The sequence below is a fragment of the Flavobacterium pokkalii genome (assembly GCF_014596575.1).
Lineage (GTDB): Bacteria > Bacteroidota > Bacteroidia > Flavobacteriales > Flavobacteriaceae > Flavobacterium > Flavobacterium pokkalii.
The window spans coordinates 1-57,671 of the sequence record NZ_NASZ01000016.1 but is presented as its reverse complement, the minus strand read 5'-3'; the positions used below and the strand labels follow the sequence as shown (position 1 = coordinate 57,671).

Genomic DNA, 57,671 nt, shown 5'->3' with positions numbered 1-57,671 from the left:
GCCTAAACCTATGGCAAAATATTCGTTGACATTATAAATAGCGCTTGGAGCAACGGAAATATCGGTATATCGGTTTCCGAAACTCAAACCTAAACCGCCCCCAAATTGTACTTTTTGCCAAAAAATATTTTTAGAATTGAAGTCGTTTTTTTGGTATTGGGCTGATAAATCAATAGAAATCAATGTAAATACGATGCTTAAAATAGAAAGCAAAACGCCTGAGGTGGGTTTTTTTGACATAAGTATTTAGGTATTTAACATTTTAACAGTTAAAAGTGTTTTAATTTTCAAGCTAATTTAGTTGATTATTGTACTTTTGCCAAACTATTTTAACAAAAAGTATATTCACTAACATTATGGATAGGTTTTCATTTTTAAATGCAGCGCATACCGAATTTTTCGCTCAATTATACGATCAATATTTAGAGAACCCAGATAGCGTAGAGCCTAGCTGGAGAAGTTTTTTTCAGGGTTTCGACTTTGGAATGGAAACATACAATGACGAAAATCCGGTTCAATATATCAGAGAAGTTGCTCCGGCTGCTTCCGTATCTTCAGCTCCTGTAGATAACAGTAAAATTTCTGAGCATCTTCAAAAAGAATTTAAAGTTGTAAAATTAATTGATGGTTACCGTTCCAGAGGACATTTGTTTACTAAAACAAACCCGGTTAGAGAGCGCAGAACTTTTTCTCCAACTTTAGATATTGAAAATTTTGGTCTTTCTGCTGCCGATTTGAATACTACTTTTGATGCGGCTAAAATATTAGGTTTACAACCTTCTTCTTTATCTCAAATTATCAATCACTTAACAACTGTTTATTGTCAGCATATCGGTATCGAGTATATGTATATTCGTCGTCCGGAAATTGTAGACTGGATTCAGAATCGATTGAATGTAAATGAAAATCGTCCAACTTTTAATGCTGATGAGAAAAAAGGGATTTTAAATAAATTAAATCAAGCGGTTTCTTTCGAAAACTTTCTGCATACTAAATATGTAGGTCAAAAACGTTTCTCACTTGAAGGAGGAGAATCGATTATTCCGGCTTTGGATGCGTTAATTGAAAGAGCTGCCGAAAAAGGAGTAGAGCAATTTGTAATGGGAATGGCTCACCGTGGTCGTTTGAACGTTTTAGCTAATATTTTTGGAAAATCTACTCAGGATATTTTCTCTGAATTTGACGGAAAAGATTACGATCAGGAATATTTTGACGGTGACGTAAAATACCACTTAGGACTTACCGCAGACAAAATCACTAAGTCAGGTAAAAAAATCAATATTAACTTAGCTCCAAACCCTTCGCACTTAGAAACTGTAGGTGCAGTAATTGAAGGTATTACAAGAGCAAAACAAGATAAATATTTCCCCGGAGATTTTTCTAAAGTATTACCTATCGCCGTTCACGGGGATGCTGCTATTGCAGGGCAGGGGATTCTTTATGAAATCATCCAAATGGCACAATTAGATGGTTACAAAACAGGTGGAACTATCCATATTGTAATCAATAATCAGGTAGGATTTACAACGAACTATTTAGATGCTCGTTCTTCTACTTATTGTACTGACGTGGCTAAAGTAACTTTATCGCCGGTATTACACGTAAATGCTGATGATGCTGAGTCAGTAGTTCACGCGATGCAATTTGCATTGGATTTCCGTATGCAATTTGGACGTGACGTATTCATCGACTTATTAGGATACAGAAAATATGGTCACAACGAAGGTGATGAGCCTCGTTTCACACAACCGGTATTATATAAAATCATTGCTAAGCACAGAAATCCAAGAGATATCTATGCAGAGAAATTATTGTCTGAAGGAATTATCGATGCTAATTTGGTAAAAACTTTAGAAAAAGAATACAAAGACGATTTAGATCATAATTTAGAAGCGTCTCGTAAAAAAGATTTGACTATCATTACTCCATTTATGCAAGATGAATGGAAAGGATTTCAACAGGTTTCTGATAATGTAATGTTGAAAAAAGTAGATACTAAAGTGGATAAAGGGACTTTAGATTCTATTATCAATACGATTTCTTCTTTACCGGAAGACAAAAAATTCATCAACAAAATCAGAAAAATTGTTACCGACAGAAAAGTAGGTTATGATAACAATACTTTAGACTGGGGTACAGCAGAAGCTTTGGCTTACGGTTCCTTATTGACGGAAGGTTTTGATATTCGTATCTCAGGACAGGACGTAGAGCGTGGTACTTTCTCTCACCGTCATGCGGTTGTGAAAGTTGAAGATTCTGAAGAAGAAGTAGTATTGTTAGACAAAATCGAGAATAAAAAAGGAAACTTCCGTATTTTTAACTCTTTCTTATCTGAGTACGGAGTATTAGGATTTGATTATGGTTATGCTTTAGCTAATCCAAACTCTTTGACAATTTGGGAAGCACAATTTGGTGATTTCTCCAATGGAGCTCAAATTATGATTGACCAATATATTTCTTGTGGAGAAGATAAATGGAACAATCAAAACGGATTGGTAATGTTATTACCTCATGGTTATGAAGGACAAGGAGCAGAGCACTCTTCAGCACGTATGGAGCGTTACTTACAATTATGTGCACGTCACAATATGTATGTGGCTGATTGTACTACTCCGGCTAACTTTTTCCACTTGTTAAGAAGACAAATGAAAACAGATTACCGTAAACCATTGGTAGTATTCTCTCCAAAAAGTTTATTACGTGATCCAAGATGTGTGTCAACCGTTGAAGAATTGGCTAATGGTGAATTCCAGGAAACGATCGATGATACTACAGTAAACAAGAAAGATGTGAAAACATTAGTTTTCTGTACAGGTAAGTTCTATTATGATATCGTTGCTGAAAGAGAAAACAACGGTCGTAATGATGTGGCAGTTGTTCGTGTCGAGCAATTATTCCCATTACCAGTGGAGCAATTAAAAGCGATTATTGCACAATATCCAAATGCTGATGATTATGTTTGGGCACAGGAAGAGCCTAAAAACATGGGAGCTTATACTTTTATGTTAGCTAACTTTGATTTGGTAAAATGGAGATTGGCTTCATTGAAAGCGTATTCAGCACCGGCAGCAGGAAGTTACACCAGAGCAAAACGTCGTCACGCTGATGCTATCAGAATGGTATTTGATAAAAATTTGTTTAGATAGTAATCGCACAGAATAAAGATTTATACATTAAAAAAATAAAATTCATAATTTAAAATAATAGGACATGGTTTTAGAAATGAAAGTCCCATCACCAGGGGAATCAATTAAAGAAGTTGAGATTGCAACTTGGTTAGTAAAAGACGGAGATTATGTAGAAAAAGACCAAGCAATTGCTGAGGTTGACTCTGATAAAGCTACATTAGAATTACCTGCAGAAGCTAGTGGTATCATTACTCTTAAAGCAGAAGAAGGTGATGCAGTAGCAGTTGGGGCAGTAGTTTGTCATATTGATACTTCTGCAGCTAAACCATCTGGATCTGCACCAGCAGCGACTCCTGCAGCAGCACCAGCTCCTGCAGCTGAAGCACCAAAAGCAGCACCTGCGCCAGCGGCTCCTGCAGCACCAGCAACTACTTATGCTACGGGAACACCATCTCCGGCAGCTAAAAAAATATTAGACGAGAAAAATATAGCGCCAGCAACTATAACAGGAACTGGTAAAGGTGGAAGAATCACTAAAGACGATGCTGTAAAAGCAGTTCCTTCAATGGGAACTCCAACAGGTGGAAGCCGTGGTGTAGAGCGTACTAAATTGTCAATGTTACGTCGTAAAGTAGCAGAAAGATTAGTTGCTGCTAAAAACGAGACAGCAATGTTAACTACTTTCAATGAAGTAAACATGACGCCTATCAACCAATTGCGTAATGAATACAAAGACGCATTCAAAGCAAAACACGGTGGTGTAGGTTTAGGATATATGTCATTCTTTACAAAAGCGGTAACAAGAGCGTTAGAATTGTTCCCTGATGTAAATTCTATGATGGACGGTGACCATAAAATTGGATTTGATTTCTGTGATATTTCTATCGCAGTTTCAGGACCAAAAGGATTAATGGTTCCTGTTGTTCGTAATGCTGAGAATTTAACTTTTCGTGGTATCGAAGCTGAAATCAAAAGATTGGCTTTAAGAGCTCGTGACGGACAAATTACAGTTGATGATATGACAGGAGGAACTTTTACAATCACTAATGGTGGTGTATTTGGTTCTATGTTGTCTACACCAATTATCAACCCTCCACAATCTGGAATCTTAGGAATGCACAATATTATCGAGCGTCCTATCGCTGTTAACGGTAAAGTTGAAATTCATCCAATGATGTACATCGCTTTATCTTATGACCACAGAATTATCGATGGTCGTGAGTCTGTAGGATTCTTAGTTGCTGTTAAAGAAGCTTTAGAAAATCCGGTTGAATTGCTTTGCGGTGGAAATCCTAAAAAAGCATTTGAATTGTAGACTTCGACAAGCTCAGTCTGACAAACATATAAATCCCAAATTCCTTGAGCAGGAATTTGGGATTTTCTTTTTATATTCGGAAATGGTATAATGCGTAAAGAACACCCCGCCCTACGGGCACCCCTCTTAAAAAGAGGGGAAGTATAACGTTTATTTGGATTGCAATTTTCAAGAAAGCTAAATTTCCCCTCCTTTGGAGGGGTGCCCGAAGGGCGGGGTGGCAACTATATTTGAAATAAAAAACAAATCAGCTTATGAAACCCGAAATCGTTACTTATATCCATGATAAGCCTATTTACAGGAGAAGTATCGAATTATTGCCGTATAATAAAGCGTTGTCTGGTAGAGCCAAGGCTTTGCGAAAAGCGGGAGTTTTGTCGGAAGTTGTTTTTTGGAGACAAGTACGAAATAATACTTTCTGGACTATTGATTTTGACAGGCAGCGAATTATAGGTAGTTTTATAGTTGATTTTTATGTAAAATCTCTCGGTTTGATAATAGAAATTGATGGTTCTAGCCATGACGATAAACAGGAGTATGATGACAAGAGAGAGGAATTTTTGACTAATTTAGGGCTTTATGTTTACAGGATTTCTGATTTTAGAGTGAAACACGATTTAGATAATGTAATGAAAGAATTAGAGAATTATATTATTCAGGAATTCGGTTAATTATTATAAAATGATATAAATAGAAAATTATGAAAATCAAATTACTATTGCTCACGGTTGTTTTTGGCTTGAATGCTGCTTTCTCCAATCCGCCGGCTAAAAAACGAATTTTGGTGTATACCAAAAACGGCAAAGGTTATGTGCATAAAAATATTCCTTTCAGTGTGGAAGCCTGGAAAAAAATTGGGGAAGCAAACAACTTAATTGTGGATGTATCTGATGACCCGACGGTAATGAATACCGAAAATTTGGCAAAATATAGTTGTCTTGTTTTTTCAAATACCTGTAATGATATTTTTGACACCGAGGAGCAAAGACAAGCGTTGGTGGATTATATTCGTTCTGGAGGAGCCTACGTGGGTGTGCACAGTGCTTCAGATTCTGAGAAAGATTGGCCTTGGTATGCTCAAATGGTGGGAGGGAAGTTTAAAAGACATCCGGCTTTTCAGTCTTTTGAAATAAAAGTGATTAATAAAAATCATCCTGCAACTTCGATGTTAGGCGAAACTTGGAAGAAAGAAGACGAGTGTTATTATATGAACGAATTCAATCCTAATAATCGGGTACTTTTGGCTGCCGATATGCGAACTGTCAAAGACAGCGAAAAAGAGGTTTATCCGGGGCGTACTTTTGGTGATTATTTACCATTGGCCTGGTACCATGAATTTGAAGGCGGAAGAGTGTTTTATACGGCTCTTGGGCATGATAGCAAGGATTATGTTGATCCGGTTTTTATCAGGCACCTTGAAGGTGGGCTTTTGTGGGCGTTAAGAGAAAATTCAAAAGAATCCCATTCGAAGAAAAAAAACCGAAAGTAAATTTTTTAAAAAACTGCAGATTCACAGCCTAAAAATTAATTCTGTGAATCTGCGGTAGATAATTAAGTTTTTAAATTTTTATTTGAATTCTACCCAATCAAATAAGGCATAATTTTGTGTGTAAGGAATATGATCGCCAATAAATGTTAGGTTTTCTACACTGCAAAAGATTTTAAACTTCGTTTGACTACCATAAGTGAGTGTTTTAGTAGTTAAAATTTGATTGTCAATTTTCCAGGTTGCAACGTATTTTTTCTTATTATTTAGAGACAAATTAATACTTAAAGTGTACCATTGATTTCTTTTGATTTTACTTTGAAAAGAATAGAAAGGATTTCCTTGGGAAGTCATATACACAATAAGATCATCTGAAGCAGCATCTAATTCCTGACGGATAGCGGTGTTGCCGTAACCGATTTCAAAATCGAGTTCGTGGGTGTCGTCATTGTATAAAAATGCCCCAATGCTGGCGCAATCGCCTACGCCCATTTCAGGAACATAAACCCGCCAGGAATAAGTTCCTGTTGTATAAGTTGCAGTCGATTTTATTTTGGTTCTTTCCCAGGTATTCGCATTGGTAAACATATGCAGGGTGTCGTTGTCAATATAGTAGTTTGGAAATCCTACCTGTGTAGCGTCTTCCCATTCGTTTATATCATTGAATTCCCAAATGGTTGCCGTTGTGGGTTTTGTTGGAGCTCCTTTTGCAGTCACTGAAGTGTCAGAATTAGAATTAGAAATTACTGTTGTCACTGGACTTTCGTCAACGGTATCTTCTGTAGAACAGGAGAATAATAGTAATCCCAGCGCCAAACAGACGGCTTTAGCGTAGTTTTTTATCATGATGTTTAGTTTTTTTGATTGGCTGTCGTAAATATAAGAAATTATTGTAATAATCAATAATGGCTTTGCCTTTCAATAAAACATCTGCGCCAATGATTCCGTCCACCGTTTTTGCTTTATAAGCAGTTAAAGCTTCGTTTACGTGCGACATGTCAAAAATAATTAAGTCGAAATCATTGTTTTTCCACGAACCCAGTTGGAGTTTATTTTGCGATGCCGTTTGGGTAAGCATTCCTGTAGCTCCGGCGCCGGAAGCCTTAGTTTTAGAATCTTCGGCGTTTAAATGAAACAATTCGATATGTTCAAAACCAACACAGCTGTTCGAAGCTCCCGTATCCAGAATAAAATGTCCGGTTACATCGTTGATTTTGGCTTTAATCAACAGATGTTGGGTTTTGGTAATTTTGAATTTTACCTTTTTATAGTTTTCTTTTTTGAGAATTTCGTGCAGATTTTTCATTTCGGTAGCGAATAAGAAGCCAAATTAAAGCAATTGCAGTTACAATTCCCAAAATAATAGTAGCATAATACAGACTGTTGTCCTTTTTTTCGATAGCACCATAATACACAAAAGCACTCCAGTAGTAAGGCGATTTCTTAGCATTGGAAATATTAGGGTTTTTCAGGAAATCTCTTTTTGCATTGGCATTCGCTTCCAGATAAGACTGTCCGCTTTTGATATTTCGGTAAAAAGAATCCATAAAAACGGAGGTCGTGTAATCGTTGACTTTCCATAAGGAAAATAACAAATTTTGCGCTCCGGCAAATTGAAATCCACGGGCAACGCTCATGCTCCCTTCGCCTTTATAAAGTTTGCCAATACCCGTTTCACAAGCACTTAGAACAACCAAATCAGGATTGAGATTCAAATGATACAATTCGGAATAGAGAATGTCCTGATCGAAAAATTTGATACTCGCCGGACTTACAATATCACCTGCATCGGCATGGGTGGAGAGATGTAAAATCGAATAATTAGCAGCATTTTTTTTGAAGTTTTCAAAAGTTGCATTAGTATTTGCTAAATAGCTTCCTTCGAAATTTTGCCTAATTGACTGCATCTCATTTTTAGAATAAGACAATTCCAAAGATGTTTTTTCGAAAACCGGAAAAATGCCTAAAACTTTCTTCTCTGGATTGTTGTTTTTTTGATTTGGTGACAAATAAAACTGAGCCGAATTTTCATAACCAATGTTGAAATCATTCAGTATGAAATGCATTTGAGCAAAGTTGGTAGTGTTAGATTCTTCGGTGATTAAAGCTTCAAAAGGCAGGAAATTTAAAATCCCGTCCGGAATGATGATGAGGTTTTTGTAATTTGAATTTACTGGTAATTTTAGCATTTTATATAAGGAATGTCCATAATGATTATAGTTCGAAAGGTTGTCAATAATTTTATTGGCATCGCTGAAATAATCTAAAAACGAAATAATTCTTGGCGTTGCAGTATGGTTGTCCCAATAAAAATCAAGTCTAATTCTATTGCTATCAAGAATAAAAAAATACATTTTTTCAAACCCTGAAAAATATTCAATCATCATGGCTTTGTCTTTTTCTAATTTGGCTAGCAAAGCCTTAATGTCGGTTGTTTCTTTTTCAGAAGCGTTATTTTCTGCTCGAATTTGTTTTAGCGAAAGCATGAGTCCATTTTGTTTTTCGATGGCTTCGTTTATTTTTTTGATATTGGCCAAATTCCCTTTTTGTTGTTCTTTCAGAATAAGATTGCTCCAGTTTTGCAATTGTACGATATAGCCTTTTTGTTTTTGGGAAATGGTTTTGTTTTGTGATAAATAGTTTTTCAGGACTCCCGATTTGCTTTGCTCCGCCAATTGAAAAGCCGCTTCGATATAACTTTGTTTTTGTTCTTTTTGATACAATAAATCATAAATGGCAATGCATTTTTCAGTTCTTAGACGAACACGATTTTGATTGATGATTTTTGAGTTTTCATAAATCATCATGTTCGCTAACAATTCTTCGATGTAAAAAGCTAATTGGTAGGCGTCTAATGCTTTTTTGGGTTGGTTTTCTTTACTTAAAATGGCTGCTTTTAAGTCTAAAGCATCCAATAAAGTTGTTTCGGAATAGAGTGATTTTTGATTAGGTAAAACGCTTTTCTTATTGGAATAATTTGGGATTAATATTTTGAATACAGCAGTAATAGCAGAGGTAGATTCCTTTAGTTTTTGTTGTTGAAATAGTAGGGAAGCCTCTTCATATTTGAATTGTGCTATTTTGCGGGTAGAAAGATTAGGAGTTGTATGAAAATAGTTTTTGGCTTTTTCAAAATAAGAATTGGCCAAGTCAAATTTTTGCCATTGCAAATTTATAGAAGCTAAGTTTCTGTAACAATTTGCCAAAGTCTCGGTTTGGGTTTTATCGGTTTGTAATAATTTGATAGCTTCAAGATACGACCCCTCTAGATTTTCGAAAAAATGTTCTTTAATCGGTGGAACCGGAGGAATTGGTCTCCTGTATATTAATACATAGTTGTTCCCCAAATTATTCAGCAGAATCCCTTTTTGGGTTTTGGATAATTTTTCGGTTTGAATGGTTTTTTCTAGTAAGTTGATAGCTAAATCAATTTTACCTGAGTTTTGATACACATTCGATAAATTCAATACAGCAGCATATTGTTGTTGTTGATTTTTATGTTGGGTTGCAATGTAATAATACTCTTTGATGGTGTTTTCGGCATTGTCGTAATCGCCAATAATGGTATATAAATTTCCCAAAGGTTTTAAGCAATATTCTACTATGTCATAATTGTTGAGTTTGTATTTTTGATAAGTTTTCCAAGCTTTTTCATAAGAGGAAATGGCTGATTGAAGTTGGTTAAACTGATTTTCATAATAGGCTTTGTTGCAATTTAAGATTACAATGGCCAGTAATTCATCTTTTGTTTTTGTTTTTGGATTTTTCCAAAAAATATTCTCTGTTATGTTTAGGGATTTTAAATTTTCTGCTGATGGTTGTGCTACAAAGGAATCAACTGCATAGTAGATTTTATCTTCCAATGATTGACTTTGAGAGAAACAAATTTGTGAAAGGAATAATGTAATGAAAATCGTTTTCATCCAGTTTGTCATTCTGACGAAGTAGGACATGAACGACAACGAATTGGTAAAACAATCCCACTTGATGAGATTCCTCCTTCGTCGGAATGACAAAACTAACTTTTGTGATTTATCTGGTTTAAAAAAAACTAAAACTTCCATATTCCATACACCTGAACATAATTAAAATTCTCCTTGAAATTCATCACATAACGAACGCCTAAACTGGGACCGATACGGGCAAATCCAAATGTGGTATCCAGTAATAATCCTGATTTGAAATTGGTAAAACTTTTAGAGTTTGAAATACTACTTTCTTTAGTGTCGATAATTGGAGAATCGGGTTTTTCGGTTTCAAAAGTTTCTATTTTAGTGTAACGTTCCTCTTTTTGCGATGCATTGATATTGGCTTGCACTCCGGCACCAATTCCGATATAGTTGTTGATATTATAACGAATAAGCAATGGAATTTCGTTATTGAAATTGGAATAACTAGTGGTTTCTGTAGTACGTGTTGCTTGACGTAATCCGTTAGCATTAGAAGTAAAACCATTCGTTATGGATGTGTTTGAGTTGTAATCATTTTTGTTATTGATTAATTCAGCTTGCCAGTAAAAACGATAAGATTTATAAGGGGAAATGGTAAATCCGGCAAAATAGCTGGTTGATTTATCTAAATTTGGATAGAAATTATATCCTGCTTTAGCACCAATAGAAATTCCCGGTAGGAATCGGGTGGTGGCATAATTAGTTATAATGGGTTCATTTTTGTCAAAAATAATTGCTGTTCTGCTTTTCGTATTTACTTTATGAAAATCCTTGTTGAATTTCATCGAGTATTTTACAAAGCCTTTAGTACTGTCTTTTTCTTTTACGTTTTTTTGTTCACTTCCCGGTAGGTAAATGTTTTTAAAGGTAAAAATGATTTGTTTTTGTTTGATAATAGTGTCCAGACAACTCGTGGTTGGAACTTCGTCTTTGGGACAAATAGGACATTCGGGGTACATGCCTTCAATGCGGAAGGTTTTTTTGTCAAACATATCCGGAATATCGGTTTCCAGGCGGATTGTTCGTGCAGGACCTTCGCCGTTGTTTTGAAAACGGGTTTTGAAATTGACTCTTTTAAAACGAACCAATCTATAATTCATAAAACTTCCGTTAGAGCCCATTTTGTTGGGGTCGTGGGAAGTGACGATTTCCATTTCCAGATTTTTTACTTTATGGTTTTTGTAACTTCTATTGGGAACATAAATGCCGCGCATCGTGATGGTGGCGCTGGTATCTTTCAGCATTTCAGGAGTGGTTTTGAAAGTGTAAAAAACATTGCGGGTTTCCTGAGGATTAGCATCGTCAAATTCCAGAATGCTGACATTTTCAAAAGTTTCGCGGGCTTGGGCAAGTGTGGCGTCTAAATCTTCTTCGGTGGTGGTGTTTTCGTATTTTTTATTTGAAAAAGTTGAATTTGCGGAAGCAACATAGGAATGAGTTTGATCCATTTCATTTGCAACAGCAAAAGTGTTTTCTTTTACTTCTCTTTCGCCTGCATAAGTTCTAAAATCGGTCAGTTCAAAATTGTTGTCTTTGAATTGTTTTTCGTTGTAAAAAAGATAGATTTTCCCGCTGGTAACATAATTTTCCAAGTTTTGATAACTCAGAATTACTTCCATTTGCTGATTTGGAATAGGGTCACAGTTTTTTTGTAAGGCAAAGCCGTTTTGGTTAGCAGCATAGGCGATTTCGTCAAAATTTTTATCTGAGATTTCATTAATCACTACTTTTTTGGGTCGGGTAGCGGGTGGTTTTCCGTTATCGTAATTGTTGGTTACAGTTAATCGGGTGGTGTAAGTTCCTTTGTTTTTGTAGCTGTGTTTGGGTTCGGCTGCTTTACTGTAAGAGCCATCGCCAAACTCCCACAGATAGGAAAAACTGGGTTTGGGTGCGCCTGCGATTGGGATTAGCGGAGGTGTTTCGGGTTTGAATAGAACCATATTCCCGTTTTGATGGTAGTTTATTGCGGCTCGTCGGGTAACGGTATCTTTGACTTTTTTTTGGGAAAATAAGAGCAAAGAAAAAAGAATAAAGAGAAAAGAAAATAGTGGTTTCATAATCAGTTTTGGTTTGTTGGGAAAGCGACTAATTCTTGGTTGGTTAAGGATTAAAATCTTTTAAAAATAGAAAAAAGTGATGAGCAAATCACCACTTTTTTCAGAATTTAAATTTGGGAATCTTTATTGGATCGCATTGATTGCGGCAATTAATTGGGCTTCGGTGCCAACAGTGGTTTCAGCCATTGTAAAAGTGTACACGTCATTAGCCTGAACAGTTACTCCTTTGATAGCGTATCTCCAGTTTCCGTTTTCTTCGGTTACAAAAATTACGTGACAGGCTAAACCAATTGGAATTTGTCCGTAGTGTTCGCTAAATAATCCTTGAGCAGTGTAAGTGTCCAGTTTTGCTAGAGCGTTAGTTCCTTCGCCGTCATAAGACAAATAGATGGCACTATTTGTGTTGTCATATCCTTCCGGAGCATCGGCAAGAATCGTAGTTTTAGGTCTTGGGTCGCTGTAGAATTTATCCACATTTGTCCAGCCAAAGTTTCCAAAACTTACATAATAGTTGTTTCCTTCGGCCTGAACGCCACCTTTTCCGTTGGCACCATCGTTACGGGCATCTTTCCAGGCTAGATTTCCTTCGTCGTCAATAATTCCGTTCCATAAAGTCATGGCGTTGTCAACTCCTCCGGTAAGATCGGCCGGAATCATTAAAGTGATGTTGCAAGCAGTTGCTAATTCTTTTCCGTCCTGAGTGGCTTTGATAAAGAATTCTCCTCCGGAAATGAGTAAGTTTCGGTTTCCGTCAGCCATAATTCCCATAGTAGGTTTGTTGGTTACTAACATGTTTCCTTTGTCAAAAAGTTCTACATATTCGATTTTTACTTCGCCGGTTACCGGATTTCCGTCTTTGGTTAAACAGCTTCCGTTGATGGTGATTTTTACACCGTTTTCAGAAGTAAATGTTTGGGCTCCATCCTCGGCATTGAAGGTAAATTTCTGAGTGATTTTGTCTAAAGCAGCCTGTCTTACGTCTGCAAAAGCGGCAGCTGTTGCCGGAATGTGTTCGTTGTCATTTTCGCAACTTACAAATGAAATTGCCGCTAAAAATAAAAGTCCGATGGTTTTAAAATTTGTTCTCATGATTTCTTGATTTTAATTATTGTTTAAAATGATTTTTCTGTTTTTACTGTTATATCAATTCGGTTTTGAAATTGTTACCCCAGTGGTTTAATTTTTTTTGATTTCTGTTTATATATCCGTTGGTTAAATAATTTGTTATCCTTTAATCTGTCCCGAAGCGTCGGGATATTTCAGATTTTTTTTGTTTCATATTACTATATCAACAGTGGTTTTGAATTGTTACCCTGTCATTTGGATTTTTTTTAATGTTTAAGAACGCTTACAGTGATATATCAATATGGTTTTAAAATTGTTACCCTAATTTTTAGTATTTTCGATAAATTTTTTTCTATGATTAAAACCCAATTACACCCTGATCAATATTTAATCGAAGGATTGGCGAATAATGATTCGGCAGTGATTCATTCTATTTATAAAAAGTATGTTCCCAAGGTTGTTTCGTATATCAGGAACAACTCGGGAGATGAAGATCAGGCGCAGGATGTGGTTCAGGAAATAATGATTTTACTGTTTAATCAGGCAAAGGCTGGTAAATTGCAGCTGACTTGTCCGTTTGATGCCTACTTTTTTTTATTGTGTAAAAGAAAATGGTTGAATGAACTCAAAAAATCCTCGAATAAAGGGGTAACAATTTCGGACGATTTTACATCTGTTAATGAACCCACAGAAGAAATGGTGGCACAAACAGAATTATTTGAAGAAAAACAACAGCTTTTTGATGCCATGTTTCAGCGTTTAGGCGAAAAATGTCAGGAAGTTTTAAAATGGAGTTTTACCTTGAAATCGATGGAAGAAGTAGCTCAAAAACTAAATGTGAGTTATGCTTATGTGAGGAAGAAAAAATCGCTCTGTACGGGTCAGTTGACGCAGTGGATTCAGGAACACAGTAGTTTTAAAACATTAAAAAAACAGGAGCCATGAAAGAAGAAATATACCTATTGTTTGATCAATATCTTCAAGGCGAATTGTCTGAAAAAGACCGATTGGATTTTGAAAAGCAACTTTCTGAGAATGCAGAATTGAAATCAGAATTTGAAACTTTCAAAGAAGTGCAATTGCAACTGGAAACCAAATTTGATTTTGCAGTGGATCGAGAGACATTTGAAACTAATTTGAAAAATATTTCCCGGGACTATTTCAAACCTAAAAAAGCGAAACTTATTTCGATGAAACCGTATGTTTATATGGCGGCGGCTACCGTAATTTTGCTGTTGGGCTTGTTTTTGTTTCATCCTTCCGAACCTAAATTTGAAGATTATAATCAATTTGAGAATGCCTATTTAACCGAAAGAGGCGAGGGGTTAGAGCTAGTAAAAGAAGCTGAAAATGCTTTTAATGCTAAGGATTATAAAAGGGCAATTCCGCTTTTTGAGGCTGTTTTAAAAGAAAAACAATCGGCTGAGATTCAATATTTTTATGGGATTTCCTTATTGGAAAACAACCGAATAAAACAAGCCGAAGCAGAGTTTAACCAAATAAAATCAGGTAATTCTGTTTATAAAAATAAAGCGATTTATGCTTTGGCTTTGGCCAAATTAAAACAAAAAGATTATAAATCCTGCAAAGAAATTCTTTTAGAGATTCCTTCGGATTACGAGCATTATGATAAGGTTCAGGAATTGCTAGATAAGCTGGATTAGGTTTTTAAACACATAAGAAACAAAGGAAAACAAAAGACACAAAGATTTTACACTTTGTGTCTTTTGTTTTTAAATGTAATTGAGGTGAAACTTTTGTGTCTTTTGTGGTTAGTTTTTAAAAATCTTTGCAATTTTGCATTCTTAAACTTTAGCATTGGAAACAAAACCCATCATTACCGATACCCACACCCATTTATACAGCGAAGAATTTGCTCCCGATAGAGACGAAATGATGCAACGAGCTCTGGATGCCGGAGTGACTCGTTTTTTTATTCCGGCTATCGATTCGGCTTATACCGCTGCCATGTATGATTTGGAAGCGAAATATCCGGAGCATATTTTTTTGATGACCGGAGTACATCCTACGCATGTGAAGGAAAATTATTTGGACGAATTGCAATTTGTCGAAGATGAATTAAAAAAGCGAAAATTCTATGCTATTGGCGAAATCGGGATTGATTTGTACTGGGATAAAAACCATTTAAAAGAGCAACAACAAGCTTTTAAGAGACAAATTCAGCTGGCCAAAAAATATAAATTGCCTATTGTGATTCATTGTCGGGAAGCTTTTGATGAGGTTTTTGCGGTTTTGGAAGAAGAAAAATCGGATGATTTGTTCGGGATTTTTCATTGTTTTTCCGGAACTTATGAGCAGGCGCTTCAGGCTTTGTCTTATAATATGAAATTAGGAATTGGCGGAGTAGTCACTTTTAAAAATGGAAAAATTGACCAATTTTTGAATCAAATTGATATTCAACATATTGTTTTAGAAACCGATGCGCCTTATCTGGCTCCGGTTCCATACCGTGGAAAAAGAAATGAAAGCAGTTATTTGGTTAAGGTAATTGATAAGTTATCATCGCTTTATGGTATTTCTGCCGATGAAATTGCCCGAATCACTACCGAAAATTCGAAAGCAATTTTTGGGATTTAAAACGTAATTCGCAAAAGTTTAATATTTTTTTTGTTCATTTGTTTTTTAATAATACCAATAATGCAAAAGTTTGACGAGATTCGGCCGTATTATGATTCTGAAATAAATAAAGCGATTAAAGAAGTGCTTCATCACCCGATGTTAAAGTCTCTGATGAATTTCTCTTTTCCTGATCTAGCCGATGAAGTTTGGAAAGAACAATTGTTGAAAACGCATTCGATTCGTGATTTTCAGTGTAATTTTATTTACCAATCGGTTCAAAAAGTGCTGGAAAAAAGTTCAGAAGGTTTATCGACTTCCGGTTTCGAACATTTAGAACCTAACACTTCCTATTTGTTTGTTTCCAATCACCGTGACATTTTGTTAGATACTACTTTGCTCAATGCTACTTTGTTTGAGCATGATTTGGTGATGACGGCTTCGGCCATTGGAGATAATTTGGTAAAACAGCCATTTTTGCATGTTTTGGCTAAATTGAATAGAAACTTTTTGGTGCAACGTGGTTTGGGACCAAGAGAAATGTTGCAAAGTTCTAAATTGTTATCCGAATATATCAATCAATTGTTGTTGCATGAAAACCGTTCGGTGTGGATTGCGCAACGTGAAGGAAGAACCAAAGACGGAAATGATGCTACAAATCCGGGTGTTTTAAAAATGATAGGAATGGCTTCGGATGAGGCTAATTTGATGGATTATTTCAAAAAATTAAAGATAGTTCCGGTATCTATTTCCTATGAATACGATCCTACTGATGCTTTAAAAATGCCGCAATTATTAGCTGAAGCCAATAATGAAGTGTATGTAAAGCAGGAAAATGAGGATTTTATGACCATTTTGAGTGGTGCTTTAGGGCAAAAGAAACGCATTTACATTCACATTGGAAAAGTTTTAGACACGGAAATTGATGCTATTGTAGCCGAAAATGACAATGTAAATAAACAAATTCAGGCTTTAGCTCAGGCAATTGACGATTCAATCCTGAATAGCTATAAGTTGTGGCCTACCAATTATATTGCGTATGATATTTTGAATGAAACAGATAAATATTCGAACCAATATACACCGGATGAAAAAGCGGTTTTTGTTAGAAGACTGGAACAACGAATTGATGCGACTAATCCTGTTGCCTGGCAGGGAATATTAGCCATGTATGCTAATCCGGTGGTTAACAAAATGAAATATTCGCATGAACTCAAGGACTAAAATTCTGCTGATTTACACCGGGGGAACCATTGGGATGCAAAAGGATTTAAAAACCGGAGCATTAAAAGCGTTCAACTTTAGTAAATTATTACAAAGAGTTCCTGAGTTAAAACAGCTGGATTGCGAAATTGAAACTTTTTCTTTTGAAAAACCTATAGATTCTTCGGATATGAATCCGGAACATTGGAGAGCTATTGCTTCAGTGGTGGAAACTAATTATAATCAATTTGATGGTTTTGTGGTGCTTCACGGCTCAGATACAATGTCTTATACGGCTTCGGCGTTGAGTTTTATGCTCGAAAATTTGGCAAAACCGGTTATTTTAACGGGTTCTCAGCTTCCTATTGGCGATTTGCGTACCGATGCTAAAGAAAATTTAATCACCGCGATTCAAATTGCGTCCATGCGCGAAAATAATCGGGCAGTAATTCGGGAAGTTTGCCTTTATTTTGAATACAAATTGTATCGTGGCAATCGGACTACGAAGATAAATTCGGAGAATTTTAATGCTTTTTGTTCGCCAAATTATCCCGCATTAGCCGAATCGGGCGTTTATTTGAACTTTAAATCGGAATTGTTTTGGGCTATAGCCAAAGAAAAAGAATTAAACGTTTGCTATTCATTTGATACGAATGTGGTGATTGTGAAAATGTTTCCGGGTATGAGCGAAAGGATTTTTACCGCTATTTTAGCTATTTCTGAATTAAAAGGAATTGTTTTAGAAACCTACGGTTCCGGAAATGCTACAACCGAAAGTTGGTTTTTAAATGCTTTGGAAACAACAATTAATAAAGGGGTTCAGGTAGTTAATGTTACGCAATGCTCGGCGGGAAGTGTCAATATGGGACAATATGAAACCAGTTCGGATATGAAAAAGATTGGCGTAATTTCCGGAAAAGACATTACCACCGAAGCTGCAATCACTAAATTGATGTTTTTGCTTAGTCAAAATATAGCGCCAAAAGATTTTAAATCGGTTTATGAAACATCCCTTAGAGGAGAAATGACAGAATAATTCATTTTTTGTTTTTCTAACTCAATTTTTTTCTAGTTATTTGCAAACTCAAAATAGAGAGGTGTCCGAGTGGTTGAAGGAGCAAGCCTGGAAAGTTTGTATGTGGGTAACTGCATCGTGGGTTCGAATCCCATCCTCTCTGCTAAAGTGTATATAAAGTAAGTTAAAACCCCTAAAAAACATATGTTTTTTAGGGGTTTGTTGTTTCTTACTCAGTTCGTTTTAGTAACTTAGCAGTAATACAATGTTGGAAATTAATTAATTCGCATACAATGTTCAGACATCAGGGCAAAAAAAGAACTTTAGTACATAATCTGAGAATTGCGACTGTTTTGTCCTTTGTGGCCGGGATTGTAAATGTAAGCGGTTTTTTGGCGTTCAGGCAACTAACGACTAATGTTACAGGACATTTTGCTTTGTTTATTAATGATGTTTCTAATTTTGATTTTTGGAAAGGAACCGTTTATTTTCTTTATATCTTTTTTTTCTTTTTGGGTTCATTTACTTCCGGGTTTTTAACGGAGAAATTTGGGAAAAACAAAGAACTCAAAATCTATGTTTTTCCAACAACTATAGAGTTCTTTATCTTGATAATTATTGGTTTTTTAAGCGATTCTTTTGCTAAAGGTTTTCCTGATTTAATAGTTTGTGCTTTGCTTTTCGCGATGGGACTTCAAAATTCTTTTGTGACAAAAATTTCAAACGCGGTAGTGAGAACTACTCATCTTACGGGTTTGTTTACCGATTTAGGAATTGATGTTTCTCATTTGTTTTTCCCCGAATTACATCCTGATAAGGAAAAATTAAAGGAAAGTATCAAACTCCGAATTTATATTATTGCATTCTTTTTTGCAGGAGGTTTATTTGGTGGACTTTGTTATTCCAAATTGAATTTGAAACTGAAAACATTAATAGTTGCGGCTTTAATTTTGCTGATAAGTTTGTTGCTCGATAAAATGCGGTACAATCTGATAAAAGCCAAACGAAAACATTTACAAAGGAGAAGCAGTTTTTCTTAGTGTTTTTTTTTTTTTTTTTTTGAAGTTTGTTAGGAATATTTAACTACAAAGAATTCCTTACAATCAAACTGCTTTTGTTTTCCACTTGTTCTTTTTGTCGGTTCATGATTAATTCGGCCAAAATGCGTCCCATTTCTTTGAAATCGGTTGAAATGGTGGTGATGCCGTCACCTACTACTTTTTTTAGCGGAGTATCATTGTATGAAATGATACCAATGTCTTTTCCGATAATCAATTTTTGCTTTTTAGATTGCTCGATAACGTTTACTAAATGGCGGTCGTCCGGAATAATGTAAAGGTCGCCTTTTTGGATTTCGTTGTTTTCAAAATTGGAAATGATGTCGTAATGCAATTGGTTTTTTTGACAAAAATCAATAAAACCTTCCCGCATTCCGATGGGTTGTTTGTAGCTGGAAAAAATCAAAATGAGTTTTTTGTATTGTTTTATTTTGTTTTTGCCCGATTCCAGAGCGTTAAAAGTGTCCTTATGGTGGTTTTGATGAACCGATGGAAAGTGTTTTAGCTCCGGATTGGTCTGGTCTAAGATAAAAACATCTTCTTCCGGCAGGGTGTTGATTACGGCTGCAGCATTAATCAAATTAGTAGGCATGATGATGTATTTCGAATAATTTCCGTTGTTATCATGAATGAGTTTTTTAAAAACTTCGGGATTGAAATAATGGAAAAAAGTGTCAATTTGGGCATTTCGGTTGATGGTTTCCAAAAAAGAATTATATAAATCTTCTTTGAAAGCATTCAACTCGTCAAACAATAAGAAAATGCGTTGTTCAAAACTAAAATCTTCACTTTTTACATAATAACCTTTCCCTAAAATAGCATAGATAATTCCTCTTTTTTTGAGTTCGTCATAGGCTAATAAAACGGTGTCCCGGGAAATTCCAAATTCGAGAGATACTTTGTTTACCGAAGGTAATTTGTCCCCTCTTTTCAGTCTTTTTTCAGCAATCGACATTTCTATCGACAAAATGATTTGCTTGTATTTTGGTAGATTTTGTCTTTTACTGATGGATATTAGTTTCATATTCGGAAAATTGACGGCTTGTAAAGGTATAAAAAAACCGGTGTATAGTGGTATGGTTTTTTAAGATATGTTGTTCGGATTTCTTTAGTTGTTTCGTTTCGAAAAGGCAACTTTTTAGTTTCAAATAGTATCCGGTAGTTAAATTGAAAAACTGGTAGGAGCTGGTTTGTTTTTGTAATTGTTGTGTTTACATTTGTTAGTTAGTTGCTAAAAATACGATTGAAAAAAAACAGATATGCTATTTTATTTTAATCTTTTTAGAGAGAAATAGAATAGTCAATCCAAAGAATTATTTTGTAAAAAATGAAGAAAACAAATTGTTTGCTGTTACACTTGCAAAAAACAAAAACTGTTGTTTCAATGGCTGTTTTCCTGATGCTGTTTGTTCCGGTTGTTGTTCAGGCGCAGTTGCAAACAGAGTTGAGCGAAATCGGTTTGGGCTGGAGCAATAATTCGGTGAATACGGTTATTTTTAGAAACAAAGCTTTAACTACTTTTAGAGGAATTCAATATACGGCTTATTACAATCCGGATGGCAAAGTGGTTTTGGCTAAACGCAAATTGAAAACTAATAAATGGGAAACGCTAATCACGCCTTACAGCGGCAATGTGAAAGATGCCCACAATGATATTAGTATTGCTGTAGATGCTAAAGGTTATCTTCATGTAAGCTGGGATCATCACGATACTCGCCTGCGTTATGCAAGAAGTATTGAACCTTTTAGTCTGGAGTTAAGTGAAGAAATGCCAATGACCGGAACGGACGAAGCTAAAGTAACCTATCCGGAATTTCATAATCTGTCGGATGGGAATTTGTTGTTTTGCTACCGTTCGGGAGCTTCAGGAAGAGGGAATATGATTATGAAATCTTATGATGTTACAACTCAAAAGTGGAGTTCTTTGCAAAATAATTTAATTGATGGCGAAAATCAACGCTCGGCTTATTGGCAAATTTGCGTAGGCAAAAAAGGAATTTATCTTTCCTGGGTTTGGAGAGAAAGCTGGGATGTTTCGACAAATCACGATATTTGTTATGCTTTTTCAGCCGATGGCGGACAAACCTGGCAAAAATCAACCGGAGAAAAATACCAATTACCTATTACAAAAGCTACAGCCGAAATTGCCTGGCAGGTGCCACAAAACAGCAGCCTGATTAATCAAACATCGATGACGGTAGATGCTAAAGGAAATCCGTATATCGCCACTTATTGGGATAATGACGGTATTCCGCAATACAAAGTGGTGTATAGAAAGGATGGGCAATGGCAATTGATTAATAGCGACTTTCATAAAAGCAACTTTCATTTAGGAGGTGGCGGAACCAAGCGAATTCCAATTTCGAGGCCTGAAATTTTGGTCAACAAATCGATGTTGTATCTGCTTTTTCGGGATGAAGAAAGAGCTAATAAAATTACCTTGGCTTATGCTAATTTGAAGCAAAAACAATGGCAATTAGAAGATATTAGCCCAAATTCGGTAGGACAATGGGAACCTAATTTTGATAATGAACTTTGGGCAACCAAAAAACAATTACATATTTTTTCTCAAAACGTTACTCAAACCGACGGAGAAGGATTGGCAAAGGTAGCGCCACAACCGGTTCAGGTTTTGGAATTAAAAAAAATGCCTTTAATTCGGAACAAATAACATTAAAAAAAACACTAAAAACCACTAAAAATAAGAGAATGAAAAGAAGAATTATGTTAGCGTTGCTGGTAGCTGTGCAGTTAGTTTCGGCACAACAGCAACAAAATGAATGGGAAAACCCAAATATTGTTGACAGAAACAAAGAAGCGGGGAGGGCTACTTTTGTTTTGTATCAAAATGAAGCTATCGCAACGACCAATAAGCCGGAAGCTTCTTCTTATTATAAAAGTTTAAATGGCGATTGGAAATTTAACATCGTTAAAAAACCGGCCGACAGACCTCAGGACTTTTATAAAACCAATTTAGACGATAAAAACTGGAAGAACATCACGGTTCCGTCTAACTGGGAAATGCAGGGATTTGATATTCCTATTTACACCAATATTGTGTATCCGTTTCCTAAAAATCCACCATTTGTAAACAACGAATACAATCCGGTGGGAACTTACAGAAAAACATTTACCGTGCCGGGAAACTGGACAGGAAAAGAAGTGTTGTTGCATTTTAACTCGATTTCAGGTTATGCTCGAATCTTTTTGAATGGTAAAGAAGTGGGGATGACCAAAGCTTCTAAAACTGCAGCCGAATTTGACGTGACTTCGTTGTTGCAAAAAGGAGAAAATCTTTTGGCTGTGCAGGTGTTTCGCTGGCATGATGGAAGCTATTTAGAAGATCAGGATTTTTGGCGTTTGAGCGGAATTGAGCGCGATGTCTATTTGCAGGCAAGTCCTAAATTGACCATTTGGGATTATTTTGTGCATGCCGATTTGGATGAAAACTACACAAACGGTTTGTTTAAAACAACCGTACAGTTAAGAGCTTTTCAGCAAAATAAAATTAAAAATGCTAATCTGACGTTGACATTAACAGATGCTCAAGGCAAAAAAGTATATAGCGAAACTAAAAAAGTAACTAATGCTACTAAGGAAGTGGAGTTCAGTTCGGTTGTTCCAAATGTAAATAAATGGAGTTCAGAAACGCCTTATTTGTACAGTTATAGTATCAAATTAGAAACGGCTAATCCTGCTGAAAGTTCCGTAATTTATAGAAAAACAGGTTTTAGAAAAGTGGAGATTAAAAATGCGCAATTATTAGTTAATGGAAAAGTAATGTTGGTTCGTGGAGTTAATATTCACGATCACCATGAAACCAAAGGGCATGCACCTGACCGCGCCACGATGCGCAGAGATTTGGAATTGATGAAACAAAATAACATCAATGCGATTCGAATGAGTCATTATCCTCATGATCCGTATTTATATGAATTATGTGATGAGTACGGAATGTATTTGGTGGACGAAGCCAATATTGAATCGCATGGAATGGGAGTGGACGGGCAAAATATTTCCGCAGACACTAAACATCCTTCTTATGTAACGATGTGGTTTCCGGCTCATTTGGACCGAATTCAACGTATGTTAGAAACCGATAAAAATCATCCTTCGATTATTATTTGGTCGATGGGGAATGAATGTGGAAACGGACCTGTTTTTTATGAAGCATACAAATGGTTGAAAGCACGTGATCATTCGCGTCCGGTACAATTTGAACAAGCCAGAGAAAATGAAGATACCGATATTGTAGCGCCAATGTATCCAAGTATCAAGTACATGAAAGAATACGCTGCTGCCGACAAACCAAGACCTTTTATCATGTGTGAGTACTCGCACGCCATGGGAAACAGTAACGGAAATTTTCAGGAATATTTTGATATCATCAACAGCAGTCCGCACATGCAGGGCGGATTTATCTGGGATTGGGTTGACCAAGGAATCAAAACTCAGGATGAAAAAGGAACGGTTTTCTATGCTTACGGAGGTGATTTAGGTGGAAAAGATTTACAAAATGATGAGAATTTTTGTGCCAATGGTTTGGTGAGTGCGAACAGAATGCCACATCCGGGATTGGCTGAGGTGAAAAAAGTATATCAGGATATTTTGTTTAGTTTGGAAGGTTCGAACCAATTGACGATCAAAAATATTTTTCATTATACCAATTTGAACCAGTACCAATTCAAATTTGAATTAGTGAAAAATGGCGTAATTGTTCAGCAAAAAACATTCGATGTAGATTGTGCTCCTGAGAAAAGTACAACGCTGGATTTGCCAATTGAAGCCTTGACTGAAACCGGAGAATATTTCCTGAATGTGTATGCTTTTACAAAAACCGCTACCGATTTGGTTCCGGTAAATCATGAAGTGGCAAGAGAACAATTTGCCATTGGAAAAGGAAATTTCTTTGCTGAAAATAAAGCGGAGATTTCGAAAAAGAAAAACTTAAAAGTAAAGAAAAAAGGTAGCGAATTGGTTTTTGAAACTCAAACTATTGCCGGAACTTTTGATTTAGTAAAAGGGATTTTGAAATCATATAATTTCAAAAATGAAAGTGCTGCAATTATCACTAATTTTCCAACACCTTATTTTTGGAGAGCACCAACCGATAATGATTTTGGAAACAAAATGCAGGAGAAATTAGTGGTTTGGAAAGACGCTCATTTGAATCCGGAAGTGAAATCAGTAACGGTAGGAAAACAAACCGATTTAGGATTGCCTATTGACGTACAGTATGTTTTGGCTGGAGCCAATGTGCCTTACACCGTGAATTATCTGATTCAAAATAATGGTGAAATCAAAGTAACTGCCAGCATTGATATGACTGGAAAAGAATTGCCTGAATTGCCACGTTTCGGAATGCGTGTGCAACTTCCGGGCGCTTTTGAAAACCTGAATTATTACGGTCGCGGGCCATTGGAAAATTATTCTGATAGAAAAACAGCTTCTTTTGTGGGAACTTATCAGGACAAAGTGGCTAATCAGTTTGTTTGGGAATACATCCGTCCTCAGGAATGTGGGTATAAAACTGATGCACGTTGGTTTTCTTTGCAAAATAAAAACGGCTTAGGGTTGAAAATTACCGGAGAACAGGCCTTAGGATTTAGTACTTTGAATGTTTCTACAGAATCTTTAGATCCGGGTAAAACTAAACAACAACGTCATACTAATGATGTGAAACCAGTGGATACGGTTTTTGTAAATGTTGATTTGGCACAACGCGGAGTAGGTGGTGATACCAGCTGGGGTGCTTTGCCACATTCGCAATATTTACTGAGAGCACCAAAATACAGTTATAGTTATACATTAAGTTTAATGAATTCCACTAAATAATATAATTAACGCCTTGGACGGGATTATCAAGATAATTGCTCCAAGGCGTTATAGTTACTACCTATGAAACAAATAAAATCTGCTTTTTTAATAATTTCAGTAAGTCTGATTTTGGTTTTCTTTTCTGCTTGTAAGCTTACTCAGAAATCAGTAGAGAAAGAAAACGCAAGTGCTTACTTGTTTGTGTATTTTACGGGAAACGCCAAAACAGATGAAGCTGTTCGCTATGCATTAAGTAAAGATGGCTTTAATTTTTATGCTTTAAATGATAATAAGGCAGTGATTAACTCAGACGAAATAAGTACAACCGGAGGTGTTCGTGATCCGCACATTTTGAGAGGAAATGATGGTGCTTTTTACATGACAGTGACCGATTTGCAAACAGCCAATGGCTGGGAAAACCAGGCTATAGTACTTTTAAAATCATCCGATTTAGTACATTGGACGTCTTCCAAAGTAGATATTTCAAAAGTGTTTGATGGTTTTAAAGAGGTGAAGCGTGTTTGGGCACCACAAACTATTTACGACGCCAAGGCTAAAAAATACATGGTTTACTTCTCGATGTTGCAACCGGGAGGAACGGATATTGTTTATTATGCGTATGCTAATAAGGATTTTACTGCTTTAGAAACTGCGCCACAACAATTGTTTTACAGCCCAATCAATCGTTCTTGTATCGATGCCGATATTATTGAAAAAGATGGGAAATTCCATTTGTTTCTAAAAACCGAAGATGAAAAAGATAAGGGAATTAAAGTGGCAATTTCAGAGAAGCTGACTTCCGGTTATGTTTTGCAGGACGGTTATGTAGATCAAACGGATGAATCAGTAGAAGGTTCTGGAGTGTTTAAACTAAACAATTCGGATACTTATATATTGATGTATGATATGTACCGAAAAGGTAAATACCAATTTACATCATCAACAGATTTGAAGCATTTTAAAGTAATCGATGAAAATGTTTCAATGAATTTCCATCCCAGACACGGAACAGTTTTGCCAATAACTGCCGATGAAGCACAGCGATTGATTACTACTTATGGCTGGTTTCCAAATGGTGAAATCTCGGAAGCACAATCGGAAGCTATCAAAAAAAATAATGTGATTGTTGATTTAGCCAATAAAACCATGTTGCTTCCAGTTAAAAACGGAACCGACTTGAAAAATTTTGATCCGGAATTTAAAGCTAAATCAGGTGCAAATGTAAGTCCGCTGGGAGCTCAGGATTTTTCTCAAAAAGCAGTGCAATATGATTTTGATTTTGGTTCTTTAGGCAAAACTACTTTTGAGGTAAAAACAGTAGTAAGAAACAATCCTTCCTTGACTGGCTATTATGCTGATCCTGAAATTTTATACTCAAATAAAGACCATCGTTTTCATATGTATCCTACCAGTGATGGTTTTTTTGAATGGAGCGGCGATTATTTTAAGAGTTTTTCATCCACTAATTTAGTCGATTGGACGGATGACGGAGTTTTGCTGGATTTTAAAAAAGATGTTTCCTGGGCAGATGCGAAAGCATGGGCGCCTGCAGCCATTGAGAAAAAAATAGACGGTAAGTATCGTTATTTCTTTTACTATACCGGCGAAAGCAAAATAGGGGTTGCAGTGAGCGACAATCCGCAGGGACCTTTCACGGATATTGGAAAACCCTTGGTCGCAAATAAACCAAATGGTATTACAAGAGGTCAGATTATTGATCCGGATGTGTTTACTGATCCGGTTTCGGGAAAAAGTTATTTGTATTACGGAAACGGCTTTATGGTAGGTGTCGAACTCAATGATGACATGATTTCTGTCAAAGAAAATACCCTGACGGTTTTAAAACCGGATGGAACTTTCAGAGAAGGTACTGAGGTGTTTTACCGTAAAGGTAAATATTATTTTTTATGGTCTCAGGATGATACCCGCAGCGAAAATTACAGAGTGCGTTATGCAACTTCTGATAGTCCGTTGGGAAATTTTACTATTCCGGAAAACAATTTGGTGATTGCTAAAGATCCTTCGCAGGGTATTTATGGAACAGGTCATAATTCGGTGATTCAAATTCCGGGAACAGACGAATGGTATATTGTTTACCATCGTTTTACGGTTCCAAAAGGAATTGAAATGGGGCGTGCGGCAGGATACAATCGTGAAGTTTGTATTGATCGAATGTTTTTTGATGAAGCAGGAAATATCATTGAAGTAAAACCTACTTTGGAAGGAATTCAGCCTTTGAAAACATAATAAGTTGTTTTTGAAATTCAATTTTTAAATTATGAGAAACGATATGAATTTGTTGAAGTGTTTACTGGTGTTTTTTTCGTTTTCAATATTGGCAAATGCCCAAAATGAAACGACAAAAATTACCATAAAAAACAATCTGGATTTTGCTCGGAAGGAAGTCGTTTCTGTTAAAGGAAAATCACTTTCGAATTTAATTAAAGGAAAGAAAATATCCGATTTACGAATTAAAAAAGACGGAACTCAAGAGTATGTGGTCCTGCAATGGATTGATTTCAATCAAGATGGAATTTCTGATGAATTGTTGTTTCAGGCTGAAGTTTCGGCTAAAACCAAAGTCGATTATCAAGTAGTTTTTGATAAAACGATACCATTGGTTGAAAGTTCTGTTAAAGCTTATTCCCGTTTCGTGCCGGAACGTACCGATGATTATGCCTGGGAAAATGATAAAGTTGCTTTTAGAACTTACGGACCGGACGCACAGCGAAGAGTTGAGGAAAAATTACCCGAAGGGACACTTACCAGCGGTATTGATCTTTGGTTAAAACGTACAGATAAACCAATAATTAATAAATGGTACGCTGAGAATACAAAATCTCCGGGTTATTATCATATTGACCATGGTGAGGGTTATGATCCCTATCAAGTTGGGCCTAGTCGTGGGACAGGTGGAATCGGAATTTGGGAAAACAATCAATTGGCGGTTTCTAAAAATTTTGTGGGTTACAAAACTATTGCTGTAGGCTCTTTACGCACGATTTTCGAGTTGATTTATGCATCCTGGAGTTCGTATGGAGTGAGAGAAACAAAGCGAATTACTTTGGATTTAGGTTCTAATTTTTCTAAGTTCGAAATTAGTTTGGAGGCGTCAAAAACTGTTCCGAATATAACTGCCGGAATTACGCTGCATGACAACAAAGGCGAAGTGAAAAATAATACTAAAGAAGGCTGGTTTCGTCATGTCGAAAAAATCGATGGACAGTTGTTAGCGGAAGGAATTGTAGTCAATCCTAAATTGGTTACCAAAGCTTTTTCGGATGTTTCCAAAGCGAAAGATCAAAGCAATCTTTTGGTTGTTTGTAAGCCCAAAAATAACAAACTAACGTACTATGCCGGTTTTGCCTGGCAAAAAAGCGGTCAGATTACCAATGGCGCCGATTGGGATACTTTATTACAAAAAAAGGTCAAAATGTTAGCTAATCCCCTTAAAATAACGATTAAAGGAAATAAATAAATCTTTTTTTGTAGTTTCGCTAAAACTTACAAAATAACCAAAAAAGATGGATTTAATTTCAGGACTTAAAGATAAAGTAGTCGTAATTACAGGAGGTGCCGGAGTATTGGGTGCCGGATTTACAAGAGCATTAGCTAATCAGGGAGCCAAAGTAGCTGTTTTAGGGAGAGATGGTGAAAAAGCACAAAAATTAGCGGATGAAATTATTAGTAATGGAGGGCAGGCAATCGGTGTTTCGGCTGATGTGTGTGATGAGGCAAGTTTGAGAAAAGCCCATAAGGCAATTAATGAGAGTTTAGGATTAGTTGATATTTTAATTAATGGTGCAGGAGGAAATCACCCAAAAGGAACAAGTTCTGATGTATCTTTTGACAGAGAAAATAAAGCAGCAGGATTACAAACTTTCTTTGGTCTGGATACCGAAGGTTTGCGCTTTGTATTCGATTTGAATTTTATTGGTACTTTGTTGCCAACTCAGGTATTTGCTGCAGATATGATTGGAAGAGAAGGATGTAGTATACTTAATATATCTTCAGTTAGTGCTTTTCATCCTTTGACAAAAGTGGTGGCGTACAGTGCTGCTAAAGCGGCAATCAGTAATTTGACAGAATGGCTATCGGTTTATTTTGCAAAAGAAGGAATTCGTGTTAATGCACTTTCACCAGGTTTCTTTTTAACGGAACAAAACAGAACTTTATTAACCAATGAAGATGGAAGTTTGACGGAGAGAGGGAATAAAATCCTTTCGCAAACTCCAATGGGAAGATTTGGTGAACCAAGTGATTTAGACAGTACTTTATTGTGGCTATGTAATCCGGCTTCCCGTTTTGTAACCGGAATTGTGGTTGCTGTTGATGGTGGATTTTTAGCTTACGCCGGAGTTTAAAAAAAATCAAAAAAAAATTATAAAAAATGGGAATTGAACAAACCTGGAGATGGTACGGACCAAAGGATTCTGTGCCTCTTTCTCATATTAAAATGGCTGGCGCTACAGGAATTGTAACTGCTTTGCATCATATTCCAAACGGAACGGTTTGGACTGTGGAAGAAATTCAAAAAAGAAAAAAAGAAATCGAAGATGCCGGATTAACCTGGTCTGTTGTGGAGAGCATTCCGGTTCACGAAAATATCAAAACCAGAAAAGGAGATTATAAAAAATACATTGAAAATTACTGTCAGAGTATTGCCAATTTAGGTGCCTGCGGAATTGATACCGTTTGTTATAATTTCATGCCGGTTTTAGACTGGACCAGAACCGATTTGTCTTTTGAAGTAGAAGACGGTTCTAAAGCCTTGCGTTTTGACCGTATGGAATTTGCTGCTTTTGAATTGTTTTTGCTAAAAAGAAAAGGAGCTGAAAACGATTATACAGCCGAAGAAATTGCTAAGGCAAAAACGGTTTTCGAAGCGATGAATGAAGACCAAAAAACAGGATTGGTAAAAAATATTATTGCAGGTTTACCGGGTGCCGAAGAAGGTTATACTCTGCAACAATTACAAGCTGCTTTAGATGATTATGCCGAAATTGGAGATGCCGAATTGAGAAATAATTTATACGAATTTTTAAAAGAAATTATACCGGCTGCCGAAAAAGCAGGCGTTATTATGGCTATTCACCCGGATGATCCGCCTTATGCGATTTTAGGTTTGCCAAGAGTAGTAAGTACTGAGGCTGATGCTAAACAATTGATTGAAGTGGTAGATAGTAAAAGTAATGGTTTGTGTTTTTGTACGGGTTCTTACGGAGTAAGAGAAGATAACGACTTAGTAGGAATGGTGCAAAGATTAGGTCACCGTATCAACTTTATTCACTTGAGAGCAACTAAACGTGATGCTGAAGGAAACTTCTACGAAGCTGATCATTTAGATGGTGATGTAGATATGTACGGAGTAATGAAAGCTATCGTTGAAGAACAGCAAAAAAGGATTACCAATGGTCGTCCGGATTACCGATTGCCAATGCGTCCGGATCACGGTCACCAAATGTTGGATGATTTAGACAAAAAAATGAATCCGGGTTACTCCGCCATCGGTCGCTTACGAGGTTTAGCAGAATTAAGAGGTCTGGAAAGAGGAATCAGAGGAAATCAAAAATAAGAGTATTAAAGGAGCAATTTTTTTGCTCCTTTTTTGTTTTATTAGGTAAAGAATTAAGTTATATAAACTACTTTTACGATTAAGAAATTGGTATCCAACAAATCTTAATTTTCTTAAATTCCTAAATGGTTTAAAAACAAATCCTAAACGGTAAATTATGAATTTTTTTAAAAAACAGTTTTTTTGGAGTTTGGTGCTAATGCTTTCTTTTTTTAATGGATTTGCGCAGGAAGAAATTAAAAAGGACGAAACCAATGATGTGAAAATCGATTCGTTGTACCGCGAAGATCAGTTTTATTTTGCTTTTATTTACAACACCTTACAGCAAAAACCAATAGGCCTGAAACAACAAAAATTCTCCATCGGGCTTTCGGGCGGATTTTTGAGGGATATGCCTATTAATAAACTGCGAACAAAAGCTTTTGCGACAGGTTTGGGTTTGAGTTATAATAATTACAATGAGAATTTAGGAATCACCGGAACGGCTAAAGATGCGGTTTATACAATTTTAGGTTCGCAGTCAAACTTTGATAAAAACAAATTTACTCAGTTGTTAATCGATGTGCCGCTTGAATTCCGTTGGCGTACTTCTACTTATCAAAGCTACAAGTTTTGGCGTATTTATGGCGGTGTGAAATTCAGTTATCTGGTTTACAGTAAATCGGTACTGGTGGATGATAACGGCAAAACGGTAATTACAAATAACGATGATTTTAACAAACTACTCTACAGTTTATATCTTTCGGCTGGTTTTAATACGCTGAATGTTTATGCCTGTTACGGTTTGAATCCAATTTTTAAATCCATTAGCGTCGATGGTCAAAAGATCAATATGAAATCCTTAAATGTGGGTGTGATTTTCTATATTTTATAACCAAAGAAAAAGCAGAAGAATCTGCGGGATACTTCCTAAAAGTACACCAATAACTAATTCCTGAGGCGTATGTGCTTTCATAATCAAACGGGAAGAAGCTACAAAACCATTCATCAGCACCATGAAAATAATTAATACTGTATTAGCCGTGTGGTGGTGCAAACTCAATCCAAAAATGAAAAAAGTAAGCGCACTTAATCCGGTCATGTGCAAACTGGCTTTTTTATTGGCAAATAAAAGAATCAGAGCAATGAGCGTGCTGGACAAAGCGCCGAGCATGAAAAAATGAAGTTCGGGATAGCGTTCAAGGGTAATGCTTTTTTTGACCAAAAGAATCAACAGGAAACATTGAATAACCAAAGGGAATTTTCGTTCGGACAATTCCGGAACCATGATGGAAGTGATTTTTCCGGTAAGGCGCAGCAGGACAAAGAAAAGAATCGGAATAGCAAAAGTAATGACGCTTACTTCCAGTAAAACCAAATATTTTTCTTTGTTAAAAAAATACGACTGATTGGAAAAAAGATAAAAAAGCGTGGCATAAATCGGGATGAAAACCGGATGAAACAGATAAGAAAAGAATGGAAAAAGTTTTTTTGGCATTGTGAAATGGCTTAGAATCACAAATATAACGAAACTATTAAAATGACATTGTTTTATTGCGGGCAGAATTGAACTGTGTCTCTGTTTTTAACGCAAATTGTGTGGTTTCAATTGAAAAAGAAGTCTTATTTTTGAGAATGTTTTTTGCCTTAATCCGAATTTAATTTCATGAATATAACCGTTGAGAATAGTGTTTCAATTCTAAATGCCCGATGGGAGGGAACAAATCCCGAAGCTTTGATTGATAACATTTCGATAGATAGCCGTTCGTTGCAAAACAGTGAGCACAGCCTCTTTTTTGCCTTGAGCGGACCCAATAATGACGCCCATCATTACATCAAGGATTTAATTGCGATTGGCGTTCAGAATTTTGTTGTAACCCGAATTCCGGACGATTGTGCGGCTAAAGCCAATTTTTTAATTGTCGAAAATACTCTGGTGGCTTTGCAACAATTTGCTGCTTATTATCGCGGACGTTTTCATTTTCCAATTATAGGTTTAACCGGAAGCAACGGAAAAACCATTGTCAAAGAATGGCTTAATTTCTTGCTGAGTCCGGATTATAATGTGATTCGAAGTCCTAAAAGTTACAATTCGCAGGTGGGGGTTCCGTTGTCGGTGGTGGCGATTAATGAAAAGCATAATTTGGGGATTTTTGAAGCCGGCATTTCTACGGTGAATGAAATGGATAAACTGGAAAAAATCATCAAACCCAATATAGGTGTTTTGACCAATATTGGTTCATCGCACGATGAAGGTTTTATTGATTTGGAACAGAAAATCCAACAAAAAATGCAGCTTTTTAAAGATGCCGCTGTTTTGATTTATCCAAAAAGCAGTGCGATTGAAAAATACATCAACCCGAATACGAAAGCTTTTTCCTGGAGTTTTAAAGAGGAAGATGCCGATGTTTTTGTGAGCAAAAGAGAAATTTCACATCAGGAAACTGTATTGGTTTTTCAATACAAAGGAAGTTCGTATGAATTGAAAATTCCTTTTGTAGATAAGGCTTCGGTAGAAAATGCCGTTTCCTGTTTGCTGGTGATGCTTCATTTTGGTTACGACGTTGAGGTGATTCAGGCGCGAATGGAACTGCTGTTTCCTGTTGAAATGCGTCTGGAAGTGAAAAACGGAATTAACAATTGCACTGTGATTGATGATAGTTACAGCTCGGATTATCAGTCGTTAAAAATTGCTTTGGATGTTTTAGAAAGTCAAAATAAATTTCATAAAAAAACGGTTATTCTTTCGGATATTTTTCAAAGTGGATTTCCTAATGAACAATTGTATGCGAAGGTTGCCAAGCTGATTGTTTCCAATAAAATCAACCGCGTTATCGGAATTGGAGAAACGATTTCGGACTTTAAAGAGCAATTTTCGAATTGTATTACGTTTAAAAATACTGCTGATTTTATTGCCAATTTTGAGAAATTGGATTTTTCCAATGAAAGTATTTTAATCAAAGGAGCGCGTTCGTTTCATTTTGAGGAAATCGTGACGCTGCTGGAAGAGAAAACCCATGAAACGGTTTTGGAAATCAATCTGAATGCCATTAGTTACAACTTGAATTTTTTCAAATCCAAATTACAGCCTAAGGTCAAAATCATGGTCATGGTGAAAGCTTTTGGGTATGGAAATGGCGGACTCGAAATTGCCAAATTGCTGGAACATCACAAAGTAGATTATTTGGGTGTGGCTTTCGCCGATGAAGGAATTTCGTTGAAAAATGGTGGAATTAAATTGCCGATTATGGTTTTGAATCCGGAAAGCACCAGTTTTCCGGCAATTATTCAGTACGGATTGGAACCTGAAATTTATAGTTTAAAAGGCCTGCACGCCTTTTTAAAAATAGCCAAACAAAAAAATCTGCAACATTTCCCGATTCACATTAAAGTGGATACGGGCATGCATCGTTTGGGATTTGAAGAAAATACCGTGGACGAATTGATTGCGACTTTAAAAGGGAATTCGACCGTTAAAGTACAAAGTATTTTGTCGCACATGGCCACGAGCGACGATGTGAATCATCATGAATTTGCGCTGTCGCAAATCCGTTTGTTTGAAAAATTATCTTCTAAAATTATTCGCGAATTAGAAATAAACCCGATTCGACATATTTTGAATACTTCCGGAATTAGTAATTTCCCTGATTCTCAGTACGACATGGTGCGTTTAGGAATCGGACTTTACGGGGTTTCTAACGATGCCGAAGAGCAAAAAGAATTGGAAAATGTGGGAACTTTAAAATCCATTATTTCACAAATTCGAACAATTCCTGCCGGAGACAGTGTGGGTTACGGACGTCGTTTTATGGCCGAAAAAGCGACTAAAGTGGCTACGATTCCTATTGGTTATGCCGACGGAATCCGAAGAGCCTGGGGCAACGGTGTAGGATTTGTGACGATTAAAGACCAAAAAGCACCAATTTTGGGAAGTGTTTGCATGGATATGCTGATGGTGGATGTGAGCGAAATTGACTGTTTAGAAGGCGATGATGTGATTATTTTTGGCGAAAGCCCTTCGGTTTCTTATATGGCTAATCAGCTTCAAACGATTCCGTATGAGATTCTAACCAGTATTTCGCAGCGGGTAAAACGGGTTTTTTATCGATAATTTTTTGATTTTTGGGATTTCAGGGTTGTTTTGTTAAAAAAAATCTTAATTTAGAAATCTGAATCAAGTTTAATTAAAATTATAAGGTATGGGATTTTTCAGTGATTTTAAAGCCTCTTTGATGAAAGGCGATGTGTTAAGTTTAGCGACTGCTGTTGTTATTGGTGGCGCATTTGGTAAAATTGTAGGATCTGCGGTGGATGATGTTATTATGCCAATCGTTGGTTTAATTACCGGCGGAGTTGATTTTACGACCAAATTTATTTCTTTAGACGGAAATAGTTATTCCGATTTAGCTGCTGCTAAAGCTGCCGGAGCGGCTGTGATTACTTATGGTAATTTGGTTCAGGCGATTATCAACTTTGTGATTATTTCATTCTTTATTTTTGTAGTGTTAAGAGCTGCTGAAAAAATGAAAAAGAAAGAAGAAGCTGCACCTGCTGCACCAGCGGGACCATCTCAGGAAGAGTTGCTTACTCAAATTAGAGACTTGTTAAAAAAGTAATACCGCTTCACTATATGTTCAACTAAACCACTCCCAAAAGGAGTGGTTCTTTTATTTTTGTTATATTTATAACTTTTTGTTACTTTTTGTGAACCGTCTTGTTTTCCTTTGAATATTAATTACTTTTGCAATTCAAAATTTGATTATTAAAATAAAACTAAAGACAAAAATATAGATATGAAAATAGCAGTTGTAGGTGCAACCGGGATGGTTGGAGAAGTAATGTTACAGGTTTTGGCTGAGAGAAACTTTGTGAAAGCTAATGACGAATTAATCCTTGTAGCTTCTGAGCGTTCAGTAGGTAAAGAAATGGAATTTCAAGGAAAAACATACAAAGTAGTTGGATTAGCTACGGCTGTAGAAATGAAACCTGAAATTGCGTTATTCTCAGCCGGTGGAGGTACTTCATTAGAGTGGGCCCCAAAGTTTGCTGAAGTGGGTACAACTGTAGTAGATAACTCTTCAGCCTGGAGAATGGATCCAACCAAAAAATTAATTGTTCCTGAAATCAATGCTGACCAATTAACAAAAGAAGATAAAATCATTGCTAACCCAAACTGTTCTACAATTCAGATGGTTTTGGCTTTGGCACCTTTGCATAAAAAATACAACATCAAACGTGTAATTGTTTCTACTTACCAATCGATCACCGGAACTGGTGTAAAAGCGGTTAAACAATTAGAAAACGAGTACGCCGGAGTTGACGGAGAAATGGCTTATAAATACCAAATCCACCGTAATGCAATTCCTCAATGTGATGTTTTTGAAGACAACGGATACACTAAAGAAGAGATGAAATTGGTTAAAGAAACTAAGAAAATCTTAAGTGATGATTCTGTTAAAGTTACGGCTACTGCGGTACGTGTGCCAATCGTAGGAGGTCACTCTGAAGCAGTAAACGTAGAGTTTTCAAATGATTTTGACATCAACGAAGTAAGAAGCATCTTAGAAAGCACTGACGGAGTAGTAGTTCAGGACAACTTACAAGAGTTTGAATACCCAATGCCATTATTCGCTCAGGGTAAAAACGAAGTTTTCGTAGGTCGTTTAAGAAGAGACGAGTCGCAAGCTAATACTTTAAACATGTGGATTGTTGCCGATAACCTTAGAAAAGGTGCTGCGACTAATACCATTCAAATTGCTGAATATTTAGTAGCTAACAACTTAGTGTAATTACTAAATCATTATAAACAGAAAAGCTTCTCGATTGAGAAGCTTTTTTTATGGGCTAAATTGTCATTGCGAGCGTAGCGAAGCAATCTTATTCAGAAACTCGATAAGTATTGAGTTTGTTTTTATTCATTGTTGCGGGCATAGAATACATCTAGAAACTTCAGGATTGTGTTATCGTTAGATTCAATTATCACTATCTAAAGCTTCGTCGATTAGTTTTAATCCAAACATTATTTCTTTCATTAAATCTTTTAGAGCGACCTCAGTGTTTCTTTTACTTGTATTAAATTTTAGGTTTATTGGAGGCCATTTCATAACTTCTTTTAGCATTTGTGCTGTTGTATTCATTGAGTTTTCCATTGCATCTCGAAATGCTAAGGTGTTAGCTTCAATATCATGTTCGTCGGGATTATTATAAGTTCTTAAGGTTAATAATAAATCAGAAGTTGTCTTACCGACTTGTTTTAGATTTTTAGAAAATGGAGGTAACTCTAAATTTATTTCATCATTAAAATCATCTAATTCTGTCGAAAGGCGATTCACGATTTTTTTGGCTTTAGTTAATTTCAGCCGAGTGTCTTTAATATTATTTACTTCATTTATCTCTGTAGTTCCCTTATTTAAGTTTTTTGTTAATTTATTAAGATAACTTGTTAAATTGGTTAAATTACCAGTGATTTTTTTAAAACAGTCTTGTCCATTTTCACTAATTTCAAAGATGTCAATATCCTCAAAACTGCCTTTTGATGAGTTCTCAATTTCATCAATTAGAGAAACTATATTTTGATATTTATTATCTTTATTAGATGCAACTACAGTTGTATTCTGTATTGGCTTTTGCTCATTTATAAATTTATCTTTTAATAAGTTTGATAAGTTTAAACGAAATAGAGTTTCAAATTTGTCTATAGTTTCAAACTCTTTGTATAAAATTTTGTTAGATAACTCCTTTTTAAATTTCATTACTTCATTTAATTCTGAAGTATTTATAGAGTTTAAGTTACTTGGTGGTGCTGTTTTGAAATAAACTAATTGTTGTTTTTCTGGATTTTTTATTGCTCTATTAATTTCCTCTACTGTTCCTGATTTTTCCCGATTAGTTGGGGTTCCAAGTCGCATCCATAATATTCCAATTAATATATCATAATCGATCTGATTATTAATTATTTCTTGACCATCTTGACCAATATCTGTATATGTATCTTCATTCCAATGAACGATTTGTATAGCGAAATGACCAATATTACCGAAGGTTTTATTAATTTCTTTTACTATTACTTCAATAGAATATATTTCATCAATAATATCTCCAGGACAAGATATGAATAGGTTTATTTGTTTAATTTCTTTCATTTAAATATTCTTAATTAATTATGCCAAATGTTACGCTGTCTAAAATAAAGTGTCAGTGATTTTTCAAATATATAAAATATTCCTACAAAAAAATATAAAAATCAATTTAACAGAATCATAATTGGTCTGTCTTGTATTTCTTAGTTTCAGGGCTTACCTTTGCCAATGATGAAAAGAAAGCAACTTTTATATAGTGTCACGCTTGCGGCAGCGGTATTGTTCTCGATACTGTTCCAGTCTTTTCATAGTTATGAGCATCTGGAGAAACAGCTTTCTCATAAGTTTTGTGAGCACGATCATTCTCATAATAAGCACGAACTAACGCATCAGCACAAGGTTTTTGAGCAATGTTCTGTTTGTCATTTTGCGTTTAGCAGTTTTTTGCAAACCAAAATAACCAGCTATCATTTCTACGCTGATTTTAAGTTGATTCCTTTTTTTGATAAGGAACAACAAAATATCATTTCTTTCCCGGGCAGTTTATTTGCACACCGCGGACCTCCTGCAAGTATTGTTTAATATTATTTAATTCATAAAACAGAACCGCAAACTTGTCATTGCTCCGCCTATTCGCTATGGCTCGAGTCCGACGAAGGAGGAATCTCATCAAGTGATTCACCTAACGAAGATTCCTCCTTCGTCGGAATGACAAATTGAAGAAGTTTATCTGTTGTGAAAATCTATTTCTATTTATTATTTCTCATGTTGACAATGAGAAAACAAACAATACATTCTTTTCAATGAAAAAATATATAATAGCCCTGTTTTTAGGGGTCTCGGCTTTGGTACAAGCCCAAAATTCACTTTCAGGAAAGCTTACTGATGTTCAAAATAAAGCACTTCCGGGAGTTTCGGTTTACATGCCTGAGTTGCACAAAGGAACCACTACTGATGCACAGGGGAACTACAGTTTTAAAAACCTGCCTAACGGAAATTTTAGAATTGCGTTTACTTTTGTGGGTTATAAAACCATCAATCAATTAGTTGAGAAACTTTCTAAAAATACCATTTTGAATATTCAAATGGAAGAGAGTATTCTTGAAATCGATGAGGTAATTGTGTCGACTCCTTTTAATAAAATGCAATCGCAAAATGTAATGAAAGTAGAGCACGAAAGTATTAAGGCTTTACAGCAAAAAGGGACTTCTACTTTGATTGAAGGACTGGCAACTATTCCGGGAGTTTCACAAATTTCGACAGGAACTTCCATAGGAAAACCGGTAATCCGAGGTTTGAGTGGTAATCGTGTTTTAGTATATTCGCAAGGTGTTCGATTAGAAAACCAACAATTTGGAGAAGAACACGGTTTAGGTTTAAATGATGCCGGAGTGGAAAGTGTCGAGGTGATTAAGGGTCCGGCTTCGTTGTTATATGGTTCTGATGCCATGGGTGGTGTACTGTATTTTAATCCGGAGAAATTTGCCGATGCCCATACTTTTAAAGCCAATTTTAATCAAAAATACTTTAGTAATACCTTGGGAAGTAATGCTTCGGTTGGTTTAAAAACATCGACGGATAACTGGAAATTTTTAGCCAGAGGAAGTTACAATACGCATTCGGATTATAAAATGGGTAAGGGTGATCGAGTGACGAATACCCGATACAACGAAACCGATTTTAAAACCGGAATTGGTTACAGTAATACCGCTTTTTCAACCGTGTTGCGCTACAATTATAACAAATTGGATTTAGGAATTCCAGAAGAAGGCATTGCTGAGCAAACTTATAGTAAAAGCCCGGAATTTCCGCGTCAGGGTGTTTCGAATCATTTGTTGAGTTTGAACAATGTGGTTTATTTTGGAAACACTAAGTTGGATTTGGATTTAGGATACATTTCGAATAATCGTAAGGAATTTGAAGAAAGTAATGATCCATCTCTTGATATGATGCTGAATACATTGAATTATAATGCGAAGTATCATTTGCCAAAATTGGGAAAAATAGAAACCATTGTAGGGATTCAGGGAATGCATCAAACGAATAAAAATTCGGGCGAAGAATATTTAATTCCGGATGCGACGACCAATGATTTTGGCGTTTTTGGAACGGCTAATTACGAATGGAAGTCGAATGTGCTGCAAGCAGGATTGCGTTTTGATAATCGAAATTTAAAATCGTTGGCTCATGAAGCGGATGCTGAAGGTCATGAAGAGGAAGCGGATGACCACGATCATGAACATCACGGCGGTGATTTTGAAGCATTGAATCGTTCGTTCAATAGTGTCAATGCTTCTTTGGGCTACAAAACCAATCTTTCACAAACACTTGTTTTACGAGCCAATGTAGCTTCGGGGTTTAGAGCTCCTAATTTGGCCGAATTAACTTCAAATGGCGTACATCACGGAACAAATCGTTATGAAATTGGGAATGCTAATTTGAAAAACGAACAAAACTTGCAAACCGATTTGAATTTGGAATATAAAAATGCTCATTTTGAGTTTTTTGTAAACGGATTTTACAACCATATCAATAATTATATTTATGCTGCTCCAACAGATGAATTTGTGGAAGACAACGTTGTTTTTGATTATGTGCAGGATAATGCAAAACTGTATGGTGGAGAAGTTGGTTTGCATATTCATCCGCATCCATTAGACTGGTTGCATTTTGAAACTAGTTTTGAAACCGTTACCGGAAAAAAAGATAATGGCGATTATTTGCCATTAATTCCGGCGAACAATTGGAATAATACTCTTAGAACCGAATTTAATATCAAAAAATGGTTGACTGAAGGTTTTGCAAGCTTGAATGTGAGTTCGACTTTTAATCAAAATAATGTGAGTGGTTTTGAAACCAGTTCTAATGGCTATACTTTGGTAAACATTGGTTTGGGAGGAACTGTTGATTTGGGCAAATTAGTGTTTGATGTTAATTTGAATGCTAATAATCTTTTTGATAAACAATATATTAGCCATTTGTCAAGATTAAAAACCGATGGAATTTCGAACATTGGAAGAAACATTGTTCTGGGGTTGAATTTTAATTTATAAATTATTCAACCATAGAGGTTACAAGAAATATTTACCGCAAATTCGCAGATTATAAATTTTAATTTCTGAATTTGCGGGATATATATCCTTATTTTTGTGTAAATAAATAGTGAAAATACTATGCGAAAAACAATTGTTATAACTATAATTATCAGTTCTGTAATGACATCATTTGCTCAAACTTCAAAAAACATCATTTATCCTGCTACTATAAAGGGAAGAATCGTTGATGATTACTTTGGGACCAAAGTAGTAGATCCCTATCGATGGTTGGAAGATGATCGTTCGGCTGAAACGGAAGCCTGGGTGAAAGCACAAAACGAAGTTACAAATGCTTATTTGGAACAAATCCCTTTTCGAAATCAGCTTAAAGAACGATTAGAAAAACTTTGGAATTACGAAAAAGAAGGAGCACCATTTACCGAAGGTGATTTTACATATTATTTTAAAAATAACGGTTTGCAAAATCAATCGGTTTTGTATCAAAAAGATAAAGAAGGTAAAGAAACGGTTTTTCTGGATCCAAATACCTTTTCTAAAGACGGAACGACTTCTTTAGGTGAAGTTTCTTTTTCTAAAGATGGTTCAAAAGTAGCTTATTCTATTTCTGAAGGAGGTAGTGACTGGCGAAAAGTGATTGTGATGGATGCTTTGACGCGGGAAATTATTGGTGATACTTTGGTGGATGTGAAATTTAGCGGATTGTCGTGGAAAGGAAATGAAGGTTTTTATTATTCGAGTTATGAAAAACCAAACGGTAGTGAATTATCGGCTAAAACGGATCAACATAAATTGTATTTCCACAAACTGGGTACAAAACAAAACGAGGATAAGGTAATCTTTGGCGAAGACCAAAAACGCCGTTATGTGAGTGGAAATGTAACGGAAGATGATCGTTTTTTGGTTATCACAGCGGCCAATTCTACTTATGGAAACGAATTGTATGTGCTGGATTTGTCGAATTCGGATAGTTCCATGCAAACCATTGTGGCTAATTATGATAATGATTACAGTGTGCTTGAAAATGTTGGTTCGAAGTTGTTGGTAGTAACCGATAAAAATGCGCCTAATAAACGCATCGTGCTTATCGATGTGGATAATCCTGCGCCGGAAAACTGGAAGGATGTAATTTCGGAAACCAATCAGGTTTTAGAACCGTCAACTTGTAGCGGATTTATTTTTGCTCATTATATGAAGGATGCGGTTTCGCTGGTGAAACAATATGATTATGCCGGAAAGCTAATTCGCGAAATGCAATTGCCGGGCTTAGGAACGGCTAGTGGTTTTAGCGGAAAGAAAACGGATGCGAAGGTTTATTTTACGTTTACCAATTATTTTACTCCGGGAACAATTTATGATTTTGAACCGAAATCAGGAGAGACAGCAGTGTATCGGGAATCTAAATGTCAATTCAATTCTGAAGATTATGAATCCAAACAGATTTTTTATACTTCCAAAGACGGAACCCGAGTGCCAATGATGATTACGTACAAAAAAGGACTAAAATTGGACGGTAAAAATCCAACGATTTTATATGGTTACGGCGGATTTAATATCAGTTTAACGCCAAATTTTAGTATTGCTAATGCAGTTTGGATGGAAAATGGAGGTGTTTTGGCGATCCCCAATTTACGAGGCGGTGGTGAATACGGGAAAGAATGGCACGATGCAGGAACAAAAATGCAAAAGCAAAATGTTTTTGACGATTTTGTTGCTGCTGCGGAATATTTGATGAAAGAAAAATATACTTCTTTCCAGTTTTTAGCAATTCGAGGAGGTTCTAACGGCGGTTTACTGGTTGGTGCTGTAATGACGCAAAGACCAGATTTGGCTAAGGTGGCTTTGCCAGCCGTTGGAGTTTTGGACATGTTGCGTTACAATGCGTTTACAGCCGGAGCCGGTTGGGCGTATGATTATGGAACGGCGCAGGACAGCAAGGAAATGTTTGCGTATTTAAAAGGCTATTCGCCTTTGCATAACATAAAAAAAGGAGGGCAGTATCCGGCAACGATGATTACAACCGGAGACCATGACGACAGAGTAGTGCCGGCACATAGTTTTAAATTTGCTGCCGAATTGCAGGCGAAACAAGCCGGCGATCATCCTGTTTTGATTCGGATTGATGTGAAAGCCGGTCACGGAGCCGGAAAATCGGTAACGGCAACTATTCAGGAAAATGTAGATATTCAGGCTTTTACTTTATTTGCTATGGGCATTAAAAATCTCCAGCGATAAGATTCACAAATTTTTACTAATTCATTCGGTTTTTGTTTTGCGGTTGATTATCTTAGGGGAGTATTAATTTATTAACCGAAGACTATGAAAATACAATTTAACACCGACAAACATATTGAAGGGCACCAAAGAGCAGAAGCGTATTTTGCCAATGAAATTGAAACAGCTTTGGCTCGTTTTGAAGAAAAAATTACCCGTATTGAAGTGCATTTTGGTCATGAAAACAGTGCTAAAGAGGGTGTTAAAGACAAGCGTTGCCTGATTGAGGTGCGTCCTGCAAAATTGCAACCTTTGGCTGTAACAGAACATGATGATACTAATGAGAAAGCTTTCAGAGGAGCATTGGAAAAGGTGAAAAAAGCATTAACAACTACTTTTGAAAAACAAAAATCACATTGATTTAAATTTATAACAGAAGAAAAGGCAGCTACTTGAAAAAGGGAGCTGCCTTTTTTTATGGGAAAAGAAAAGGATTATTGTTGGAATAACAAATTAGCCAATAATTCATCTCTTTTGTAAATATCGTTGTAAAAGTGAATGGTTCCGTCATTGTCTGCCCAGGCGGTGAAATAACCAATGTAAACCGGAATTTTATTTTTTAGTGTGTACCAATTTTCTTTACCGCTGTTCATGGCTTCTTCAATTTTTTCGGGAGTCCATTTTGGATCATCTTTTAAAATTTCAATTGCTAATTCTTTAGGTTTTGCTACCCGAATGCAACCATGACTGAAGGCACGGGTTTCTCTTTCGAACAAACTTTTGGAAGGAGTGTCGTGCAGGTAAATGTCATTCGAATTGGGAAATAAAAATTTAATCAGTCCTAAGGAATTTTTTGGTCCGGGTCTTTGTCTCAGTTTGCCTTCGTTCCATTCCATATCGTGTTCAGCCAGATAATTTTCGTTTTGGGCAATTCCGGGAAGAATTTCATTTTTTAAAATACTGTTCGGTACATTCCAATACGGACTAAAAACAATGTATTTCATCGGAGCGCTAAAAATTACCGTTTTGTTCATGGTTTTTCCAACGACGACTTTGGAGCGCAATACCACTTCCTGATTTTTGAAATAAGAAAGCTGAAAAGAAGGAATGTTGATGGCAATTAATTCTTTAGACTTTGGAATATCTTCCGAAACCCATCGGCAGCGTTCCATATTGACAATGATGGTTTTGATTCTTTCACTTACCGGAATATTTAAATCTTCAAGAAGAGATTTTGAAATAATGCTGCTGGAAAGCATGCCTCTTCTGGATTTGTAGTTCAAGATTCCTTTAGATAATTCCTTGTCGTAAATTGCGCTGCCCGAATTGTTTTGGATGTCTTCAGATAAAAATAGGCGTTCCCTGATTTGTGCAATGACCGTCGCGCTGTCACCAATTTTATAAGCGTTAACCGCGGTGTCAATACTAATGTTTTTCCAACCGCCTGCTTTTTCAATTTTGCGGTATTTTTGAAGGGCTTTTTTAAGCAAAAAGTATTGGCTGATTAGTTTTTTTTCTTCTTTATTTATCAATGAGGGATTGGTTAAAAGTGAGTCCAGATAGCTGATATAAGGCATTTTTTTTCGGGGAATATGCCATTCCGTAGCGGCAGATTTTTCAGAATCTAAGCCGTGATATACATTTGTAGCGTAAAACAGGTACCAGGCCGAATACAGGAGTTCGGTTTCTGTAGATGGTTTGAGTTTTTTGTCGAAATTATTGTGAATTTCTTCCAGTTTTTCCTGATACGGCACATTCATTTGAATGCCTTCTTCATCTAAATTATTGATTTTGTCGTAAAGAAGATTAGCAAATTCGTTTATCCCTTCTTTGTCAAACCAGATGTAGTGGTATTGGTGTTTTTGATAGAGTTTTTTTAGGTCGGCTTCGTATTTTTTCAGTAAAGGGTAGGTTTCTAAAAAAGTGTTTACTGCGGTGCTGTCAAAAGTAGTTTTTTCCTGTTCTGTTGTGATTTCTTTTTTGATAAGCTGACTTTCTTCATTTTTATTCCTGCACGAAAAAAGCAGGATTATAAAGAGTAAGCTAACGATCGATTTGGAGGCGTTTATTTTTCTCATAACAGGTATTTTTAGGTTTAAACTAAAAGCTGTCAACAAAATAAGTTGTTTTATTCAATGAAAAATTACAACTTTTTTTTAGTTTTTTATATTTTAAAGCTTTTTTTCTTTCAATTTTAATAGAGGTATAAAATGTTTTTCACATTGAAAAGTGTTAAATTCTTTGAAATTGATAATTTTTTATAACAAAATCCTTTTGGGAGGGTTAAAAAGGGGTGGTTTGTTATGGAGTTGCTTATTTTGTGTGGTATTGAGTGAAAAATATAAATTATTTTTAAATTTGCCCCCGAATTTTAATGGGTTAAAGAAAGAAGATATGAAAATTGAAAAGCGTTGGATCATTTCTTTTGTTATTATTAGCATTGTTTGTATTTCAGGACTTTTTTGGGAAGTTCCCTTGGAGCCTAAAAATGTTCATTCGCAGTTTGGAACTATAGACCAGATCATTCCGGCCGATGTGGCCTGGATGCTTACTTCCTGTTGTCTGGTTTTGATTATGACACCCGGATTAGCCTTTTTTTACGGAGGTATGGTAGGGAAGAAAAATGTAATTTCGACCATGCTGCAAAGTTTTATCTGTATGGGAGTAGTTACTCTTATTTGGGTTGTAGTTGGTTTTAGTCTTGCTTTTGGAGAGCCGTTAGGAATTCAAATTGGAGACGGATTTTATAGTTTTGTGGGAAATCCAGCTACATTTACTTTTATGGATTATGTGGGGGTTTTGCCTCATAAAATGATTGCAAGCACGGTTCCTTTTATGCTTTTTGCATTATTCCAAATGAAGTTTGCCGTTATTGCTCCGGCCATTATTACGGGTTCATTTGCAGAGCGTGTTCGTTTTATTTCCTATTTATTATTTATCTGTCTGTTCAGTATTTTTATTTATTCGCCTTTGTGTCATGCGGTTTGGTATCCTACCGGAATTTTAGGTTCTTTCTTTGGTGTGAAAGATTTTGCGGGAGGAACAGTAGTACACATGAGTGCCGGATTTGCAGCTTTGGCGGGAGTATTGGTGTTAGGTAAAAGAAAAAACAGCAATCACGTTCCTACGAATATCCCGTTTGTTTTGTTAGGAACCGGAATGCTTTGGTTTGGGTGGATTGGTTTTAATGCCGGTTCTTCTATGGAAGCCAATGGTGTGGCGGCGATGGCTTTTGGTACAACTACGACTTCTTCGGCGGCAGCTATGCTTACCTGGATCTTTTTTGATAGAATAAATGGGCGAAAAGTTTCTGCTTTAGGAGCTTGTATCGGGGCAGTAGTTGGATTAGTTGCGGTTACGCCCGCAGCGGGTTATATTACGGTTCCGGAAAGTATGTTCTTTGGATTTGTAGCGGCTTTGGTTTCTAATAAAATCGTGTATTCTAAATATTTGAAAGGAATTGATGATACTTTAGATGTGTTTGCCTGTCATGGTGTAGGTGGAATTATGGGAATGATTTTGACGGCCATTTTTGCTCACGGAGAAGACGCGAGTTTGCTTCACGGAGGTTGGGAGGTTTTTGGACACCACATGATGGCCTTGTTGTTGGTTTCTATTTATACCTTCTTTGGGGCGTATTTCTTGTTTAAAATAACAGATAAAATAATTCCGATGCGTGTTTCGGAAGAAGCGGAGATTATGGGACTAGATTTGTCTCAGCATGACGAAACGCTTTTTCCTATTGAATGCGCCGAATAAGTGGTATTTAAGTATCAATTCATAGAGCAGGGCAGGTTTTTATTTTATAAAAGCTTGCCCTGAGTCTTATTTATTTGCTTAATTTTGCGCAAATATTTAAAAAACAGTGGGAAGTAAAAATAAATTAAAACGATTCAAAGAAAACGAAACATTCAATAATGTTTTTCAGCCAACAAGAGAAGAGGTAGTAGGTGATTTATTTCCGTTAAGAGGAAAATGGAATGCTGATTTCTTTAAAAATGATAATCCTATCGTGTTAGAGTTGGGTTGTGGAAAAGGAGAATATTCAGTAGGATTGGCCGAAAGATATCCAAATAAAAATTTTATTGGAATTGATATTAAAGGAGCCCGTTTTTGGAGAGGTGCAAAAACAGCAGTGGAAACTGGTTTGCATAACGTTGCTTTCGTTCGTACTCAAATCGAATTGATTAATCATATTTTTGCTGAAAATGAAGTAGACGAAATCTGGATTACTTTCCCGGATCCTCAAATTAAGTACAAGCGTACCAAACACAGAATGACCAATTCGCAGTTTTTACAGTTGTATAAAAAAATCCTCAAAAAAGACGGAGTTGTTAATCTGAAAACAGACAGCGAGTTCATGCATGGTTATACTTTAGGCTTGTTGCATGGTGAAGGTCATGAGGTTTTATATGCAAATCATAATGTTTATGTAAACGAAGGAAGTCCTGAGGAAGTAACGGCTTTTCAGACTTTTTACGAAAAACAATATTTAGAAATTAATAAAGCAATCACTTTTATTCGTTTTAAAATTAAAGACTAAACTTTATTTTAAAACTTTTTAGGGATTCCTGTAAATAGGCTTATGAATTTAATTGTATCCTTATTATCCGGTTTTATTTCGGCCTTTATAGGAATTACTCCTCCGGGTTTGTTGAATATGACGGCAGCAAAAGTAAGTATGAAAGACGGAAAGCATCATGCTTTTTGGTTTGTTTCGGGTGCGGTGCTGGTTATTTTTCTTCAGGTATATCTGGCGGTTTTATTTGCCCGGATTATCAATGCCCGTCCGGATATTGTATTGTTGTTGCGTGAAGTTGGTTTTGGGATTTTTGGTACTTTGACGGTTTATTTTTTATGGATTGCCAAAGAACCAAAAATGAAGAAACCTAAAATCAAAAAGTATAGTAAAAAGAAACGCTTTCTTTTAGGAATGTTGCTCTCGGCACTGAATTTTTTTCCCATTCCTTATTATGTTTTTGTAAGCATTTCATTGTCTTCTTATGCGTTGTTTTCTTTTGATGTTGCTTCCATTTTTATTTTTGTGAGCGGAGCCGTTCTGGGTTCTGCCCTTGTCTTTTATTTTTATATAGCCTTTTTTAAAAAAATAGAGAAAAAAGCCGATTATCTTCTAAAAAATATGAATGTTATTATCGGATGTATTACAGGAATTGTTTCGGTAATTAGTCTGATGAATATTTTAGAATATTATTTGAGATAACGGGTTTGTACCTAGTCAATTTAGCTATGAAAAAAATAAGACAAATTTTTCCAAATATCGTTTTTTTGAGCTGATATGTCGGATATTTTTTTACGACTGATTGGAAAGTTGGATAATTGTCTATATTTAAATTTTTTCAGAGTAAAATTGTAATCGATTATGTTTCTAAGTGTTGTGTATTTTATGACCGCTTTGTTGGGATTTCTGACATTAATGGTGCTGGTATCACAATACAAGTCTAATAGAAAGGTTAATTTTTACCTTCTGATTTTAATCTTTTTTGCTTCTTTTCGATTTTTTTTCATCGGGATTTATTCATTGGTTTTTTTTACGGTTAGCGATGATGTTACTGTGATTTTTCGTTCCTTCGGTTCGGGAATTTTCGCTTGTATTTATCTGTATTTTAAATGTTTGGTTGCTAATAGGAAGAATCCTGTGGCAGGAGATTTATATTATTTTAGTATTCCGGTACTATTCGGGATTTATAATCTTTGGATGCGTCATTATACGGCTTCATGGTATTTATTGTCTTATTTTTTGTTTGCTTTAATTCCGTTGTTTTATTTAGGTTTAAGTTTTTTTGAATTAAAAAATAAGCTTTGGTTTCAAAAGTCTAAAACATGGCGTGTTCAAAAACAAAATATGCTTGTTAGAAATTGGAGTATCTTTTTCTTTGTTTTTTGTTTTTTAATTGTGTTGCGACTATTGGTGTCTTTGGTGTTAGATATTTTTGTTGCGGGATATTCAGATGGGACGAGTTATTTTTGGTTGGCGGGATTGCTGTGTTTTGTGTTGTTTTTCAAACTTTTATTTACCCCAATGATGTTGTATTCTAATGTGTTATTAGATTATGAAATAAAATCAGAGGAATATTTCGAATTGGTTTTTGAAGATTTTTGGCTGGATGAATCGGATGTTTTGATTACAAATAGTCAGGATTTAAAATTGAGCGAAAGGGTAGAAAGTAATTTGGAATCCTATATTTATGAAATCGAGCGAATGGCATTGGAACATTTTTGTTTTAGAAATCCGAAAGTTTCCATGCGTGATTTTGCGATTAGATTAGAAATTCCAAAGAGTCATTTGTTGTATTTTTTTAAATACCATTCTAAGGTGAGTTTTATCGAATTTAAACGTACTGTTCGCATTTATGATGCTATTAGTTTGATAGAAGAAGGTTTTTTAGAAAAACGTACTGTTGAAAAATTGTCTAAGAAAACAGGTTTTTATTCCTGTGATTTGTTTTTAAGTAGTTTTAAAGAAATTGTAGGTGTGGAACCTCTGGAATACAATCAAAAGAGAAAAGAGTTATGTTAACGAATGATAAAACTAATTTTTTTGAAAAAGTATATGTTGTAGCCAGGCAAATTCCTTACGGCAGAGTGACATCTTACGGTGCAATAGCTAAATATTTAGGAGCGGCACGATCGGCCAGAATGGTAGGCTGGGCGATGAATGCTTCGCATAGTATGGATGATGTTCCGGCGCACCGCGTAGTGAACAGAAAAGGAATGCTTACGGGTAAATTCCATTTTGACGGAACCAATTTAATGCAGCAATTATTAGAAAATGAAGGGGTGAAAGTAGTCAATAATCAGATTGTTGATTTTGAAAACTATTTTTGGGATCCGCAAGAAGAATGTTAGAAAACTAAGTGGTTAAAAATCACAGCAAAACACTTTATAGTTAGAACCAATACCGGGATTAATAATTACAATTCAAATACTTTAAATTAAGAACTTAATCTCTTATCTTTGCTCCCGAAAGTATCGGGACTGAAATCAGTTTAAATAAATCTTTGTTTTTGAACTGAAAATAGCAATTGAAAAATAGTAAACTTAGTAATGAAATTAGATAGAAAAGAAATTCTTAAAGCTTTAGAAACAATTACTATTGCAGGAGAAGGAAAAAATATGGTAGAAAGTGGCGCTGTAACTAATGTGCTTACTTTTGGAGATGAGGTAGTTGTTGAATTGGTTTTACATACACCGGCGATGCATATTAAAAAACGTGCTGAAGACGATATCAAAAAAACAATCTTGGAGAAAGTTTTTGCTGAAGCTAAAGTTAAGGTTAATATTAAAGTGGAAGCGCCGGAAAAACCTGAAATTAAAGGAAAAGCAATTCCGGGAATTAATAATATTATTGCGGTAGCTTCCGGAAAAGGAGGAGTAGGAAAATCTACAGTTACGGCAAACCTTGCAGTTAGCTTAGCTAAAATGGGATTCTCAGTTGGTGTTCTTGATGCCGATATTTACGGGCCATCTATGCCAATCATGTTTGATGTTGAAAGCGAAAAACCTATTTCGGTTACGGTTGACGGGAAATCAAAAATGAAACCTATTGAAAGTTATGAGGTAAAAATGCTTTCTATTGGGTTCTTTACCTCGCCAAGTCAGGCGGTAATCTGGAGAGGTCCTATGGCTTCTAAGGCTTTAAATCAAATGATTTTTGATGCTGATTGGGGAGAATTAGATTTCATGTTAATCGACTTGCCTCCAGGAACCGGAGATATTCACCTTTCTATAATGCAATCTTTGCCGGTTACAGGAGCTGTGGTGGTAAGTACACCTCAGGCTGTGGCTTTAGCTGATGCTAAAAAAGGGGTTTCGATGTTTATGTCGGAAGCAATCAATGTGCCTGTTTTAGGAATCATAGAAAACATGGCATATTTTACGCCGGAAGAATTACCAAATAACAAATATTATATTTTTGGTCAGGAAGGTGCTAAAAATTTAGCTCAGGATTTAGCAGTACCATTTTTAGGAGAAGTGCCTATTGTGCAATCTATTCGTGAAGCAGGAGATTACGGTCGTCCGGCAGCTTTACAAACCGGTTCGGTTATTGAAACGGTATTTGAAAATATCACTCGAAGAGTGGTAGAAGAAACAGTAAGCAGAAATGAAAATTTACCTGCTACTGAAGCTATCAAAATTACTACTATGGCTGGTTGTTCAGCAGTAAAAAAATAATTTAATAAAAGAAATGACAACAGAAGAATTAACAATTGAAGTTCAAAAAGCGCTGGATGAAATCCGTCCTTTTTTAGAATCAGACGGAGGAAATATTACGCTTATTTCTATTGAAGAGGATAAGCATGTAAAAGTGCGTCTGGAAGGAGCTTGTACTAATTGTAGTGTAAATCAAATGACGCTTAAAGCGGGTGTTGAGACAACGATTAAAAAGTTTGCTCCACAAATTGAGACTGTTGTAAATGTCTTGTAAGGCTTTTGTCTAAAGATTATTTGCTGTAAATTAATAAGATCAATCAATTCCTAATAGTAAAAAATGGATGTTTTAATAAAAATTAAAGATAGAGAAGGAGTAGTGCACGAATTACAGGCTCCGACTGATATGGCTATGAATATCATGGAGCTTTGTAAAGCTTATGAATTACCGGTAGAAGGAACCTGCGGGGGAATGGCTATGTGTGCTTCCTGCCAATGTTATGTGTTGAATGACGTAGCTTTACCGGAAATGGGTGAAGATGAAGAAGCAATGCTTTCGGAAGCTTTCTATGTGAAATCAAATAGTCGTTTAGGGTGTCAAATTCCTATTACGGTTGATTTAGAAGGTTTGGAATTAGAATTAGCTCCTGAGAGTTAATAAAAAATCTTTAAAATATTAAAAAAGGCTATTTTCAAATTAAAAAATAGCCTTTTTTGTTTGGGTATTTTGAATTAAGCCATTTCGACTTTCATGGTGATTAATTCTTCAATGGCATTCCAAAGTTCGATTCTTTTATCCAAAGCCAAAATAGAAACTTCTTCAACTTCTTTCCATTTTTGAATGTCGTTTCCGCAAAGTTCTTCAATCATTGCCATTGCCATCGGTCCGTGTTCGTCGGCATCTAATTCAATATGTCTTTCGAAATAATAAATCAATTTGCTTAAATCGGTTTCCGGGAATTGTTTTTCGAAATTTTTTAAAATTGCAAAAAACATACTCGGAATCAAATCTTCTCTTCCAAAGGTAAAAGCTGCCGCAATTTCATGAGGTTTTCCTTCTTCGATAACACGGAAAGTAAAATCTAAGAAAGCTTTAATGTTAGGGTGTAAATCGCTTTTTTTGATGGCTACAAAAATATTTTGAAGCGATTGAATTTCTGAAAGGAAATGTTCTATTTTGCTGGTGTCGGCACCACAGGCTTCCATCGCTTCAATGTACATTTCGTAATGGCTCAGGTGTCTTCCGTCCAAGGTCAGGTCGGTTTCTTCGGCTAAAACAATTTCGTTTATTAAATAGCGGGTTTCCGGATTTTTAGTGGCAAACCAAGGGGTTGTTGTACAGGTTAAACGTTCCTGAAGCGCTTTTAATAAAGACATAAAATCCCAAACAGCATACACGTGGTTTTCTAAGAAGATTCGAAGGTCTTCTATGGTTTTTACCTTGCTGTAAAGCGAATGTTCTAATAAGGCGCTTTTTTGGGCTTTGATACTGTTATTGATGTGTAAAGTGTTCATCGTTTTATAATTTAGTGTAAAGATAAAAAAGCTGCTAGCTTCAGGGAAAATATCCCATCGATTTTATCAATACTTTAATAATTGTTTTTCTTTAAAATTATTTACGGAATTAATTTAATTATGGTTTTTGTGTAAATAGTTTTAAAGTAATAGAGCTAATTCAAAAAGTGTGCCTTTTGTCTACAAAAAGGATTTTTGAAAGTTTTATTTAAACGCTGAAATACCTGTGATATCCATTCCGGTAATGAGCAAATGAATATCATGTGTGCCTTCATAAGTAATCACTGATTCCAGATTCATCATGTGTCGCATGATGGAATAATCGCCGGTAATTCCCATGGCTCCTAATATTTGACGTGCTTCCCGTGCAATGTTAATTGCCATGTGGACGTTGTTTCTTTTTGCCATTGATATTTGCGCTGATGTAGCTTTGTTTTCGTTTCTTAATACCCCTAATCGCCAGGTTAATAATTGGGCTTTGGTGATTTCAGTAATCATTTCGGCTAATTTTTTTTGTTGCAATTGCATGCCGGCTATGGGTTTGTCAAATTGAATTCGTTCTTTGGCATAGCGCAAAGCTGTATCATAACAATCCATGGCGGCTCCAATGGCTCCCCAGGCAATTCCGTATCGGGCAGAATCTAAACAGCCTAAAGGAGCGCTCAGTCCGGATTTATTAGGAAGCAGGTTTTCTTTTGGAATTTTTACATTATCAAATAATAATTCTCCTGTAGCTGAAGCACGTAAGGACCATTTGTTGTGTGTTTCGGGAGTAGAGAAGCCTTCCATGCCGCGTTCTACAATCAAACCGTGGATTCTTCCTTCTTCATTTTTTGCCCAAATAACAGCAATATCTGCAAAAGGAGCGTTGGAAATCCACATTTTAGCTCCGTTTAGCAAGTAATAATCTCCTTTGTCTTTGAAATTAGTGGTCATGCTTCCGGGGTCGGAACCGTGATTGGGTTCGGTTAATCCAAAACAGCCCATGAGTTCGCCGGAAGCTAATTTGGGAAGGAATTTTTGTTTTTGTTCTTCGCTGCCGTATTTCCAAATCGGGTACATGACTAATGAAGATTGTACTGAAGCAGTAGAACGAATGCCTGAATCACCGCGTTCTATTTCCTGCATGATTAAACCATACGAAATTTGATCCAAACCGGCTCCGCCATATTCCTGCGGAATGTATGGTCCAAAAGCGCCAATTTCGGCTAAACCTTTGATAATCTGATTTGGAAATTCTGCTTTTTGGGCGTAATCTTCAATAATCGGACTGATTTCTTTTTTGACCCAGCTGCGTGCGGCATCGCGAACTATTTTATGTTCTTCTGATAGTAATTCGTCCAGGTTGTAGTAGTCGGGAGCTTGAAATAGATCTGGTTTCATGGCGGCTTATGTATTAATAGTGATAGAACTTTCTTTTTAATGGAAAGTTTTGGGGTTAAATACACTATAAATTTACATAAAGCTTTTGTATCAGTCGTAAAAAGCTAATTTTTTTTGTCTTAATTAAGCTCTTTTTTATTTTTTAGTCATGGCTATTTTTAATCCCATCAAAATGTAAATTGCGCTGGATGTTTTGTTAAGCCAAAAATTGAATTTTTCGTTTGTCTTTAATTTGCTGGAGAATAAGGATGAAAAATAAGCAAGTATGAAACACCAAATTATGCCAAGTCCGGCATAAGTAAATCCTAAAATAAAGAAAGGTAATGCCGAATCAGTGTTTGTTTTACTGATGAATTGAGGGAAAAAGGACAGAAAAAACAAAGCTACTTTTGGGTTGAATACATTAGTGATTACACCTGATCTGAAACTTGCCCAAACGGATTCGGTTTCCAGGCTTTGTTCTTTGAAATTTAACGTTTCTTTTTTAGAAAATAAAGCTTTTAGTCCAATGTAAATTAAATAGGCTGCGCCGAGATATTTGATTAGTGAAAAGGCAATTGCCGACTGGGCTAAAATAATTGACAGTCCTAAAGCGGCAAATGTGGTGTGTACTAAGATTCCGCTGCAAATTCCTAATGAGGAATAGAATCCTGATTTTTTACCTTTTGTCAGTGATTTGTTTAGGATGAAAATGGTGTCTATTCCTGGTGTTAAAACAAAGATTATTGCTGAAATTAAGTAAAAGGAAAAATTTTCTACTCCTGACATTGCATTTTTTATGCAAATATATTTAATAATTTATTGGCAATACAGGTTCAGAAATGACTTTTTTTATGGTTACAGTTTTAAATAGAACTCTTTTGTTAATTCAATGTATTCCGGAGTGTATTGGTGTCTTGCTGTTTCAATGATTAATTCGTCAACTGGAAAATCAGATTTTTTATTTCGGCTAAAAGCTAATAAACTTCGTTTGATTTCGGAGTTTGGAGCTCCTTTTACGCGGGTAATTTTTATTGGATACAATTCGTATTCATTGGCTAAAGCCAAAAAGTTTTCTTCTTCTTTAAAAGGAATGATAACGGAGAAAATTCCGTTTTCAGAAAGTAATAAATCAGCTGCTTCGACTAAATCTTCGAAAGGCATGGCATCCTGAAAGCGGGCTAAATCACGCTGTTCGCTGTTGGATTTGTAATTTTCGCTGTAAAAAGGGGGGTTGGAAACGATTAAATCGTACTCGTCTTCCGGTTCTTCGACAAATTCATCTAAACCAGCGTGGAAACAAAACAAACGGTCGTTCCAAGGGGAATTTTCGAAATTATCTGTTGCTTGTTCGTAGGCTTCTTCGTCGATTTCTAAAGCGTCAATTTGTTCGGCATTACTGCGTTGTGCGAGCATTAAAGCAATGATTCCTGTTCCGGTTCCAATGTCTAAAATGCTAAATGGATTATTCTCAATTGGAGTCCAGGCGCCTAATAAAACACCATCGGTTCCAACTTTCATAGCGCAACGATCTTGATCAACAGAAAATTGTTTGAATTGGAATTTGGACAAAATCAAGATTTTAAAAATTAAACCATTAAGAAATTAAGGGGGGGTAAGAAAAAAAACTTAATGAACCTTAATTTCTTAATGGTTCAAAAATTTAAATTAAAGATACATCTCGATCAATCCTTCCGGTAAATCCATGATAATTTTTTTGTTTTCCCGATCTACTTTTACCAGGAATTGGTCAATCATTGGGATTAGTATTTCCGCTCCGTCTTTGTTGACTTCAAAAAGAGGCTGGGCAGTAGTATCGTTGATGGATTGGATTTCGCCAACGTAGCCTAATTTTTTATCTTCTACTTCAAAACCAATGACTTCATGGAAATAAAATTTGTTGCCTGTAAGTTTAGGTAACATGCTTAAAGGCAGGTATAAGCTGCTGCCGATTAGGTTTTCGGCGTCTGCTTCGGTGTTGATGTCTTCAAAATGAATTCTTAAAAAGTCATTTTTGTGTAAGGAGCTGCTTTCAATAAAAAAAGGAACCAAGTGTTTGTTGTATTCAACAAACACTGATTCCAGATTTTCGTATAGCTCGGGTTCGTCTGTGTCTAAATAGGCTAAGACTTCCCCTTTGAAACTAAATTTTTTAGCGATTTTACCTAAATAGAAACAATCTTCTTTACGCATTTTCGCTGTTCAAATTATGCTTGAGCTTCTTCGTTGTTTTCTTCAGCAGCAGGAGCTTCTTCTTCAGATGAAGCAACTTCAGCCTCTTCAGCTTGTGCAGCAGCAATAGCATCAGCTTCAGCCTGAGCAGCTGCAGCAACACGTTTAGCGTTTACTTCTTGTTCAGCTTTTAAAGCTTTTGCTTTGGCATCAGCCTGAGCTTTTGATAAACCGTCTTTTTTAGCGTTTACTGTACCGGCTTTAGCCTCTAACCAAGCAGCTAATTTAGCGTCAGCTTGCTCTTGAGTTAAAGCTCCTTTACGGATACCTCCATCAAGGTGGTGTTTCAATAAAGCTCCTTTGTAAGAAAGGATTGCTCTTGCAGTATCTGTTGGTTGAGCACCATTGTGTAACCATTTTACAGCGCTATCAAGGTCTAATTCGATAGTTGCAGGGTTAGTGTTTGGATTGTAAGTACCGATTTTCTCTAAGTATCTACCATCTCTTTTTGAGCGAGCATCTGCTGCTACTACCCAGTAAAAAGGTTTTCCTTTTTTACCGTGTCTTTGTAATCTAATTTTTACTGACATAATCTTTAATGATTAAATTTTGAGGTACACGACCCCGATTAATTAAGGCTGCAAAGATACATTATTTTTTAATATAGCAAATAGTTTTTTAGTATTTTGATATGTAGTTGTTTAGTGGTTTTTTTGCTTCTTTTTTTTAACTTAAAAGGTTTACTTTGGCTTTAATAGTTTATTTTTGTTTGTAAATTTTAATTTATGAAAAAGTATTTTTTGTTTTTGATTCTACTTTTTGCTGTGTTTTCCTGTCAGGAGGATGTCCGTTTTAATAATCCTGCTTTTCAGGGGATGAAAGACAATGTTTTGTGGCGTGCAGTTCAGACTCGTGCAACTGTTTATTCCGGTGGGACGTTGGTTATTGAAGCTTACACAGCGACAGAAGTGGTTACTTTGAAAAATAATACTACAGCAGTTGGAATTTATTCTATTGGAACTAATGCTAATACTACGGCGACTTATGTATATACCGATCCTTCTACTAAAGAAAGCGTTACTTTTTCCTCTGGTTTTGGTGTTGGAAACGGACAAATTGAAATTACCGAATACGATGTGTTAGCACAAACTATCTCGGGAACTTTTAAATTCAATTTGGAAAACACATTTGACAATCCTTTGGCAGGGGCTACTTTAAATTACCAATATGGGGTTTTCTATAAAGTTCCTGTTACGGTACAATAACTTAAGGATTTTTTTAATAGACTTTTTCTTTACCGATATCTTATTAAATGTTTAAATAAGGCAGAAATAAACATGTTTATAGTTTGTTATGAGCCAAATAAGATTACATTTGTCACAACTTTATAAATAATTATATGAACATTTTTGTTGGAAGCCTTCCGTTCAGTATTGAGGAAGCAGATTTAAGAGAGTCTTTCGAGGCTTATGGAACAGTTGATTCTGTTAAAGTAATTACTGATAAATTTACCGGAAGAAGTAAAGGCTTTGGTTTTGTTGAAATGCCTGTTGATGCAGAAGCTCAAAAAGCAATTGATGAGTTGAATGGAGCAACTGTTTTAGGGCGTACTATTGTGGTGAACAAATCAGAACCAAAACCGGAAGGTGAAAGAAGAAGTTTTAATAACAACCGCAGAAATGATTCTCGCGGAGGTTACGGAAACAATCGCGGTGGTGAAAACCGTGGAAATAGAGGAGGATATTAATTTTTTCTTTTATACGATTAAAAAAAGGGACGATGTAAATGAACTGCCCCCAAAAAGTTAGACGCTATTTGGGGGCATTTTTATGGAAAGAAAAGTCAAATACAATTATGAATTTAAACTTCGTTGTGTACAAGA

At 35.9% G+C, this 57,671-nt stretch carries 50 protein-coding genes and 1 tRNA gene (1 of these 51 running past the window's edge); 35 read left to right on the top strand and 16 right to left on the bottom strand.

The annotated features are described in order from the left end of the window. Positions 1-240, bottom strand: partial view of a hypothetical protein gene (locus tag B6A10_RS10870; protein WP_055091831.1) — the 5' portion only. Its footprint begins 306 nt before the window's first position; the window shows 240 of its 546 coding nt (coding positions 1-240); its start codon is at positions 238-240; the stop codon falls past the left edge of the window. A 116-nt stretch (positions 241-356) separates the two neighbouring features. Between B6A10_RS10870 and B6A10_RS10865 the strand changes: the two genes are divergently transcribed. The 4 genes from B6A10_RS10865 to B6A10_RS10850 all read left to right on the top strand — a co-directional run bounded on the left by B6A10_RS10865 (position 357) and on the right by B6A10_RS10850 (position 5,932). Further along, positions 357-3,146 (top strand): 2-oxoglutarate dehydrogenase E1 component, encoded by a 2,790-nt coding sequence (locus B6A10_RS10865; protein WP_188220900.1) that lies wholly within the window; start codon positions 357-359, stop codon positions 3,144-3,146. Positions 3,147-3,210: 64 nt separating this feature from the next. Continuing rightward, positions 3,211-4,443: a 2-oxoglutarate dehydrogenase complex dihydrolipoyllysine-residue succinyltransferase gene (gene odhB, locus B6A10_RS10860; protein ID WP_188220899.1), complete on the top strand. Its 1,233-nt coding sequence runs from the start codon at positions 3,211-3,213 to the stop codon at positions 4,441-4,443. A 254-nt stretch (positions 4,444-4,697) separates the two neighbouring features. Next, positions 4,698-5,114: an endonuclease domain-containing protein gene (locus B6A10_RS10855; RefSeq protein WP_188220898.1), complete on the top strand. Its 417-nt coding sequence runs from the start codon at positions 4,698-4,700 to the stop codon at positions 5,112-5,114. A gap of 29 nt (positions 5,115-5,143) precedes the next feature. Next, positions 5,144-5,932, top strand: coding sequence for a ThuA domain-containing protein (locus B6A10_RS10850; protein WP_188220897.1), 789 nt, complete (start codon positions 5,144-5,146; stop codon positions 5,930-5,932). Positions 5,933-6,010: 78 nt separating this feature from the next. On the opposite strand, the gene B6A10_RS10845 is transcribed toward B6A10_RS10850, so the two are convergent. The 5 genes from B6A10_RS10845 to B6A10_RS10825 form a co-directional block, all read right to left on the bottom strand. Continuing rightward, on the bottom strand, positions 6,011-6,775 hold the full coding sequence (locus tag B6A10_RS10845) for a hypothetical protein (protein ID WP_194431835.1): 765 nt from the start codon (positions 6,773-6,775) through the stop codon (positions 6,011-6,013). Next, positions 6,756-7,235, bottom strand: coding sequence for a retropepsin-like aspartic protease (locus B6A10_RS10840; RefSeq protein WP_188220896.1), 480 nt, complete (start codon positions 7,233-7,235; stop codon positions 6,756-6,758). The genes B6A10_RS10845 and B6A10_RS10840 overlap by 20 nt, the downstream gene beginning before the upstream one ends. Further along, positions 7,195-9,852: a CHAT domain-containing protein gene (locus B6A10_RS10835; protein WP_238929394.1), complete on the bottom strand. Its 2,658-nt coding sequence runs from the start codon at positions 9,850-9,852 to the stop codon at positions 7,195-7,197. The genes B6A10_RS10840 and B6A10_RS10835 overlap by 41 nt, the downstream gene beginning before the upstream one ends. 128 nt (positions 9,853-9,980) lie before the next feature. Then, entirely contained in the window at positions 9,981-11,936 is a 1,956-nt protein-coding gene (locus tag B6A10_RS10830; RefSeq protein ID WP_188220895.1) for a PKD domain-containing protein, read from the bottom strand. A 123-nt stretch (positions 11,937-12,059) separates the two neighbouring features. Further along, complete coding sequence (locus B6A10_RS10825; RefSeq protein WP_188220894.1) at positions 12,060-13,025, bottom strand: hypothetical protein; 966 nt, start codon at positions 13,023-13,025, stop codon at positions 12,060-12,062. 330 nt (positions 13,026-13,355) lie between these two features. Between B6A10_RS10825 and B6A10_RS10820 the strand changes: the two genes are divergently transcribed. The 7 genes from B6A10_RS10820 to B6A10_RS10790 all read left to right on the top strand — a co-directional run bounded on the left by B6A10_RS10820 (position 13,356) and on the right by B6A10_RS10790 (position 18,836). After that, positions 13,356-13,946 carry an RNA polymerase sigma factor gene (locus B6A10_RS10820; RefSeq protein ID WP_188220893.1) on the top strand — a complete coding sequence of 197 codons (591 nt, stop codon included), beginning with the start codon at positions 13,356-13,358 and terminating at the stop codon, positions 13,944-13,946. After that, the gene (locus B6A10_RS10815; protein WP_188220892.1) at positions 13,943-14,665 is read left to right on the top strand and encodes a tetratricopeptide repeat protein; all 723 of its coding nucleotides are present in this window, start codon (positions 13,943-13,945) and stop codon (positions 14,663-14,665) included. Before B6A10_RS10820 ends, B6A10_RS10815 begins: the two co-directional genes overlap by 4 nt. Positions 14,666-14,819: 154 nt before the next feature. After that, positions 14,820-15,599, top strand: a complete 780-nt coding sequence (locus B6A10_RS10810; RefSeq protein ID WP_188220891.1) for a TatD family hydrolase — start codon at positions 14,820-14,822, stop codon at positions 15,597-15,599. Positions 15,600-15,659: 60 nt separating this feature from the next. Beyond that, entirely contained in the window at positions 15,660-16,802 is a 1,143-nt protein-coding gene (locus B6A10_RS10805; RefSeq protein WP_055091851.1) for a 1-acyl-sn-glycerol-3-phosphate acyltransferase, read from the top strand. Continuing rightward, positions 16,786-17,817 carry an asparaginase gene (locus B6A10_RS10800; RefSeq protein WP_188220890.1) on the top strand — a complete coding sequence of 344 codons (1,032 nt, stop codon included), beginning with the start codon at positions 16,786-16,788 and terminating at the stop codon, positions 17,815-17,817. Before B6A10_RS10805 ends, B6A10_RS10800 begins: the two co-directional genes overlap by 17 nt. Before the next feature lie 55 nt (positions 17,818-17,872). Further along, positions 17,873-17,959: transfer RNA gene (locus B6A10_RS10795), tRNA-Ser, on the top strand. Positions 17,960-18,089: 130 nt separating this feature from the next. Next, positions 18,090-18,836, top strand: coding sequence for a YoaK family protein (locus B6A10_RS10790; RefSeq protein ID WP_188220889.1), 747 nt, complete (start codon positions 18,090-18,092; stop codon positions 18,834-18,836). 43 nt (positions 18,837-18,879) lie between these two features. Here B6A10_RS10790 and B6A10_RS10785 read toward each other — a convergent pair whose 3' ends face one another. Beyond that, positions 18,880-19,878: a GntR family transcriptional regulator gene (locus B6A10_RS10785; protein ID WP_188220888.1), complete on the bottom strand. Its 999-nt coding sequence runs from the start codon at positions 19,876-19,878 to the stop codon at positions 18,880-18,882. 303 nt (positions 19,879-20,181) lie between these two features. Here B6A10_RS10785 and B6A10_RS10780 point away from each other — a divergent pair, with 303 nt between their 5' ends. The 7 genes from B6A10_RS10780 to B6A10_RS10750 all read left to right on the top strand — a co-directional run bounded on the left by B6A10_RS10780 (position 20,182) and on the right by B6A10_RS10750 (position 31,120). Continuing rightward, positions 20,182-21,525 carry a BNR repeat-containing protein gene (locus tag B6A10_RS10780; RefSeq protein WP_238929393.1) on the top strand — a complete coding sequence of 448 codons (1,344 nt, stop codon included), beginning with the start codon at positions 20,182-20,184 and terminating at the stop codon, positions 21,523-21,525. 38 nt (positions 21,526-21,563) lie between these two features. After that, complete coding sequence (locus B6A10_RS10775) at positions 21,564-24,689, top strand: glycoside hydrolase family 2 TIM barrel-domain containing protein (protein ID WP_188220887.1); 3,126 nt, start codon at positions 21,564-21,566, stop codon at positions 24,687-24,689. Between the two features lie 63 nt (positions 24,690-24,752). Then, positions 24,753-26,918, top strand: a complete 2,166-nt coding sequence (locus tag B6A10_RS10770; RefSeq protein WP_188220886.1) for a family 43 glycosylhydrolase — start codon at positions 24,753-24,755, stop codon at positions 26,916-26,918. Positions 26,919-26,949: 31 nt separating this feature from the next. After that, positions 26,950-28,149, top strand: a complete 1,200-nt coding sequence (locus B6A10_RS10765) for a DUF4861 family protein (RefSeq protein WP_188220885.1) — start codon at positions 26,950-26,952, stop codon at positions 28,147-28,149. A gap of 46 nt (positions 28,150-28,195) precedes the next feature. Beyond that, positions 28,196-29,035, top strand: a complete 840-nt coding sequence (locus B6A10_RS10760) for an SDR family oxidoreductase (RefSeq protein ID WP_188220884.1) — start codon at positions 28,196-28,198, stop codon at positions 29,033-29,035. Between the two features lie 32 nt (positions 29,036-29,067). Further along, positions 29,068-30,246, top strand: coding sequence for a mannonate dehydratase (gene uxuA, locus B6A10_RS10755; RefSeq protein WP_317172029.1), 1,179 nt, complete (start codon positions 29,068-29,070; stop codon positions 30,244-30,246). Between the two features lie 157 nt (positions 30,247-30,403). Beyond that, complete coding sequence (locus B6A10_RS10750) at positions 30,404-31,120, top strand: porin family protein (protein WP_055091947.1); 717 nt, start codon at positions 30,404-30,406, stop codon at positions 31,118-31,120. On the opposite strand, the gene B6A10_RS10745 is transcribed toward B6A10_RS10750, so the two are convergent. After that, complete coding sequence (locus tag B6A10_RS10745) at positions 31,115-31,723, bottom strand: hypothetical protein (RefSeq protein ID WP_188220882.1); 609 nt, start codon at positions 31,721-31,723, stop codon at positions 31,115-31,117. The genes B6A10_RS10750 and B6A10_RS10745 overlap by 6 nt on opposite strands. 168 nt (positions 31,724-31,891) lie before the next feature. Here B6A10_RS10745 and B6A10_RS10740 point away from each other — a divergent pair, with 168 nt between their 5' ends. From B6A10_RS10740 to B6A10_RS10730, 3 genes are all read left to right on the top strand, one after another. Continuing rightward, positions 31,892-34,336, top strand: coding sequence for a bifunctional UDP-N-acetylmuramoyl-tripeptide:D-alanyl-D-alanine ligase/alanine racemase (locus B6A10_RS10740; protein ID WP_188220881.1), 2,445 nt, complete (start codon positions 31,892-31,894; stop codon positions 34,334-34,336). A gap of 88 nt (positions 34,337-34,424) precedes the next feature. Continuing rightward, positions 34,425-34,841: a large conductance mechanosensitive channel protein MscL gene (mscL, locus tag B6A10_RS10735; RefSeq protein WP_188220880.1), complete on the top strand. Its 417-nt coding sequence runs from the start codon at positions 34,425-34,427 to the stop codon at positions 34,839-34,841. A 177-nt stretch (positions 34,842-35,018) separates the two neighbouring features. Next, on the top strand, positions 35,019-36,014 hold the full coding sequence (locus tag B6A10_RS10730; protein ID WP_188220879.1) for an aspartate-semialdehyde dehydrogenase: 996 nt from the start codon (positions 35,019-35,021) through the stop codon (positions 36,012-36,014). Between the two features lie 183 nt (positions 36,015-36,197). Here B6A10_RS10730 and B6A10_RS10725 read toward each other — a convergent pair whose 3' ends face one another. Beyond that, positions 36,198-37,367 (bottom strand): hypothetical protein, encoded by a 1,170-nt coding sequence (locus B6A10_RS10725; RefSeq protein ID WP_188220878.1) that lies wholly within the window; start codon positions 37,365-37,367, stop codon positions 36,198-36,200. Positions 37,368-37,532: 165 nt separating this feature from the next. Here B6A10_RS10725 and B6A10_RS10720 point away from each other — a divergent pair, with 165 nt between their 5' ends. The 4 genes from B6A10_RS10720 (at position 37,533) to B6A10_RS10705 (ending at position 42,991) form a co-directional block, all read left to right on the top strand. Next, positions 37,533-37,886 carry a hypothetical protein gene (locus B6A10_RS10720; RefSeq protein ID WP_188220877.1) on the top strand — a complete coding sequence of 118 codons (354 nt, stop codon included), beginning with the start codon at positions 37,533-37,535 and terminating at the stop codon, positions 37,884-37,886. A gap of 221 nt (positions 37,887-38,107) precedes the next feature. Continuing rightward, on the top strand, positions 38,108-40,357 hold the full coding sequence (locus B6A10_RS10715) for a TonB-dependent receptor (protein WP_188220876.1): 2,250 nt from the start codon (positions 38,108-38,110) through the stop codon (positions 40,355-40,357). 120 nt (positions 40,358-40,477) lie between these two features. After that, positions 40,478-42,592 carry a prolyl oligopeptidase family serine peptidase gene (locus B6A10_RS10710; protein WP_188220875.1) on the top strand — a complete coding sequence of 705 codons (2,115 nt, stop codon included), beginning with the start codon at positions 40,478-40,480 and terminating at the stop codon, positions 42,590-42,592. Between the two features lie 84 nt (positions 42,593-42,676). Then, on the top strand, positions 42,677-42,991 hold the full coding sequence (locus tag B6A10_RS10705; protein ID WP_026712473.1) for an HPF/RaiA family ribosome-associated protein: 315 nt from the start codon (positions 42,677-42,679) through the stop codon (positions 42,989-42,991). A gap of 74 nt (positions 42,992-43,065) precedes the next feature. Here the strand turns inward: B6A10_RS10705 and B6A10_RS10700 are convergent, their stop codons facing one another. After that, on the bottom strand, positions 43,066-44,649 hold the full coding sequence (locus tag B6A10_RS10700; protein ID WP_188220874.1) for a L,D-transpeptidase family protein: 1,584 nt from the start codon (positions 44,647-44,649) through the stop codon (positions 43,066-43,068). A 316-nt stretch (positions 44,650-44,965) separates the two neighbouring features. Between B6A10_RS10700 and B6A10_RS10695 the strand changes: the two genes are divergently transcribed. The 8 genes from B6A10_RS10695 to B6A10_RS10660 all read left to right on the top strand — a co-directional run bounded on the left by B6A10_RS10695 (position 44,966) and on the right by B6A10_RS10660 (position 51,398). Continuing rightward, on the top strand, positions 44,966-46,330 hold the full coding sequence (locus B6A10_RS10695) for an ammonium transporter (protein WP_188220873.1): 1,365 nt from the start codon (positions 44,966-44,968) through the stop codon (positions 46,328-46,330). Positions 46,331-46,436: 106 nt separating this feature from the next. Continuing rightward, on the top strand, positions 46,437-47,114 hold the full coding sequence (trmB, locus tag B6A10_RS10690; RefSeq protein WP_188220872.1) for a tRNA (guanosine(46)-N7)-methyltransferase TrmB: 678 nt from the start codon (positions 46,437-46,439) through the stop codon (positions 47,112-47,114). Between the two features lie 42 nt (positions 47,115-47,156). Next, on the top strand, positions 47,157-47,792 hold the full coding sequence (locus B6A10_RS10685; protein ID WP_188220871.1) for a LysE family transporter: 636 nt from the start codon (positions 47,157-47,159) through the stop codon (positions 47,790-47,792). 435 nt (positions 47,793-48,227) lie between these two features. Then, positions 48,228-49,109, top strand: coding sequence for a helix-turn-helix transcriptional regulator (locus tag B6A10_RS10680; protein WP_188220870.1), 882 nt, complete (start codon positions 48,228-48,230; stop codon positions 49,107-49,109). Then, positions 49,103-49,438: an MGMT family protein gene (locus B6A10_RS10675; protein WP_188220869.1), complete on the top strand. Its 336-nt coding sequence runs from the start codon at positions 49,103-49,105 to the stop codon at positions 49,436-49,438. Before B6A10_RS10680 ends, B6A10_RS10675 begins: the two co-directional genes overlap by 7 nt. A 198-nt stretch (positions 49,439-49,636) precedes the next feature. Continuing rightward, a complete protein-coding gene (locus B6A10_RS10670) occupies positions 49,637-50,764 on the top strand; it encodes an Mrp/NBP35 family ATP-binding protein (RefSeq protein WP_188220868.1) in 1,128 nt (375 codons plus the stop codon). A gap of 13 nt (positions 50,765-50,777) precedes the next feature. After that, positions 50,778-51,017, top strand: a complete 240-nt coding sequence (locus B6A10_RS10665; RefSeq protein WP_188220867.1) for a NifU family protein — start codon at positions 50,778-50,780, stop codon at positions 51,015-51,017. A 63-nt stretch (positions 51,018-51,080) separates the two neighbouring features. Then, the gene (locus B6A10_RS10660; protein ID WP_026712464.1) at positions 51,081-51,398 is read left to right on the top strand and encodes a 2Fe-2S iron-sulfur cluster-binding family protein; all 318 of its coding nucleotides are present in this window, start codon (positions 51,081-51,083) and stop codon (positions 51,396-51,398) included. A gap of 74 nt (positions 51,399-51,472) precedes the next feature. Here B6A10_RS10660 and B6A10_RS10655 read toward each other — a convergent pair whose 3' ends face one another. From B6A10_RS10655 to B6A10_RS10630, 6 genes are all read right to left on the bottom strand, one after another. Beyond that, positions 51,473-52,255, bottom strand: coding sequence for a DUF3050 domain-containing protein (locus B6A10_RS10655; RefSeq protein WP_188220866.1), 783 nt, complete (start codon positions 52,253-52,255; stop codon positions 51,473-51,475). Positions 52,256-52,459: 204 nt separating this feature from the next. Further along, positions 52,460-53,638, bottom strand: coding sequence for an acyl-CoA dehydrogenase family protein (locus tag B6A10_RS10650; RefSeq protein WP_188220865.1), 1,179 nt, complete (start codon positions 53,636-53,638; stop codon positions 52,460-52,462). A gap of 135 nt (positions 53,639-53,773) precedes the next feature. Beyond that, on the bottom strand, positions 53,774-54,406 hold the full coding sequence (locus tag B6A10_RS10645; protein WP_188220864.1) for a LysE family translocator: 633 nt from the start codon (positions 54,404-54,406) through the stop codon (positions 53,774-53,776). 69 nt (positions 54,407-54,475) lie between these two features. After that, on the bottom strand, positions 54,476-55,138 hold the full coding sequence (locus B6A10_RS10640; RefSeq protein ID WP_188220863.1) for a tRNA1(Val) (adenine(37)-N6)-methyltransferase: 663 nt from the start codon (positions 55,136-55,138) through the stop codon (positions 54,476-54,478). 147 nt (positions 55,139-55,285) lie between these two features. Beyond that, a complete protein-coding gene (gene rimM / locus B6A10_RS10635) occupies positions 55,286-55,810 on the bottom strand; it encodes a ribosome maturation factor RimM (RefSeq protein ID WP_055091983.1) in 525 nt (174 codons plus the stop codon). Positions 55,811-55,824: 14 nt separating this feature from the next. Further along, positions 55,825-56,379: a 30S ribosomal protein S16 gene (locus B6A10_RS10630; RefSeq protein WP_188220862.1), complete on the bottom strand. Its 555-nt coding sequence runs from the start codon at positions 56,377-56,379 to the stop codon at positions 55,825-55,827. Positions 56,380-56,574: 195 nt separating this feature from the next. On the opposite strand from B6A10_RS10630, the gene B6A10_RS10625 reads away from it, so the two are divergent. Both B6A10_RS10625 and B6A10_RS10620 read left to right on the top strand, forming a co-directional pair. After that, positions 56,575-57,054: a DUF6252 family protein gene (locus B6A10_RS10625; RefSeq protein WP_188220861.1), complete on the top strand. Its 480-nt coding sequence runs from the start codon at positions 56,575-56,577 to the stop codon at positions 57,052-57,054. Positions 57,055-57,188: 134 nt separating this feature from the next. Next, positions 57,189-57,536, top strand: a complete 348-nt coding sequence (locus B6A10_RS10620) for an RNA recognition motif domain-containing protein (RefSeq protein ID WP_026712456.1) — start codon at positions 57,189-57,191, stop codon at positions 57,534-57,536. Positions 57,537-57,671: the final 135 nt, after the last annotated feature.

Coding starts and splice junctions, on each gene's coding strand:
- B6A10_RS10865 (WP_188220900.1), top strand. CDS start 357: ATGGATAGGTTTTCATTTTTAAATGCAGCGCATACCGAATTTTTCGCT.
- odhB (WP_188220899.1), top strand. CDS start 3,211: ATGGTTTTAGAAATGAAAGTCCCATCACCAGGGGAATCAATTAAAGAA.
- B6A10_RS10855 (WP_188220898.1), top strand. CDS start 4,698: ATGAAACCCGAAATCGTTACTTATATCCATGATAAGCCTATTTACAGG.
- B6A10_RS10850 (WP_188220897.1), top strand. CDS start 5,144: ATGAAAATCAAATTACTATTGCTCACGGTTGTTTTTGGCTTGAATGCT.
- B6A10_RS10845 (WP_194431835.1), bottom strand. CDS start 6,775: ATGATAAAAAACTACGCTAAAGCCGTCTGTTTGGCGCTGGGATTACTA.
- B6A10_RS10840 (WP_188220896.1), bottom strand. CDS start 7,235: ATGAAAAATCTGCACGAAATTCTCAAAAAAGAAAACTATAAAAAGGTA.
- B6A10_RS10835 (WP_238929394.1), bottom strand. CDS start 9,852: ATGAAAACGATTTTCATTACATTATTCCTTTCACAAATTTGTTTCTCT.
- B6A10_RS10830 (WP_188220895.1), bottom strand. CDS start 11,936: ATGAAACCACTATTTTCTTTTCTCTTTATTCTTTTTTCTTTGCTCTTA.
- B6A10_RS10825 (WP_188220894.1), bottom strand. CDS start 13,025: ATGAGAACAAATTTTAAAACCATCGGACTTTTATTTTTAGCGGCAATT.
- B6A10_RS10820 (WP_188220893.1), top strand. CDS start 13,356: ATGATTAAAACCCAATTACACCCTGATCAATATTTAATCGAAGGATTG.
- B6A10_RS10815 (WP_188220892.1), top strand. CDS start 13,943: ATGAAAGAAGAAATATACCTATTGTTTGATCAATATCTTCAAGGCGAA.
- B6A10_RS10805 (WP_055091851.1), top strand. CDS start 15,660: ATGCAAAAGTTTGACGAGATTCGGCCGTATTATGATTCTGAAATAAAT.
- B6A10_RS10800 (WP_188220890.1), top strand. CDS start 16,786: ATGAACTCAAGGACTAAAATTCTGCTGATTTACACCGGGGGAACCATT.
- B6A10_RS10790 (WP_188220889.1), top strand. CDS start 18,090: ATGTTCAGACATCAGGGCAAAAAAAGAACTTTAGTACATAATCTGAGA.
- B6A10_RS10785 (WP_188220888.1), bottom strand. CDS start 19,878: ATGAAACTAATATCCATCAGTAAAAGACAAAATCTACCAAAATACAAG.
- B6A10_RS10780 (WP_238929393.1), top strand. CDS start 20,182: ATGAAGAAAACAAATTGTTTGCTGTTACACTTGCAAAAAACAAAAACT.
- B6A10_RS10775 (WP_188220887.1), top strand. CDS start 21,564: ATGAAAAGAAGAATTATGTTAGCGTTGCTGGTAGCTGTGCAGTTAGTT.
- B6A10_RS10770 (WP_188220886.1), top strand. CDS start 24,753: ATGAAACAAATAAAATCTGCTTTTTTAATAATTTCAGTAAGTCTGATT.
- B6A10_RS10765 (WP_188220885.1), top strand. CDS start 26,950: ATGAGAAACGATATGAATTTGTTGAAGTGTTTACTGGTGTTTTTTTCG.
- B6A10_RS10760 (WP_188220884.1), top strand. CDS start 28,196: ATGGATTTAATTTCAGGACTTAAAGATAAAGTAGTCGTAATTACAGGA.
- B6A10_RS10750 (WP_055091947.1), top strand. CDS start 30,404: ATGAATTTTTTTAAAAAACAGTTTTTTTGGAGTTTGGTGCTAATGCTT.
- B6A10_RS10745 (WP_188220882.1), bottom strand. CDS start 31,723: ATGCCAAAAAAACTTTTTCCATTCTTTTCTTATCTGTTTCATCCGGTT.
- B6A10_RS10740 (WP_188220881.1), top strand. CDS start 31,892: ATGAATATAACCGTTGAGAATAGTGTTTCAATTCTAAATGCCCGATGG.
- mscL (WP_188220880.1), top strand. CDS start 34,425: ATGGGATTTTTCAGTGATTTTAAAGCCTCTTTGATGAAAGGCGATGTG.
- B6A10_RS10730 (WP_188220879.1), top strand. CDS start 35,019: ATGAAAATAGCAGTTGTAGGTGCAACCGGGATGGTTGGAGAAGTAATG.
- B6A10_RS10725 (WP_188220878.1), bottom strand. CDS start 37,367: ATGAAAGAAATTAAACAAATAAACCTATTCATATCTTGTCCTGGAGAT.
- B6A10_RS10720 (WP_188220877.1), top strand. CDS start 37,533: ATGATGAAAAGAAAGCAACTTTTATATAGTGTCACGCTTGCGGCAGCG.
- B6A10_RS10715 (WP_188220876.1), top strand. CDS start 38,108: ATGAAAAAATATATAATAGCCCTGTTTTTAGGGGTCTCGGCTTTGGTA.
- B6A10_RS10710 (WP_188220875.1), top strand. CDS start 40,478: ATGCGAAAAACAATTGTTATAACTATAATTATCAGTTCTGTAATGACA.
- B6A10_RS10705 (WP_026712473.1), top strand. CDS start 42,677: ATGAAAATACAATTTAACACCGACAAACATATTGAAGGGCACCAAAGA.
- B6A10_RS10700 (WP_188220874.1), bottom strand. CDS start 44,649: ATGAGAAAAATAAACGCCTCCAAATCGATCGTTAGCTTACTCTTTATA.
- B6A10_RS10695 (WP_188220873.1), top strand. CDS start 44,966: ATGAAAATTGAAAAGCGTTGGATCATTTCTTTTGTTATTATTAGCATT.
- B6A10_RS10685 (WP_188220871.1), top strand. CDS start 47,157: ATGAATTTAATTGTATCCTTATTATCCGGTTTTATTTCGGCCTTTATA.
- B6A10_RS10675 (WP_188220869.1), top strand. CDS start 49,103: ATGTTAACGAATGATAAAACTAATTTTTTTGAAAAAGTATATGTTGTA.
- B6A10_RS10670 (WP_188220868.1), top strand. CDS start 49,637: ATGAAATTAGATAGAAAAGAAATTCTTAAAGCTTTAGAAACAATTACT.
- B6A10_RS10665 (WP_188220867.1), top strand. CDS start 50,778: ATGACAACAGAAGAATTAACAATTGAAGTTCAAAAAGCGCTGGATGAA.
- B6A10_RS10660 (WP_026712464.1), top strand. CDS start 51,081: ATGGATGTTTTAATAAAAATTAAAGATAGAGAAGGAGTAGTGCACGAA.
- B6A10_RS10655 (WP_188220866.1), bottom strand. CDS start 52,255: ATGAACACTTTACACATCAATAACAGTATCAAAGCCCAAAAAAGCGCC.
- B6A10_RS10650 (WP_188220865.1), bottom strand. CDS start 53,638: ATGAAACCAGATCTATTTCAAGCTCCCGACTACTACAACCTGGACGAA.
- B6A10_RS10645 (WP_188220864.1), bottom strand. CDS start 54,406: ATGTCAGGAGTAGAAAATTTTTCCTTTTACTTAATTTCAGCAATAATC.
- B6A10_RS10640 (WP_188220863.1), bottom strand. CDS start 55,138: ATGAAAGTTGGAACCGATGGTGTTTTATTAGGCGCCTGGACTCCAATT.
- rimM (WP_055091983.1), bottom strand. CDS start 55,810: ATGCGTAAAGAAGATTGTTTCTATTTAGGTAAAATCGCTAAAAAATTT.
- B6A10_RS10630 (WP_188220862.1), bottom strand. CDS start 56,379: ATGTCAGTAAAAATTAGATTACAAAGACACGGTAAAAAAGGAAAACCT.
- B6A10_RS10625 (WP_188220861.1), top strand. CDS start 56,575: ATGAAAAAGTATTTTTTGTTTTTGATTCTACTTTTTGCTGTGTTTTCC.
- B6A10_RS10620 (WP_026712456.1), top strand. CDS start 57,189: ATGAACATTTTTGTTGGAAGCCTTCCGTTCAGTATTGAGGAAGCAGAT.